The sequence below is a fragment of the Niallia circulans genome (assembly GCF_007273535.1).
GTDB classification, from domain to species: domain Bacteria; phylum Bacillota; class Bacilli; order Bacillales; family Cytobacillaceae; genus Niallia; species Niallia circulans_B.
Genome location: NZ_RIBP01000004.1, coordinates 2,239,032 through 2,296,702 on the forward strand (window position 1 = coordinate 2,239,032; position 57,671 = coordinate 2,296,702).

57 protein-coding genes (1 of these 57 only partly in view) are annotated in these 57,671 nt (G+C 38.9%); 44 read left to right on the forward strand and 13 right to left on the reverse strand.

Translation table 11 applies throughout. The features are described 5' to 3' along the window. The 10 genes from lepA to deoC form a co-directional block, all read left to right on the forward strand. Positions 1–1,410, forward strand: partial view of a translation elongation factor 4 gene (gene lepA / locus CEQ21_RS18925; protein ID WP_185765849.1) — the 3' portion only. 429 nt of this gene lie to the left of the window's left edge; only the last 1,410 of its 1,839 coding nucleotides appear in the window; its start codon lies off the left edge, out of view; its stop codon occupies positions 1,408–1,410. A gap of 87 nt (positions 1,411–1,497) precedes the next feature. Beyond that, positions 1,498–2,634, forward strand: a complete 1,137-nt coding sequence (gene hemW, locus CEQ21_RS18930) for a radical SAM family heme chaperone HemW (protein ID WP_185765850.1) — start codon at positions 1,498–1,500, stop codon at positions 2,632–2,634. A 144-nt stretch (positions 2,635–2,778) separates the two neighbouring features. Continuing rightward, the gene (gene hrcA / locus CEQ21_RS18935) at positions 2,779–3,807 is read left to right on the forward strand and encodes a heat-inducible transcriptional repressor HrcA (RefSeq protein WP_185765851.1); all 1,029 of its coding nucleotides are present in this window, start codon (positions 2,779–2,781) and stop codon (positions 3,805–3,807) included. Between the two features lie 180 nt (positions 3,808–3,987). Then, positions 3,988–4,596 (forward strand): nucleotide exchange factor GrpE, encoded by a 609-nt coding sequence (grpE, locus tag CEQ21_RS18940; RefSeq protein WP_185765852.1) that lies wholly within the window; start codon positions 3,988–3,990, stop codon positions 4,594–4,596. Positions 4,597–4,632: 36 nt separating this feature from the next. Then, positions 4,633–6,462: a molecular chaperone DnaK gene (gene dnaK, locus CEQ21_RS18945; RefSeq protein ID WP_185765853.1), complete on the forward strand. Its 1,830-nt coding sequence runs from the start codon at positions 4,633–4,635 to the stop codon at positions 6,460–6,462. A 209-nt stretch (positions 6,463–6,671) separates the two neighbouring features. Next, positions 6,672–7,799: a molecular chaperone DnaJ gene (gene dnaJ, locus CEQ21_RS18950; RefSeq protein WP_185765854.1), complete on the forward strand. Its 1,128-nt coding sequence runs from the start codon at positions 6,672–6,674 to the stop codon at positions 7,797–7,799. A gap of 23 nt (positions 7,800–7,822) precedes the next feature. Beyond that, entirely contained in the window at positions 7,823–8,764 is a 942-nt protein-coding gene (gene prmA, locus CEQ21_RS18955; RefSeq protein WP_185765855.1) for a 50S ribosomal protein L11 methyltransferase, read from the forward strand. Positions 8,765–8,875: 111 nt separating this feature from the next. After that, on the forward strand, positions 8,876–9,622 hold the full coding sequence (locus CEQ21_RS18960; protein WP_185765856.1) for a 16S rRNA (uracil(1498)-N(3))-methyltransferase: 747 nt from the start codon (positions 8,876–8,878) through the stop codon (positions 9,620–9,622). A 10-nt stretch (positions 9,623–9,632) separates the two neighbouring features. Next, complete coding sequence (mtaB, locus tag CEQ21_RS18965; protein ID WP_185765857.1) at positions 9,633–10,985, forward strand: tRNA (N(6)-L-threonylcarbamoyladenosine(37)-C(2))-methylthiotransferase MtaB; 1,353 nt, start codon at positions 9,633–9,635, stop codon at positions 10,983–10,985. Positions 10,986–11,093: 108 nt separating this feature from the next. Next, positions 11,094–11,765, forward strand: a complete 672-nt coding sequence (deoC, locus tag CEQ21_RS18970; protein ID WP_127737406.1) for a deoxyribose-phosphate aldolase — start codon at positions 11,094–11,096, stop codon at positions 11,763–11,765. Positions 11,766–11,804: 39 nt separating this feature from the next. Here deoC and CEQ21_RS18975 read toward each other — a convergent pair whose 3' ends face one another. Then, a complete protein-coding gene (locus tag CEQ21_RS18975; RefSeq protein WP_185765858.1) occupies positions 11,805–12,722 on the reverse strand; it encodes a Na/Pi symporter in 918 nt (305 codons plus the stop codon). Positions 12,723–13,006: 284 nt separating this feature from the next. Between CEQ21_RS18975 and rpsU the strand changes: the two genes are divergently transcribed. The 11 genes from rpsU (at position 13,007) to CEQ21_RS19030 (ending at position 22,455) form a co-directional block, all read left to right on the forward strand. Then, on the forward strand, positions 13,007–13,180 hold the full coding sequence (rpsU, locus tag CEQ21_RS18980) for a 30S ribosomal protein S21 (protein ID WP_003152957.1): 174 nt from the start codon (positions 13,007–13,009) through the stop codon (positions 13,178–13,180). 15 nt (positions 13,181–13,195) lie between these two features. Beyond that, the gene (locus CEQ21_RS18985) at positions 13,196–13,639 is read left to right on the forward strand and encodes a GatB/YqeY domain-containing protein (RefSeq protein WP_127737408.1); all 444 of its coding nucleotides are present in this window, start codon (positions 13,196–13,198) and stop codon (positions 13,637–13,639) included. 153 nt (positions 13,640–13,792) lie between these two features. Beyond that, the gene (locus CEQ21_RS18990) at positions 13,793–15,133 is read left to right on the forward strand and encodes an NfeD family protein (RefSeq protein WP_185765859.1); all 1,341 of its coding nucleotides are present in this window, start codon (positions 13,793–13,795) and stop codon (positions 15,131–15,133) included. Further along, positions 15,133–16,137 carry a flotillin-like protein FloA gene (gene floA, locus CEQ21_RS18995; RefSeq protein WP_185765860.1) on the forward strand — a complete coding sequence of 335 codons (1,005 nt, stop codon included), beginning with the start codon at positions 15,133–15,135 and terminating at the stop codon, positions 16,135–16,137. The genes CEQ21_RS18990 and floA overlap by 1 nt, the downstream gene beginning before the upstream one ends. 24 nt (positions 16,138–16,161) lie before the next feature. Then, the gene (locus CEQ21_RS19000; protein ID WP_185765861.1) at positions 16,162–16,608 is read left to right on the forward strand and encodes a hypothetical protein; all 447 of its coding nucleotides are present in this window, start codon (positions 16,162–16,164) and stop codon (positions 16,606–16,608) included. A 97-nt stretch (positions 16,609–16,705) separates the two neighbouring features. Further along, entirely contained in the window at positions 16,706–16,990 is a 285-nt protein-coding gene (gene yqfC, locus CEQ21_RS19005) for a sporulation protein YqfC (protein ID WP_127737412.1), read from the forward strand. A 14-nt stretch (positions 16,991–17,004) separates the two neighbouring features. Then, positions 17,005–18,198, forward strand: coding sequence for a sporulation protein YqfD (gene yqfD, locus CEQ21_RS19010; RefSeq protein WP_185765862.1), 1,194 nt, complete (start codon positions 17,005–17,007; stop codon positions 18,196–18,198). Then, complete coding sequence (locus CEQ21_RS19015; protein ID WP_185765863.1) at positions 18,195–19,160, forward strand: PhoH family protein; 966 nt, start codon at positions 18,195–18,197, stop codon at positions 19,158–19,160. Before yqfD ends, CEQ21_RS19015 begins: the two co-directional genes overlap by 4 nt. A 284-nt stretch (positions 19,161–19,444) precedes the next feature. Beyond that, positions 19,445–21,598, forward strand: a complete 2,154-nt coding sequence (locus tag CEQ21_RS19020; RefSeq protein WP_185765864.1) for an HD family phosphohydrolase — start codon at positions 19,445–19,447, stop codon at positions 21,596–21,598. A 13-nt stretch (positions 21,599–21,611) separates the two neighbouring features. Then, positions 21,612–22,082, forward strand: coding sequence for an rRNA maturation RNase YbeY (gene ybeY, locus CEQ21_RS19025; protein ID WP_185765865.1), 471 nt, complete (start codon positions 21,612–21,614; stop codon positions 22,080–22,082). After that, positions 22,060–22,455 (forward strand): diacylglycerol kinase family protein, encoded by a 396-nt coding sequence (locus CEQ21_RS19030; protein ID WP_185765866.1) that lies wholly within the window; start codon positions 22,060–22,062, stop codon positions 22,453–22,455. Before ybeY ends, CEQ21_RS19030 begins: the two co-directional genes overlap by 23 nt. Positions 22,456–22,556: 101 nt before the next feature. Here the strand turns inward: CEQ21_RS19030 and CEQ21_RS19035 are convergent. Continuing rightward, positions 22,557–24,115, reverse strand: a protein-coding gene (locus CEQ21_RS19035; RefSeq protein WP_235907130.1) for an IS3 family transposase whose coding sequence is annotated in 2 segments (ribosomal slippage) — positions 22,557–23,464 and positions 23,464–24,115 — 1,560 coding nt in all. Because the reading frame shifts where the segments join, the coding sequence is not laid out codon by codon here. A 485-nt stretch (positions 24,116–24,600) separates the two neighbouring features. On the opposite strand from CEQ21_RS19035, the gene CEQ21_RS19040 reads away from it, so the two are divergent. From CEQ21_RS19040 to CEQ21_RS19105, 14 genes are all read left to right on the forward strand, one after another. Next, positions 24,601–25,005 carry a cytidine deaminase gene (locus CEQ21_RS19040; protein WP_185765867.1) on the forward strand — a complete coding sequence of 135 codons (405 nt, stop codon included), beginning with the start codon at positions 24,601–24,603 and terminating at the stop codon, positions 25,003–25,005. Further along, positions 24,992–25,912, forward strand: a complete 921-nt coding sequence (gene era / locus CEQ21_RS19045) for a GTPase Era (protein ID WP_127737417.1) — start codon at positions 24,992–24,994, stop codon at positions 25,910–25,912. The genes CEQ21_RS19040 and era overlap by 14 nt, the downstream gene beginning before the upstream one ends. A 141-nt stretch (positions 25,913–26,053) precedes the next feature. Beyond that, on the forward strand, positions 26,054–26,197 hold the full coding sequence (locus tag CEQ21_RS19050; protein ID WP_127737418.1) for a YqzL family protein: 144 nt from the start codon (positions 26,054–26,056) through the stop codon (positions 26,195–26,197). Between the two features lie 31 nt (positions 26,198–26,228). Then, positions 26,229–27,023, forward strand: a complete 795-nt coding sequence (gene recO, locus CEQ21_RS19055) for a DNA repair protein RecO (protein ID WP_185767331.1) — start codon at positions 26,229–26,231, stop codon at positions 27,021–27,023. A gap of 337 nt (positions 27,024–27,360) precedes the next feature. After that, complete coding sequence (glyQ, locus tag CEQ21_RS19060) at positions 27,361–28,239, forward strand: glycine--tRNA ligase subunit alpha (RefSeq protein ID WP_185765868.1); 879 nt, start codon at positions 27,361–27,363, stop codon at positions 28,237–28,239. A 5-nt stretch (positions 28,240–28,244) separates the two neighbouring features. Next, positions 28,245–30,311 carry a glycine--tRNA ligase subunit beta gene (glyS, locus tag CEQ21_RS19065; RefSeq protein WP_185765869.1) on the forward strand — a complete coding sequence of 689 codons (2,067 nt, stop codon included), beginning with the start codon at positions 28,245–28,247 and terminating at the stop codon, positions 30,309–30,311. 100 nt (positions 30,312–30,411) lie between these two features. Continuing rightward, a complete protein-coding gene (locus CEQ21_RS19070; RefSeq protein WP_144452613.1) occupies positions 30,412–31,026 on the forward strand; it encodes a helix-turn-helix transcriptional regulator in 615 nt (204 codons plus the stop codon). A gap of 20 nt (positions 31,027–31,046) precedes the next feature. Then, positions 31,047–31,874 (forward strand): pyruvate, water dikinase regulatory protein, encoded by an 828-nt coding sequence (locus CEQ21_RS19075; protein ID WP_185765870.1) that lies wholly within the window; start codon positions 31,047–31,049, stop codon positions 31,872–31,874. Positions 31,875–32,259: 385 nt separating this feature from the next. Further along, a complete protein-coding gene (locus tag CEQ21_RS19080; RefSeq protein ID WP_235907283.1) occupies positions 32,260–32,652 on the forward strand; it encodes a DUF188 domain-containing protein in 393 nt (130 codons plus the stop codon). Between the two features lie 59 nt (positions 32,653–32,711). After that, positions 32,712–34,520, forward strand: coding sequence for a DNA primase (gene dnaG / locus CEQ21_RS19085; protein ID WP_185765872.1), 1,809 nt, complete (start codon positions 32,712–32,714; stop codon positions 34,518–34,520). Between the two features lie 37 nt (positions 34,521–34,557). Beyond that, positions 34,558–35,682, forward strand: a complete 1,125-nt coding sequence (rpoD, locus tag CEQ21_RS19090; RefSeq protein WP_127737424.1) for an RNA polymerase sigma factor RpoD — start codon at positions 34,558–34,560, stop codon at positions 35,680–35,682. Positions 35,683–35,796: 114 nt separating this feature from the next. Continuing rightward, positions 35,797–36,339 (forward strand): LTA synthase family protein, encoded by a 543-nt coding sequence (locus tag CEQ21_RS19095; RefSeq protein WP_185765873.1) that lies wholly within the window; start codon positions 35,797–35,799, stop codon positions 36,337–36,339. 149 nt (positions 36,340–36,488) lie between these two features. Then, positions 36,489–37,208, forward strand: a complete 720-nt coding sequence (locus CEQ21_RS19100) for a tRNA (adenine(22)-N(1))-methyltransferase (protein ID WP_185765874.1) — start codon at positions 36,489–36,491, stop codon at positions 37,206–37,208. Further along, positions 37,195–38,310 (forward strand): Nif3-like dinuclear metal center hexameric protein, encoded by a 1,116-nt coding sequence (locus CEQ21_RS19105; protein ID WP_185765875.1) that lies wholly within the window; start codon positions 37,195–37,197, stop codon positions 38,308–38,310. The genes CEQ21_RS19100 and CEQ21_RS19105 overlap by 14 nt, the downstream gene beginning before the upstream one ends. A 42-nt stretch (positions 38,311–38,352) precedes the next feature. Here the strand turns inward: CEQ21_RS19105 and CEQ21_RS19110 are convergent, their stop codons facing one another. Together CEQ21_RS19110 and CEQ21_RS19115 are read right to left on the reverse strand one after the other, a co-directional pair. Then, on the reverse strand, positions 38,353–39,294 hold the full coding sequence (locus CEQ21_RS19110; protein WP_185765876.1) for a 4-hydroxy-3-methylbut-2-enyl diphosphate reductase: 942 nt from the start codon (positions 39,292–39,294) through the stop codon (positions 38,353–38,355). A 176-nt stretch (positions 39,295–39,470) separates the two neighbouring features. Beyond that, complete coding sequence (locus CEQ21_RS19115; RefSeq protein ID WP_235907284.1) at positions 39,471–40,067, reverse strand: YqfQ family protein; 597 nt, start codon at positions 40,065–40,067, stop codon at positions 39,471–39,473. A gap of 320 nt (positions 40,068–40,387) precedes the next feature. On the opposite strand from CEQ21_RS19115, the gene CEQ21_RS19120 reads away from it, so the two are divergent. Further along, the gene (locus tag CEQ21_RS19120; RefSeq protein WP_185765877.1) at positions 40,388–41,698 is read left to right on the forward strand and encodes a DEAD/DEAH box helicase; all 1,311 of its coding nucleotides are present in this window, start codon (positions 40,388–40,390) and stop codon (positions 41,696–41,698) included. Positions 41,699–41,728: 30 nt separating this feature from the next. Then, positions 41,729–42,622, forward strand: a complete 894-nt coding sequence (locus CEQ21_RS19125) for a deoxyribonuclease IV (protein ID WP_185765878.1) — start codon at positions 41,729–41,731, stop codon at positions 42,620–42,622. A gap of 59 nt (positions 42,623–42,681) precedes the next feature. Here CEQ21_RS19125 and CEQ21_RS19130 read toward each other — a convergent pair whose 3' ends face one another. The 4 genes from CEQ21_RS19130 to CEQ21_RS19145 all read right to left on the reverse strand — a co-directional run bounded on the left by CEQ21_RS19130 (position 42,682) and on the right by CEQ21_RS19145 (position 45,414). Beyond that, positions 42,682–43,008 carry a hypothetical protein gene (locus CEQ21_RS19130; protein WP_185765879.1) on the reverse strand — a complete coding sequence of 109 codons (327 nt, stop codon included), beginning with the start codon at positions 43,006–43,008 and terminating at the stop codon, positions 42,682–42,684. 107 nt (positions 43,009–43,115) lie between these two features. Then, positions 43,116–43,964 (reverse strand): TIGR03943 family putative permease subunit, encoded by an 849-nt coding sequence (locus CEQ21_RS19135; protein ID WP_185765880.1) that lies wholly within the window; start codon positions 43,962–43,964, stop codon positions 43,116–43,118. A gap of 12 nt (positions 43,965–43,976) precedes the next feature. After that, positions 43,977–44,843, reverse strand: coding sequence for a permease (locus tag CEQ21_RS19140; RefSeq protein ID WP_185765881.1), 867 nt, complete (start codon positions 44,841–44,843; stop codon positions 43,977–43,979). A gap of 313 nt (positions 44,844–45,156) precedes the next feature. After that, complete coding sequence (locus tag CEQ21_RS19145; protein ID WP_185765882.1) at positions 45,157–45,414, reverse strand: DUF2624 domain-containing protein; 258 nt, start codon at positions 45,412–45,414, stop codon at positions 45,157–45,159. 193 nt (positions 45,415–45,607) lie between these two features. Here CEQ21_RS19145 and CEQ21_RS19150 point away from each other — a divergent pair, with 193 nt between their 5' ends. Beyond that, positions 45,608–46,021, forward strand: a complete 414-nt coding sequence (locus CEQ21_RS19150; protein ID WP_185765883.1) for a Fur family transcriptional regulator — start codon at positions 45,608–45,610, stop codon at positions 46,019–46,021. Between the two features lie 39 nt (positions 46,022–46,060). Here CEQ21_RS19150 and CEQ21_RS19155 read toward each other — a convergent pair whose 3' ends face one another. Then, positions 46,061–46,633: a 5' nucleotidase, NT5C type gene (locus tag CEQ21_RS19155; protein ID WP_185765884.1), complete on the reverse strand. Its 573-nt coding sequence runs from the start codon at positions 46,631–46,633 to the stop codon at positions 46,061–46,063. 198 nt (positions 46,634–46,831) lie between these two features. Between CEQ21_RS19155 and CEQ21_RS19160 the strand changes: the two genes are divergently transcribed. The 3 genes from CEQ21_RS19160 to CEQ21_RS19170 all read left to right on the forward strand — a co-directional run bounded on the left by CEQ21_RS19160 (position 46,832) and on the right by CEQ21_RS19170 (position 50,941). After that, positions 46,832–47,236 (forward strand): DUF308 domain-containing protein, encoded by a 405-nt coding sequence (locus CEQ21_RS19160; protein ID WP_185765885.1) that lies wholly within the window; start codon positions 46,832–46,834, stop codon positions 47,234–47,236. A 373-nt stretch (positions 47,237–47,609) separates the two neighbouring features. Continuing rightward, entirely contained in the window at positions 47,610–49,487 is a 1,878-nt protein-coding gene (locus tag CEQ21_RS19165) for a beta-glucoside-specific PTS transporter subunit IIABC (RefSeq protein WP_185765886.1), read from the forward strand. Positions 49,488–49,543: 56 nt separating this feature from the next. Continuing rightward, positions 49,544–50,941, forward strand: coding sequence for a glycoside hydrolase family 1 protein (locus CEQ21_RS19170; RefSeq protein ID WP_419181599.1), 1,398 nt, complete (start codon positions 49,544–49,546; stop codon positions 50,939–50,941). 83 nt (positions 50,942–51,024) lie between these two features. Here the strand turns inward: CEQ21_RS19170 and ispG are convergent, their stop codons facing one another. From ispG to CEQ21_RS19185, 3 genes are all read right to left on the reverse strand, one after another. Continuing rightward, on the reverse strand, positions 51,025–52,161 hold the full coding sequence (gene ispG / locus CEQ21_RS19175) for a flavodoxin-dependent (E)-4-hydroxy-3-methylbut-2-enyl-diphosphate synthase (protein ID WP_185765888.1): 1,137 nt from the start codon (positions 52,159–52,161) through the stop codon (positions 51,025–51,027). A gap of 149 nt (positions 52,162–52,310) precedes the next feature. Further along, on the reverse strand, positions 52,311–52,640 hold the full coding sequence (locus tag CEQ21_RS19180) for a LysM peptidoglycan-binding domain-containing protein (protein ID WP_185765889.1): 330 nt from the start codon (positions 52,638–52,640) through the stop codon (positions 52,311–52,313). A gap of 337 nt (positions 52,641–52,977) precedes the next feature. Further along, positions 52,978–53,754, reverse strand: a complete 777-nt coding sequence (locus CEQ21_RS19185) for a DUF1189 domain-containing protein (protein WP_185765890.1) — start codon at positions 53,752–53,754, stop codon at positions 52,978–52,980. 159 nt (positions 53,755–53,913) lie between these two features. On the opposite strand from CEQ21_RS19185, the gene CEQ21_RS19190 reads away from it, so the two are divergent. Next, positions 53,914–54,393: a DUF456 domain-containing protein gene (locus CEQ21_RS19190; RefSeq protein ID WP_185765891.1), complete on the forward strand. Its 480-nt coding sequence runs from the start codon at positions 53,914–53,916 to the stop codon at positions 54,391–54,393. Between the two features lie 28 nt (positions 54,394–54,421). Here CEQ21_RS19190 and CEQ21_RS19195 read toward each other — a convergent pair whose 3' ends face one another. Further along, entirely contained in the window at positions 54,422–55,117 is a 696-nt protein-coding gene (locus CEQ21_RS19195) for a Crp/Fnr family transcriptional regulator (RefSeq protein WP_185765892.1), read from the reverse strand. Positions 55,118–55,563: 446 nt separating this feature from the next. Between CEQ21_RS19195 and CEQ21_RS19200 the strand changes: the two genes are divergently transcribed. Continuing rightward, positions 55,564–56,172 (forward strand): superoxide dismutase, encoded by a 609-nt coding sequence (locus tag CEQ21_RS19200; RefSeq protein WP_185765893.1) that lies wholly within the window; start codon positions 55,564–55,566, stop codon positions 56,170–56,172. 119 nt (positions 56,173–56,291) lie between these two features. After that, a complete protein-coding gene (locus CEQ21_RS19205; protein ID WP_419181600.1) occupies positions 56,292–57,527 on the forward strand; it encodes an MFS transporter in 1,236 nt (411 codons plus the stop codon). Positions 57,528–57,671 lie beyond the last annotated feature (144 nt).

A 57,671-nucleotide genomic window follows, 5' to 3' on the forward strand; every position in this document is an offset into this window, starting at 1 on the left:
TTGCCGAGTGCTGACCCTGAACGTGTTCGTAACGAAATTGAAGAAGTTATAGGCTTGGATGCTTCTGAGGCAGTTCTTGCTTCTGCAAAGGCTGGCATTGGCATCGAAGATATCCTAGAACAGGTGGTAGAAAAGGTTCCTGCACCTCAAGGAGATCCGGAAGCACCGCTGAAAGCACTTATTTTCGACAGCCTTTATGACGCATACAGAGGTGTTGTCACGTATATTCGTGTTGTCGAAGGTACAGTTAAAGCAGGCGATAAAATTAAAATGATGGCAACAGGCAAAGAATTTGAAGTAATTGAGGTCGGCGTATTTACGCCAAAGGCTACCAGTACAAATCAACTGTCTGTTGGTGATGTTGGCTACCTTACAGCAGCAATTAAAAATGTCGGTGATACAAGAGTCGGTGACACGATAACTAGCGCGAAAAACGGCGCAGTTGAAGCACTGCCAGGGTACCGCAAGTTAAACCCGATGGTATATTGCGGCTTATATCCAATCGATAGCTCGAAATTCAATGACCTTCGTGAAGCGTTGGAAAAGCTTGAACTTAATGATTCTGCGCTTCAATTTGAACCAGAAACTTCTCAAGCATTAGGCTTTGGTTTCCGTTGTGGTTTCTTAGGACTGCTTCACATGGAAATCATCCAGGAAAGAATTGAACGAGAATTTAAAATTGACTTAATTACAACAGCTCCAAGTGTAATTTATGATGTAATTATGACAGATGGAACAGAATTAAAGGTGGACAATCCATCAGCAATGCCTGATCCACAAAAAATTGATCATATTGAAGAGCCTTATGTGAAGGCGACAATGATGGCTCCGAACGAATATGTTGGAGCAATCATGGAGCTTTGCCAGTTGAAACGCGGCGTGTTTATTGATATGCAGTATATGGATGAAACTCGTGTCAAAATCGTTTATGAAATTCCGCTGTCTGAAATCGTCTATGACTTCTTTGATCAGCTTAAATCTAATACAAGAGGGTATGCATCGTTCGACTATGAGCTTATCGGCTACAAAACGTCTACGCTCGTGAAAATGGATATCCTTCTGAATGCAGAAAAGGTTGATGCGTTAAGCTTTATCGTCCATAAGGACTTTGCTTATGAAAGAGGAAAACTCATCGTTGAAAAGCTGAAGGAACTTATTCCGCGTCAACAGTTTGAAGTGCCTATTCAAGCTGCTGTCGGTCAGAAGATCGTTGCACGTTCAACAATCAAAGCGATGCGTAAAAATGTATTGGCGAAGTGTTATGGCGGTGATATATCCCGTAAGCGTAAATTGCTAGAGAAGCAAAAAGAAGGTAAAAAACGAATGAAGCAAGTCGGATCTGTAGAAGTGCCGCAAGAAGCATTTATGGCCGTATTGCGCATGGATGATACCAATACGAAAAATTCATGATCTTAACAAACGGGGTTAGGCTGCTGAAATATTAGCAGCGCTAACCTCTTTTCTTATTTATTTGCAAAAAGAAAGGACCGTGACATATTGATTAAAGCAGCATATATCCATATCCCATTTTGTGAACATATATGTCATTACTGTGATTTTAATAAAGTGTTTCTTAAGGGTCAGCCTGTGGACGAATATTTGGACGCCTTAGAAAAGGAAATCAAGCTGACAGCAGCTAAGAACCAACATGCACTTTCAACCGTTTTTGTCGGAGGAGGTACACCGACAAGCTTAAATGCTAAGCAGTTGGAGCGATTATGTGCAATTATTAGTGAAAATCTTGTTTTAGACAAAAATGCTGAATATACATTTGAGGCAAACCCTGGAGATTTGGCTCCAGATAAACTGAAGGCTCTGTATGATGGTGGGGTCAATCGTTTAAGCTTTGGTGTGCAATCCTTTAACGATGAATTGTTGCAGCGAATTGGAAGAACGCACCGGGCAAAGGATGTTTTTTCTTCTGTTGAAGCAGCGAACAAAATCGGATTTGACAATATTAGCATCGACTTAATGTACAGTTTACCAGGTCAAACAGTGGAGGATTTTGCGGCAACATTAAAGCAGGCCTTCACATTAGATATTCAGCATTTTTCTGGGTACTCACTGATTATTGAGCCGAAAACGGTATTTTATAATCTTCTTCGTAAGGGTAAGCTTTTAACACCAGGTGAAGATGCTGAAGCAACGATGTACCGTCTTCTTATGGAGGAAATGGAGAAACATGGCTACAAACAGTATGAAATAAGCAATTTTGCCAAAGATGGTTATGAAAGTATTCATAACATCACCTATTGGAACAATGCAGAATACTATGGCTTCGGCGCAGGAGCTCATGGTTATGTTAACGGATATCGCCGTTCTAATTTTGGTCCATTGAAGAAATATATGGAGCCTCTTGCAGAAGGGAACCTGCCGCTTCTTGATAATCATAAGGTTACCAGAACAGAACAAATGGAAGAAGAGCTGTTTTTAGGTTTAAGAAAAAACAATGGTGTTAGCTTAAAATCCTTTAAACAAAAATATAATCAAGACATCGAGATACTATTTGCAGAAGAACTGAAAGGGCTGTTGGAAAGAGGGTTAATTTCCATGGATGATGGAAATTTAAAGCTAACATACAACGGACGTTTCCTAGGAAACGAAGTGTTCCAATCATTCATTGGAATTCTTTAACGCCTTCCTTGCAGGCAGATAAAATATAGCAAAGAATTTCTTTACGAAATAAGAACCAAATTATTGACATAGTCCCCTTGTATTTGATAATTTATAAATAGAATTAGCACTCGGTGCTAATGAGTGCTAACAGAGGTGATGAATGTGTTAACAGATCGTCAATTATTGATACTGCAAGTGATTGTTGATGATTTTATAGCATCTGCTCAGCCGGTTGGTTCAAGAAGCCTGTCGAAAAAGCCCGAGATATCCTTTAGCTCTGCCACTATCAGAAATGAAATGGCTGATTTGGAGGAGTCTGGTTTTTTGGAAAAGACTCATTCTTCATCTGGACGAATTCCGAGTGAAAAGGGCTATCGTTTTTATGTAGATCACTTATTATTGCCGCAAAAGCTTCGCAAAGAAGATGTGTTGACACTGAATTCCGTTTTTGCTGAAAAGATTTACGAATTGGAAAATATGGTCCAAAGATCAGCGAAAATACTGTCAGAGTTAACAAACTATACGACAATAGTGTTGGGTCCTGCTGTTAAGGAAAACAAGCTGAAAAAAATTCAAATCGTCCCATTAAATGCTCAAACAGCGATAGCCATTATCGTAACAGATACAGGACATGTCGAAAATAAAATGTTTCATTTGCCGGAATCTACTGATGCAAATGACATTGAAAAGCTTGTGAATATCCTTAATGAAAGACTTGCCGGAGTCTCTATCGAGAAGCTGCACAACAAAATTTATAAGGAAGTTGCTTCCTTATTAAAACTTCATATTAATCATTATGATTTATTTTTGAATTCTATCTACGATGCTGTTAAAATCGATACTCATGAGAAGCTTTTCTTTGGCGGCAAAACAAATATGCTGAGCCAGCCTGAATTTCATGATGTCAATAAGATTAGAGATTTGTTGACCATGATCGAAAAAGAGGAAGGCATCCATGATTTGATCCGTAATAATTCAACAGATATCAGCATTAAAATCGGTACGGAAAACAATGTTTCAGCAATGGAAAACTGCAGCGTCATTTCTGCTTCCTATTCATTAGGAAAAAAACAGCTTGGCTCCATTGCGATATTGGGTCCTACGAGGATGGAATACTCTAGGGTTGTCAGCCTGCTTAACTTGATGACACATGATCTCACAAAAGTGTTGACAAGGCTGTATCAAAACTAACATCAAAGGATATAGTTAATAAATAGTTGTCCCTTAAAACAAAGATAGTTTTGAATGTTGGCAGGGACAAGATTTTTTTAAAAAAATGATAGTTTCTGGAAGCATTATATAGGCTGATTATGTATAATAGTTCACTGTGAAGACTATTTATGACAAATAATTCATTTAAGGGAGGTGAATATGTTGGCAGAAGATAAAACAACGATGAATGAAGAGCTACAAGAGGAAGTCGCAGCTGATGAAAAGACGGAAGCGGTCTTTGAAGAAGTGAAGCAAGAGGAAACGACTGCTGATGCCCAAGAAGGGTCAGACTCACTTGATAAGGATCTTCAGGCAGCAAATGCTAAAATTGCTGAACTTGAGGCGAAAGTTGAAAGTGAATCAAACCGCTATTTACGTCTTCAAGCAGATTTTGATAATTCCCGCCGCAGGGCAAAGCTTGATTTAGAAGCGGCGCAAACATATAGAGCACAAAGCATCGTTATGGATTTGCTACCAGCAATCGATAACTTTGAAAGAGCTATGAAGGTTGAAGCGACTGAAGAACAAGCAAAAAGTTTATACACTGGTATGGAAATGGTATACAGAGGGTTGTTGGATGCACTTGAAAAAGAGGGTGTTCAAGTAATCGAGTCTGTCGGAACTGAATTTGATCCCCATCTACATCAAGCAGTAATGCAGGTAGAAGTGGAAGGTACAGAACCTAATATTGTAGTAGAAGAGTTCCAAAAAGGCTACAAATTAAAAGACAGAGTTATCAGACCAGCTATGGTTAAGGTTAGTCAGTAAGATCTACATATTAAAAAAATTGGAGGGAATTTTTCCATGAGTAAAATTATTGGAATTGATTTAGGTACAACAAACTCATGTGTTGCTGTATTGGAAGGCGGAGAACCAAAAGTTATCCCAAATCCAGAAGGTAACCGCACAGCTCCATCTGTAGTTGCATTTAAAAATGGAGAGCGTCAAGTTGGGGAAGTGGCAAAACGCCAATCTATTACAAACCCAAACACAATCATGTCTATCAAACGTCATATGGGTACAGACTACAAAGTTGAGGTAGAAGGCAAAAACTATTCTCCTCAAGAGGTATCTGCTATTATCCTTCAATATTTGAAAGGTTATGCAGAAGAATATCTTGGCGAAACAGTAACAAAGGCTGTTATTACAGTTCCTGCTTACTTCAATGATGCAGAACGTCAAGCTACTAAGGATGCAGGTAAAATTGCTGGTCTTGAAGTAGAACGTATCATCAATGAGCCAACTGCAGCAGCACTTGCATATGGACTTGATAAAACAGAAGAAGATCAAACAATTCTAGTATATGACCTTGGTGGCGGTACTTTCGACGTTTCCATCCTTGAATTGGGTGACGGTGTATTCGAAGTAAAGTCAACTGCTGGTGACAACCGTCTAGGTGGAGACGACTTCGACCAAGTAATCATTGATTACTTAGTAGATCAATTCAAAAAAGAAAACGGTATTGACTTAAGCAAGGATAAAATGGCTCTTCAACGTCTTAAAGACGCTGCTGAAAAAGCGAAAAAAGACTTGTCTGGTGTAGCTTCTACACAAATTTCACTTCCATTTATCACTGCAGGAGAAGCTGGCCCGCTTCATTTAGAAGTAACGCTATCTCGTGCTAAATTTGAAGAAATTTCTGCTGATTTAGTTGAACGTACAATGGGTCCAACTCGCCAAGCATTAAAAGATGCTGGTTTAAGTGCTTCTGAAATTGATAAAGTAATCCTTGTTGGTGGTTCTACTCGTATACCTGCTGTACAAGAAGCAATCAAAAAAGAAACAGGTAAAGAGCCTCATAAAGGTGTTAACCCTGACGAAGTAGTTGCAATGGGTGCAGCTATCCAAGGTGGAGTTATCACTGGTGACGTTAAAGACGTTGTTCTTCTTGACGTAACACCATTATCATTGGGAATTGAAACAATGGGCGGCGTGTTCACAAAGCTTATTGACCGTAACACAACAATCCCAACATCTAAGTCACAAGTGTTCTCAACTGCTGCTGACAGCCAAACGGCTGTTGACATCCATGTGCTTCAAGGGGAGCGCCAAATGGCTGCTGACAATAAAACATTAGGTAGATTCCAATTGGCAGATATTCCGCCAGCACCACGTGGAATTCCACAAATTGAAGTAAGCTTTGATATCGATAAAAACGGTATTGTGAATGTTCGTGCGAAAGACCTTGGAACAAATAAAGAGCAAACAATCACAATCAAATCTTCAACAGGTTTATCTGACGAAGAAATCGACAAAATGGTTAGAGAAGCAGAAGAAAACGCGGAAGCTGATAAAAAGCGCAAAGAGGAAGTTGAATTGCGCAATGAAGCAGATCAATTAGTGTTCACTACAGAAAAAACACTAAAAGATTTGGAAGGCAAAGTGGATGAAGAAGAAGTAGCAAAAGCTAATGAAGCAAAAGATGCGCTTAAAGAAGCAATCGAGAAAAACGAATTAGAAGAAATTCGTGCGAAAAAGGATGCGCTACAAGAAATCGTTCAAAATCTTTCTGCTAAGCTTTATGAAGAAGCAGCGAAACAAGCTCAAGCAGCACAAGGTGCTGAAGGGCAATCAGCTGGTAAAGATGATGATGCAGTAGATGCAGAATTTGAAGAAGTAAAAGACGACAAATAAGCACATGCCAAACAAAAAAGTCAAAGTCAGGTAATCCTTGGCTTTGGCTTTTCTTTATAATAGCTAAAAAAAACGTTCATAATGCTAATGTATTTTATAAAAAAAGAGCAGGCTTTTTCTTAGTCGTTAAGAATAAACTATTGTACATTAGAATTGCAAAATGTTACAATATCATCTATGTGAAAAGAATCGGGGAGTGGCAATTATAAATGGATAAGCGAGATTACTATGAAGTCCTTGGCGTTGCGAAAACAGCTTCCAAGGATGAAATAAAAAAGGCATATCGAAAACTGTCAAAAACGTATCATCCTGATATCAATAAAGAAGCTGATGCAGACGAAAAGTTTAAAGAAGTAAAAGAAGCATACGAAGTGCTCAGTGATGAACAAAAACGTGCTCAATATGACCAATTTGGCCACACAGATCCTAACCAAGGCTTTGGTGGTGGAGCTGGTGATTTTGGCGGCTTTGGCTTTGAGGATATATTCAGCAGCTTCTTTGGCGGTGGCGGCGGTGGACGCAGACGTGATCCAAATGCGCCAAGACAAGGAGCAGATCTGCAATATACGATGACACTTTCCTTTGAGGAAGCTGCATTTGGAAAAGAAACAGAAATTGAAATTCCTCGTGAGGAAACTTGTGAAACATGCAGCGGTACAGGTGCAAAGCCTGGAACGAAACCTGTTACTTGTAAGCATTGTAGCGGAACAGGTCAATTAAATGTGGAGCAAAACACGCCATTCGGGAAAATTGTCAATAGAAGAACGTGTCAGCACTGTAATGGTACTGGGAAAGAAATTAAACATAAATGTGGCACTTGCGCCGGCACAGGAAAAGTGAAAAAACGCCGTAAAATTAAAGTGAAAATTCCAGCTGGTATTGATGATGGGCAACAATTACGCGTCAGCGGTCAAGGGGAGCCAGGCGTTAATGGCGGTCCTGCTGGAGATTTATATGTCGTATTCCATGTAAGAACACATGAATTCTTTGAGCGTGACGGTGAAGATGTTTACTGTGAAATGCCTATTACCTTTGCGCAGGCTGCACTTGGTGATGAAGTGGAAGTGCCGACATTGCATGGCAAGGTTAAACTTAAGGTACCCGCAGGAACACAGACAGGAACGAAATTCCGTCTGAAAGGAAAAGGTATCTCCAATGTACGCGGCTACGGTATCGGTGACCAGCATGTCATTGTACGCTTAATTACACCGACTAAGCTTTCGGATAAACAAAAACAATTGCTGCAGGAATTTGCAGAGCTAACTGGAAATGCCCCTCAAGGGGAAGAGGAAGAAAGCTTTTTCTCAAAAGTAAAAAGAGCCTTTAAGGGTGAATAAAGATTGATTGGAGTTGGTAGAAAATGAAATGGTCTGAAATCACAATTCATACAACAAATGAAGCGATTGAACCTATTTCGAACATTTTGCACGAAGCAGGTGCTAGCGGGGTGGTAATTGAGGATCCCTTCGAATTGATAAAAGAAAGAGAAGACCGTTTTGGCGAAATCTACCAACTCAATCCTGACGATTACCCCGAAGAGGGCGTTTTGGTTAAAGCATATCTGCCTATCAACAGTTTTTTAGGCGAAACGGTAGATGAAATTAAAGAAGCAATCAATAATTTAATTTTATTTAATATCGATATTGGGTTAAATAAAGTGTCAATTATGGAAGTGAATGAGGAAGAGTGGGCTACTGCCTGGAAAAAATATTATCATCCTGTTAAGATTTCAGAGAAATTCACCATTGTGCCGACTTGGGAGGACTATACTCCAGTAAACAGTGATGAATTAATTATTGAACTGGATCCTGGGATGGCGTTTGGAACAGGAACACACCCAACAACAGTATTATGTATCCAAGCTTTGGAAAGAATAGTAAAAAAAGGCGATACAGTTATTGATGTTGGTACAGGTTCTGGAGTGCTGAGTATTGCAGCCTCCATGCTCCAAGCAAAATCAGTGCTTGCCCTTGATTTGGATGAGGTTGCTGTTCAATCAGCAAAGCTGAATCTGAAGTTAAACAAGGTGCATGAAACAGCTACAGTCCAGCAAAATAATTTACTTGATGGAATAACGCAAGAGTCTGATGTGATTGTTGCTAACATACTTGCAGAGGTAATTGTCCGCTTCACAGATGATGTTTACCGCTTATTAAAAGAGGATGGCTATTTTATTGCTTCAGGTATCATTCTTCAGAAAAAAGAAGAAGTAAAGGCTGCCATCATTGCTTCAGGGCTTGAAATTGTTGAAACAGTCCAAATGGAAGATTGGATTAGCATCACAGCGAAAAAAGCAAAGTAAACCTAAAAAGAAGTTTGTTCGTATTACTGCAAACTTCTTTTAGTATGCTTATAAGGCTCTTTCTTTCACAGCGGGAATTCCTTGATTATATGTAAAGGCAGGTTTTAAGCAGTGCAACGTTATTTCGCGGAAAATGTAGAGAACACATTCCTTATAAAAGAAGATGACTTTCATCATATTACAAGAGTTATGCGCATGAAGCTTGGCGATGAAATATATTGCGTCAATTCTAATCAGCAAACAGCTCGCTGTTCTATTGAAAATATTACCGAAAACGAAATCGAAGCAAAAGTGGTACAATGGATAGAGGCAGACATGGAGCTGCCGGTCACTGTAACAATAGTAAGCGGCCTGCCAAAAGGGGATAAGCTGGAATGGATTATCCAAAAAGGCACAGAACTAGGTGCGCACGAGTTTATCCCTTTTATTGCATCTCGCTCGATTGTAAAATGGGACGCAAAAAAGTCCGATAAAAAAATCAGCCGTTGGAATAAAATTGCCAAGGAAGCGGCAGAGCAGTCGCATCGCGCTGTTTTACCGAATGTCTCCACACCAGTTTCAGTGAAGGAGCTTATCACTAAAGCTGCACAATATGACGTTTCAATCGTCGCATATGAAGAAGAGGCTAAGCTAGGGGAAACCGCTAATCTTGCAAAGGCACTTTCTTCCTTGAAAAAGGGACAAACGCTGCTTGTAGTATTCGGCCCTGAAGGCGGCCTGACTGATTCAGAGGTTGAGCTCCTTTTGGAAAACGGCTTTATAGCTTGTGGACTCGGACCAAGAATATTAAGAACGGAAACAGCACCATTATACTTACTTTCTGCTGTTTCCTATCATTTTGAACTATTGAATAGATGAGGTGAACAATATGCCAACAGTTGCTTTTCACACATTAGGTTGTAAAGTAAATCATTATGAAACGGAAGCTATATGGCAATTATTTAAAGAGCAAGGATACGATAGAGTAGAATATGAAAACATGTCAGATGTTTATGTCATCAATACATGTACGGTTACAAATACAGGGGATAAAAAGAGCCGTCAGGTTATAAGAAGAGCTGTTCGAAAAAATCCTGATGCTGTCATTTGTGTTACTGGGTGTTATGCACAAACATCACCAGCTGAGATTATGGCAATCCCTGGTGTCGACATAGTTGTTGGAACACAGGATCGTGTGAAAATGCTTGATTATATCACACAATTCAAAGAAGAACGCCAGCCGATTAACGCAGTTGGCAATATCATGAAAAACAGAGTGTATGAAGAATTAGACGTTCCAGCATTTACTGACAGAACGAGAGCTTCCTTGAAAATCCAAGAAGGCTGTAACAACTTCTGCACATTCTGTATTATTCCATGGGCCCGAGGCTTAATGAGGTCAAGAGATCCGCAAGAAGTAATCAGACAAGCACAACAGCTAGTTCATGCAGGCTATAAGGAGATCGTTCTTACAGGTATCCATACAGGTGGATACGGTGAGGATATGAAAGATTATAATCTTGCCAGACTTCTTCGAGATTTGGAATCTCAAGTAAAAGGACTGAAAAGACTTCGTATTTCTTCCATTGAAGCTAGTCAAATTACAGACGAAGTGATTGAAGTATTAAATGATTCGAAAATAATTGTTAACCATCTTCATATCCCGATTCAATCAGGTTCTGATACTGTATTGAAAAGGATGAGAAGAAAGTATACGATGGAATTCTTCGCTGAAAGAATTACCCGCTTAAAAGAGGCACTTCCAGGACTTGCGGTTACTTCTGACGTTATTGTCGGCTTCCCAGGTGAAACAGAGGAAGAGTTTATGGAAACATACAACTTCATAAAAGAGCACAAATTCTCTGAGCTTCATGTTTTCCCATATTCAAAGAGGACAGGAACGCCAGCTGCAAGAATGGACGACCAGATTGACGAAGAGGTAAAGAACGAGCGTGTACACCGCCTTATCGCTTTATCTGATCAGCTTGCAAAAGAATATGCCTCTAATTATGAAGGGGAGGTCGTTGAAGTGATTCCGGAAGAGAAGTATAAGGAGTCTGAAGGTAACGACTTATATGTTGGTTATACAGATAACTATCTGAAAGTCGTATTCCCTGCAACAGAAAACATGGTTGGCCAAATTGTAAAAGTGAAAATTACAAAAGCAGGATATCCTGTTAACGAAGGTCAATTTGTACGTGCTTTGGAAGAATATACAGAAACAGAAAAGGCTATTGTATAATAGAATAGCAGACAGTTTCTAAATGGAAAAGTATCAGAATGGATGCTTTTCCATATCCCTTTGTAAGACAAGATCTATACATACTATTGTTAAAAGGAGCCATTAAATATGAGCAGCCAAATTGCAAAAATGATTGATCACACATTATTGAAAGCAGATGCAACAAAAGAACAAGTTAAAACATTATGTGAGGAAGCAAAAGAATATAGCTTTGCTTCTGTATGTGTAAACCCAACATGGGTGCAATATGCAAGTGAGCTTTTGGCAGGTACAGAAGTGAAAGTTTGTACAGTTATTGGATTCCCATTAGGTGCGACTACTTCAGCTACGAAGGCTTTTGAAACAGCTAATGCGATTGAAAATGGTGCGACAGAAGTAGATATGGTTATCAACATCGGTGCATTAAAAGACAAGAACTTTGATCTTGTGAAGGAAGATATTAAAGCAGTAGTTGATGCGGCAAAAGGCAAAGCACTTACAAAGGTAATTATTGAAACTAGTTTGCTTACAGATGAAGAGAAAGAAAAAGCATGTGTCTTGGCTGTTGAAGCAGGCACAGACTTCGTGAAAACGTCTACTGGCTTTTCAACTGGCGGCGCAACAGTAGAAGATATTGCGCTTATGAGAAAGACAGTCGGCCCAGAAATTGGTGTTAAAGCGTCTGGCGGAGTTAGAAGCAGTGAAGATACAGAAAAGATGATTGAAGCAGGAGCGACTCGTATTGGTGCGAGCTCTGGTGTTGCGATTGTCAATGGACTTACAAGCAACAGCGACTATTAAATAAAAAGGATGGCTACCTAAAACAGGTAGCCATCTTTTTTATTTATGAAGCCTCATAATCCACCTGCCAAACTGTTCTGCAAACGGAAGAACAATAATGGAGGATAGAACATTAAATAAGAGGCTTGCATGGGCAAGCTGTACGTCTTTGGCACTTGTCATAAATTCTACAGCATCCTTCAATTGGCCGATGAAGGGATAAAACAGCACCGCACCGCCAATATTGAGCCATATATGGGCGTAGGCGCAAAGCTTGGCCTCTTTGTCTGCACCAAATGAAGCGAGATAGGATGTAATGCATGTGCCGATATTCGAGCCGAGCATAATGGCAATGCCAGCCTCGATTGACAGCATATCTGCAGTCAAAAAACCCATAATGATGCCAATTGTTGCTGTGCTTGATTGGATTAACGCTGTAATCAGGATGCCGAGAGCTAAAGCCCAAAAAATATGATTAGACAAATGGGTGAGGAAGGTCTGCATAAGAGGAGTTTCCTGTATAATCCCGGCAAAGTATTTAAATCCTTTCATTGCTGTAAAGACAATCGAGATGCCAAGTAATACAAAGCCAATGCTTCTTAGCTTATATTTGTTGATGAATATGCCAAGTGCACCAGCAGCAGCTAACGGAAGCAAATAGTCACTGATATCATAGGTAATGAACTCTGTTGTAAAGGTTGTCCCGATATTTGTTCCAAGAATAATTCCGATTGACTGGGGAAAAGTCAGTACGCGTGCTGCTATTAAGCCGATTGTCAAAACCATAACAGCCGAGCTGCTTTGCAGGACTGCTGTTATGACAATGGCAGCAATCATTCCCTTCCAAGGCTTGTTCGTCAGTTTTTCCAGCAAGGCTTTAAGCGAATGGGAGGACAGATTAAAAAGGCCTGTTCGCAGCATTGTCATACCATAAATAAACAGCAGAATTAACAAAATAAAAAGTCCAATATACAGCATATTGTTCACTCCTTCAAAAAAATATATGAAAAAAGAGGAAAGGACATGCTAAAAATGAAAAATGATAGAGATATACAAGATTTAAAGTTGTATTTTGTGGTAATATATAAGTGTGAGAATGGACAATGAGGGATACTTGTTTAGGAATCACAAAAAAAAAATCAAAACAATTTTCGGTACAGGGCTAAATACAGTTGACCTTGCTTCCTTGATATATTATAATGTCAAGGTACATGGTATCCATGAGATGTTAGTGTGTTGTGTTTCGGAGGGAGGGAAAGAGAATGTCTAAAACCGTCGTTCGTAAAAACGAATCGCTTGAAGATGCTCTTCGTCGCTTCAAACGTTCAGTATCAAAAACTGGTACTTTGCAGGAAGCTAGAAAGCGCGAATTCTATGAAAAGCCTAGTGTTAAACGTAAGAAGAAATCAGAAGCAGCAAGAAAACGTAAGTTCTAAGAGAGGGTGTATTAATTGAGTCTTCTCGAACGCTTAAACAATGATATGAAGCAAGCGATGAAAAACAAAGATAAAGATAAACTCACTAATATCAGAATGTTAAAAGCTGCCATTCAAAATGAAAGCATTAAGATTGGCGGAGATCTTTCTGAAGAGGATGAGTTAACTGTCCTTTCTCGCGAAGTGAAACAACGCAAGGACTCCCTCCATGAGTTTGAAAAAGCAGGTCGCCAAGATCTTGTTGACAAAGTACGTGCGGAGTTAAAGCATGTTGAAATATATATGCCTGACCAGCTTTCAGAAGAGGAGTTATCAGCTATCGTTACTTCGGTAATTGCAGAAACTGGTGCTTCTTCAAAGAAAGATATGGGAAAAGTGATGGCTGCTTTAATGCCAAAGGTTAAAGGTAAAGCAGATGGTTCACTAGTAAATAAACTTGTACAACAACACCTTTCATAAATTGATTTTGTTTTAAAGGCTGCAGTCCTAGATTGCAGCCTTTTAACATTTTATTTTTAAAAAAAGATGTCAATAATATTAAAATAAATGAAACCTTTTCAAAACCGATTCGTATATGTACTATAACCAAACGAACAGGAAAGGAGGAGAAACTTGATTAGGAAAAAAATATTGTTAGTGCCTTTTCTTTTCAGTATTTTGTTATCCTTTTTTCCTGCAGTCAGTTATGCTAACGACCAGCAATTAGTCTATATCGTGCCAATAAAGGATACAGTGGAAATGGGCTTGAGTGAATTTATAAACAGAGCCGTAGAAACAGCGGAAGAGAAACAGGCAGATGTTATCATTTTTGAAATGGACACACCTGGTGGATCAGTAGATGCGGCCGTTTCCATCGGAAAAATAATTTCCGGCACAAGCTTGGAAACAGTCACTTACATTAATCAGGATGCTATCTCGGCTGGTTCCTTCATTGCTTTAAACACTGATAAGATTTTTATGGATGGAAGAGGCAGGTTTGGAGCAGCAGGTGTCATCGATAGTCAGGGTAATACTGCCGGCGAAAAAGCCCAGTCATATTGGCTGTCTGCGATGAGAGGGGCTGCCGAAAAAAGCGGTAAAGATCCTCGCTATGCCATGGCAATGGCGGATAAATCAATTGCCATTCCAGAGCTTGGCGATGATGAGGAAGAGTTTCTTACGTTGACCGCCGCTGAAAGTCTTGAAGTCGATTATTCAAACGGCACAGTCAGTAGTTTAGATGATTTGCTCAAAGCTCTCGGTATGGAGAATGCAACAGTTGAAAGAATGGATGAAAGCTTCGCTGATAAGGTGGCGCGGTTTGTGACAAATCCAATCATCATTCCTATTCTTTTAACGATAGGAGCGCTTGGATTAATTTTTGAGCTGTTTTCGCCTGGTTTTGGCATTGCAGGCTTTATTGGAATATCCTCTCTGCTTTTGTTCTTTTATGGCCATCTTGTTTCAGGTCTGGCAGGGTATGAATCCATTATCCTGTTTGCAGCAGGAATTATCCTTGTTTTCCTTGAGTTTTTTATAGTTGGCGGGATAGCCGGGATTTTGGGCATAGCTGCAATTATAGGCAGCGTCTTTCTCGCTGGTGGCAATGTATATCATATTGCCATAAGTGTTCTTATTGCGGTAGCCGTATCGATTATCGCCACTATTCTTTTAGTAAAGGTGTTTGGTAGAAAAATGAAATTCTTCAAAAAAATTGTGCTGAGAGACTCTACTAGTACGGAAGAAGGATATGTTTCCAATAAAACGAGAAATGACCTTGTTGGAAAGACCGGTGTTACGATGACGGCATTACGACCTTCAGGAACGGTCCTAATTGGAGACGAACGGATTGATGTGGTCAGTGAAGGTAGTTTTGTTGGCAAGGATGTTAAAGTCAGTATTGTCAAAGCAGAAGGTTCAAGAATTGTTGTAAGAGAATTGACAGACATTGATCTGCATAAGGAGGATAAATAATGGATGTATTGAGCGGAACGGCAATCTTTTGGATTGCAGTCATAATTATAGGGGTTATTCTACTTGGAATCCTCCTGACATTTGTACCTGTTATGCTGTGGATTTCTGCATTAGCAGCAGGTGTTAAAATCAGCATTTTCACATTGGTTGGGATGAGATTGAGAAGGGTTATCCCAAGTCGTGTTGTCAATCCACTAATCAAGGCACATAAAGCTGGTATAAACGCAACGATAAATCAGCTGGAAAGCCATTACTTGGCTGGTGGTAATGTTGACAGAGTTGTGAATGCATTGATTGCTGCACACAGAGCGAATATTGAATTGTCCTTTGAACGCTGTGCTGCCATTGACTTGGCTGGACGTGACGTTCTTGAAGCAGTACAGATGAGCGTTAACCCGAAAGTAATTGAAACACCGTTTATTGCTGGTGTGGCAATGGATGGGATTGAAGTAAAAGCAAAAGCAAGAATAACTGTTCGTGCAAATATTGAACGCCTTGTTGGGGGAGCAGGAGAAGAGACGGTTGTAGCCCGTGTTGGTGAAGGGATTGTCTCAACTATTGGTTCGTCAACCAATCATAAAAAAGTTCTTGAAAATCCAGATATGATCTCCCAGACTGTTCTATCAAAAGGATTGGATGCAGGTACTGCATTTGAAATCTTGTCGATTGATATTGCAGACGTTGATATAGGTAAAAACATTGGGGCGGAATTACAGACAGAACAGGCTGAAGCAGATAAGAAAATCGCCCAGGCAAAAGCAGAGGAACGCCGAGCGATGGCTGTTGCCCAAGAACAAGAGATGAAAGCGAAAGTCCAAGAAATGCGTGCGAAAGTTGTTGAAGCAGAAGCTGAAGTACCTATGGCGATGTCTGATGCACTTCGTTCTGGAAATATTGGTGTAATGGATTATATGAACTTGCAGAACATTACAGCTGATACGGAAATGAGAGGATCAATCGGCAAGCTTAATAGCGACAATAAAGATGAGGATAGTAAAAAGTAAGGCAAGTGAAGGGAGCAGTCTCTCTTGGAATATATTTCGATTATTGTTATAGTGGTAGGCTTCCTGTTTTCCTTGTTCCAAAAAAAAGCGCAGGAGGAAAACAACAAAGAAGGTCAGAAAAAGTCACCGCCTGTTAAACCGGATTTCACCAAGCAAGTAATAAGAAAAATGGAGCAGGCGTTTGAAGCGCCTGTGAAAAAAGAAACAGTGTCCAAAAAGGTTAACGAGCTTACCGAATTGGAGGCACTAAAAAAAGAACGGGATGCCCTCAAGCAGAAGCTTAAGCGGATGGAGGCAGCTTCTGTAAGGCGCGTAAAGGCTGAACAGAAGGCGGAGCCACTAGTAGGCGATAAAGGTCTTCTTGAAGGTCATTCCTTGGCTGAGGCGGTCGTATTTGCAGAGATAATCGGTGCCCCGAGAGCAAAGCGTCCCCATCCAGCTACTCGTAAAAAACAAGGTGTTAAACAGTAAGGAGAAATTCTGCATCATAGGTGAATTTTTCCTGAAAAATAGGTGCTAGAACCCCCTTTTGTCTCATACATATGAGATGAAAGGGGGTTCTTTTTTTATGGCTAAAAAATGGGGAAATACGTTACGGAGCTGGATGATCAAAAACTTAGAGCTTCCTCAAGATGTCATGATGGACTTACCCAGGATCACAATGATTGGCCAAATCCATATATATATTGAGAACCACCGTGGGCTGCTGACTTTCTCAGACAAGGAACTAAGGCTGCTCTTGAAACAGGGCCAGCTTTTAATAAAAGGCAAGGGATTTGTCATCAAAACGATACTGCCAGAAGAAATATTGCTGGAAGGGAAAATTGATCAGGTGATGTACATAAACGAATAATATGGGAGGAAGCTATGAAAAATCATTGGATAGAATTTTTTACTGGGATTGTTACAGTTAAAGCGACGGGAAAGGGCTTAGAGCGTTTCTTGAATAATCTTTTAAGAAAAAAGGTAGCTGTGTGGAGTGTCAAAAAGCATGGGCCACATTCTATCACCTTTCAAATGGGACTTAAAAGCATAAGCAAGTTTAGAGAGGTCGTAAGAGGGAGCGGAATAAAAATAGAGTTTCAGCGTGGTGCTGGAGCTCCCTTTCTTTATAAAAGAATCTTGAAAAACAGCGGGTTTGCAATAGGCGTATTTTTGTTTTTTGGACTAGTTCTAACCCTTTCCAACATGGTATGGGGAATTGACATAAAGGGTGCTAATCCAGCAACAGAGTATCAGATACGCAAGCAGTTAGATAAGATGGATATAAAAATTGGCGAATTTCAATTTTTTTCTAAAGAATTGGACGAGATACAGGCAGAACTGACCAATAATATTGACGCGATAACCTGGATCGGTGTGGAATTAAAAGGGACAACTTATCATTTTCAAGTAGTAGAGAAAAACGAGCCAGAAAAAATGGAAGAGGAAAAGCCGCAAAATTTAATTGCTGCAAAAAAAGCGACAATCGTGGACTATTTCATTGAGGAAGGCGATCAAGTCTTTTCTATCCATGATGTGGTGAAAAAGGGCCAACTATTAGTAACCGGAATATATGGGAAAGATAAAAACACAAAAGCAGTCTCAGCCAGAGGAGAAATCTGGGGAGAAACATGGTATAACTCCAAAGTTACCATACCTTTAGACAGCACCTTTCAAGTGTTTAATGGCAACGAAAAGCAAAAGCATTATTTGAAGCTTTTCGGGTACGAAATTCCTGTTTGGGGTTTCGGGAAGGTAGAGTATAAGGAATACGAAAAAGAGGAAAACGAAAAAAATGTTAAGTTTCTTAGATGGGAATTACCACTCAAGGTTACTAACAAGACATACAGGGAAAAAGAAGAAGTGACGAGAAGCTATACGGAGGAGGAAGCCCTTAAAGCTGGTAAGGAAAAAGCGCGCAAGGATATTCAACAAAAAATTGGTGAAGATGGCAAAATTAAAAAAGAAAAAATTTTGCGACAATCGGTAAAGAATGGTAAAGTAATACTAAATATAGATTTCACAACAATTGAAAATATTGCGGAAGTACAACCTATAACTCAAGGAGACTTGGAATGACAGAAGATTTGAAGACAATGAATGTAAAATTAAATGGCCCAGAAGAGGCAGTAGCTTTGCTTGGAAACGGGGACCGCAATCTGGAAATTTTAGAAAAAGAGCTTGATTGCCAAATCGTAACAAGAGGCGAAACTTTGCATGTTTCCTCCACAAATCCAGACAGTATTGAACTGGTAGGGGAAATTGTTGAAAAAATTTTGCAGGTGATAAGGAAAGGAATTTCTGTAAGCCAGCGTGATGTCAGCTATGCGATTGAAATGGCCAGAAAAGGAACCTTGGAGTATTTTGGAGCACTTTATGACGAAGAGATTGCCAAGACAATAAAAGGAAAGTCTATTAGGGTCAAGACAATCGGCCAAAGCGAATATATCCGGTCCATCAGAAAAAATGATTTAATTTTTGGAATTGGACCAGCAGGAACTGGTAAAACTTATTTAGCTGTTGTAATGGCAGTTAGTGCTTTAAAAAGCGGAAAGGTAAACAGGATTATCCTGACAAGGCCGGCTGTTGAAGCTGGAGAAAGCCTGGGCTTTTTGCCTGGTGATTTAAAAGAAAAGGTAGATCCTTATCTTCGCCCGCTATATGATGCCCTTCATGATGTTCTTGGAATGGAGCATACGCAACGTTTGATTGAGAGAAATACGATTGAAATCGCACCACTTGCTTATATGCGTGGACGAACCTTGGATGATGCTTTTGTTATCCTTGACGAAGCGCAAAACACAACACAAGCACAAATGAAAATGTTTTTAACAAGGCTTGGATACGGATCTAAAATGGTGATTACCGGTGACAGAACACAAATAGACCTACCTAAAGGTGTTAAGTCTGGGCTAGTTGCAGCAGAGCATATCCTTAAAAATGTTTCTGGTATTTCCTTCAGCTACTTATCGGAAACGGATGTTGTAAGGCACCCACTAGTAGGGAAAATTATAAAAGCATATGACGTGATTGAAAGCTGATAAAAAGGGGCAAACCATCTTAAATTGATAAGCATGGTTTGTCTTTTTCTTTTTTTGTGTGAAGTTTGTTTCAGCTAAATTGAGGTCAGAATGGTAAATAGCTCAATTTTTGTTGAAATTGGGCCCTATTTGCCTGTTTGAATTGGAATAGTAGAGCTCATATCGAGAAAAAAGGTGAAAACATCACGAAAAACTGATATTATTTTACATAAATATCAATCTTTTGAGTTTTGGGAAATTTATACATAAAGGATAGTGCTCTTGTTTATAGATAGGAGGTTACAATGGAATTTCTTCAAAATATCATCCAAAATAAGAACCGATACTTAAATAAAACAGCGGTTCGAATTTTGCTGTTTCTGTTTATTGGGGCAATTTTATTTTTCTCTATGTACAGCAATGTTAAACCAGAAAAGCTTAATGTTGATGTATTTACCGTTGCAAATGAGACAATCCGTTCACCGTTAACAGTTGAAGATACGGAAAGCACGGAAAAGAAAAAAGAAGAAAACAAAAATCAAGTCCAAGATGTGTACGTAGTTAATAAAGAAATAGCTCAAAATCGTGTAGATTTAATCACCTCTATTTTCGATTCTGTGACAGAGGTTAACAATGAAGCAGAGAAACCGACAGAAGCTGATGGAGCAGACAGTAAATCATCTTCTGCAACGAAAATTACACCTGATAAAAAGCTGTCTCTGCTTAAAGAAAGACTAACAGCCAACGTTACAAATGAAATTATGGATAGCACATTAAAAGAATTGCTCGCTTCCTCAGAAACGGAGCTTGAAATTGCTGAAGATATAACGGTAACTGCTATTAATTCTGTAATGAGCAGCAAAATCCCAGCAGATGAAGTAGAAAATGCGAAGAAACGAGTCGAGGATGAATTAAGAAACAGCAGCGGCATTAACAGTGATATAAAAAGCTCTATCATCGACCTAGGACGATTTGCTATCATCCAAAATGAATTCTATGATCCGACAGGCACTGAGGAGCTCAGGCAGCAAGCTGTCGATAGTGTGGAGCCTGTAAAAATCCTTCAAGGACAAATTATTGTGGAGGAAGGTCAGCTTATCAGCAGGGAAGTATACCGCCAGCTTGGATTAGTCGGGCTGTTAGATACAGATCATACGAGTAAGCCCTTTATCGGTCTTGGATTAATTGTCTTGTCTATTGTTTGCTTATTTTATTTTTATATTACAGCATACGAACGTGGTAACAAGCGAAATAAAGGCACTGCTATGATGTTTTCCATTATTTTTATTATTTCTATTCTTATTATGAAAGCCCTCAGTCTGTTTCAGCAAGAGGATATTATTGAAGTTGGATACTTTTTTCCTGCAGCGATGGCAGCGATGCTAATAAAAATCCTGATCGAAGAAAAGCTGGCGATTTTTGTCACTATCGCCCTTTCTGTTAGTGGGATGATTATGTTTAATGAAGGCACTGCAGGAGCATTTCATGTCGGAATGGGAATATATATATTAGCAGGAGGAATTGCTGGCGTCCTTTTCTTGAAAAAGCATAATCAGCGCTCCAGTATTTTGCAAGCCGGACTGCTTGTTTCATTAATTAATATAATTACCATTTTAGGCATGCTTTACATGCAAAATGGCCAATTGGAAGCAACGGAATATGGATTTTATCTGTTAAGTGCGATTCTTTCGGGGATTGTGTCAGCTGTTTTGACAATTGGGATATTGCCTTTCTTTGAGACCGGCTTTAATATACTGTCAACGATGAAGCTAATCGAGCTTTCTAATCCGAATCATCCATTATTACGAAAAATATTGACAGAAGCCCCGGGAACTTATCATCATAGTGTTATGGTTGCAAACCTTGCCGAAGCGGCTTGTGAAGCAATTGGTGCCAATGGTTTACTAGCCAGGGTTGGATGTTATTATCATGATATTGGAAAAACGAAAAGGCCGCAGTTTTTTATTGAAAATCAGCTGAATATGGGTAACCCTCATGATCGTCTTCCTCCGCAGGCAAGTAAGAATATTATTATTGCACATGCGACAGACGGGGCACAGCTGTTAAAAAGCAGTAAAATGCCGAAAGAGCTTATTGACATTGCTGAGCAGCATCATGGCACATCCTTGCTGAAGTTTTTCTATTATAAGGCAAAGGAAAAAAATCCAGATGTAGCGGAAAGTGAATTCCGGTACCCAGGACCGAAAGCGCAATCTCGTGAGGCTGCTATCATTGGAATCGCCGATAGTGTGGAAGCAGCAGTTAGGAGTCTTAGTTCACCTACACCAGACCAAATCGAAGCACTTATTAAAAACATCATTGCAGATCGCCTTCAGGATGGACAGCTTGATGATTGTGACCTCACATTAAAGGAATTGGATCAAGTAAGAAATACACTTTGTGAAACACTAAAAGGGATATTTCATTCAAGAATTGAATACCCTGATATGAAGAAGTAAAGGATGAATGGAAATGAATTTAGAAATAGATTTTATTGATGAAACAGAAAAAGTGGAGGAAGCTGATCAGGCAAAAGTCGAGGAATTACTTATATTAGCTGCCCAGAATCAAAAATTGTCTGGCGATATCGAGCTTTCGGTCACATTTGTTGATAATGCCCGCATACAGGAGATCAATAAAGAGTACCGCAATAAAGATCAAGCAACAGATGTTATTTCCTTTGCAATGGAGGAGCTTGGAGAAGGGGAAACAGCGCTGATTGGCGCAGATATGCCTCGGGTGCTTGGAGATATCATTATATCGATTGATAGAGCAAAAGAGCAGGCGGAGGAATATGGTCACAGCTATATGCGCGAGCTTGGCTTTTTAGCAGTCCATGGTTTTCTGCACTTGCTAGGTTACGACCATCTAACAAAAGAGGATGAGGAAGTTATGTTTACTCTACAAAAGGAAATTCTTGATGAATTCGGATTACAAAGATAAACGAATTCAGAAGAATAGTCAGCTGTCGTCCTTTCGCCTTGCCTTTTTAGGTATCTGTTCTGCTGTTAAGAAAGAAAGGAACTTGCGGATTCATTTTTGTTTGATGGCCATTGTTGTCATTTTAGGCTATGTTTGCCATATTTCCTTACATGAATGGATGTTTATTCTTATCGCTATTGGCCTTGTTATCAGTATGGAATTAATGAATACGGCACTTGAGCGAGTTGTGGATCTTGTAACAGAGGAATATCACCCATTGGCAAAACAAGCAAAGGACATTGCTGCAGGGGCTGTTTTGTTCGCTGCCATCATTGCCCTATTAATAGGTATTATTATTATTTTGCCAAAATTATTGGATCTATATTTTTATTAGGAGGCTGGGACATAAGTATGTGACCCAGGGTAAAGACCGAACTACTTAATCAACTATGAAATGCCCCCTGTCAAGTAGACAGTTGAAATAATAAAAAAGATTTAAACAGCTTGAGCTCTATATTCCATAGGGCTTAAGCCGTTTAATCGCTTTTGATATCTTTCATAATTATAAAAATGAATATACTCCTCTATCGCATGTTCAAGTTCCTCAAATGTATTATATTTATGTATATAATACTTCTCACATTTCAGTGTTCCCCAAAAAGATTCCATCGGTCCATTATCAATACACCGACCAACTCTTGACATACTCTGCGTCATTTTCGCCGCATCTATCCTTTGCTTAAATCCTTTGGAGGTATATTGATACCCACGATCACTATGGATAAGTGGATGTTCCTCCTCTAATAATAGTGCAGTTGCTTGGTCTAGCGTCTTAAATACAAGTCTATTATTATTGGAATGTCCTATAACAAAACTTACAATGGAGCCATCATAAAGGTCACGAATCGCACTTAAATAAGCCTTCCTTGATTGGCCATACTTAAATTCCGTTACATCTGTAACCCATTTTTCATTTGGTTTTTCCGCAGTAAATTCTCGATTTAGTCTATTTTCCGCCACCTGTTTAGGAGTAAAGTGTTTATAACGTTTTTTCTTGGTGCGGATAATCGAGCGTAAGCCCGCCACTTTCATTAGTCGATAGATTCTTTTATGATTAAGTTTCTCTTTAAACTGTCTATTCATGTGAAGCGTCATTTGACGATAACCGAAGGTGCTATCCACTTTTTCATGAAGAATCTTCATTTCTTTTATGATTTTTTCATTCAGTAAATCCTGGGAAGTAGGGAGACGATTCAGCCATTTATAATAGGCGGATCGTGCTATTTTGACTATTTCACAAAGTAAAGAAATACTTATGTTTTCTTCCCTGTGAAGCTCCTGGATAGCGATATATTTATCCTCGAATCGGATAGGCTTTATTTTCTCCTCCTTTCTATCTCCTCCAACTTTTTTAAATACAAATTCTCCGCACGTAACCGTTCATTTTCTTTTTCTAGCTTTTTCATTTGAAGCTTGAATTTTTCTTCTGGAGTTAGCTTTGATTCCTCTTTCCTTTTACCACGTCTATCTTTCAACGCTTCTTCTCCGCCATCTTCATACTTCTTTACCCAGTGATAAACTTGTTGATAAGAAACTTGATACGTATCCGCTGCTTCTTGATAATTTTTTCCGTTCCCCAAGCAATCAAGTACAATATGTAATCGTTCTTCCCAAGTTAGTTTGCTTTCATTAGTCATAGAGCCCGTCCTTTCTTGTGACGCATCTTTTAATTCACTATGACTATTATACTTCCTAATCCAACTTCTGAGGACAGAGGGATGGGATATTTCATACATTCTAGAAACCTCACGAATCGAAGAACCACCGGACAAATACTCTTTTATGGCGGATAACTTTAGTTCTTCCGAATATTTTTTCCATGCGGAAGACTCCTTTAATCCTTCTAAGCCAAAGGTATCAAACTTATATTTCCATTCCAAAACGGTGGCATGATGTACTTTATAAATGGATGCCACTTTAAGTGAAGAAAGTGATTCATCAAACGCCTTCACTATTTCATATTTTTCTTCTGCAGAGTAAAACTTTCGAGACATAAAAAATACTCCCCTATAGTATCCAGATTTTATTTTTTAACCTGTCTACCTATAGGGGAGCTTATCACTATTGATTAAATGGTTCGGTTTTTTTGTTAGCTTTAATAAAATAATTAGAATTCTTAGTGTAGCGCAATGAAACGAACTAATTTTAACTCCCTATTCCATTTAGTCACTGCCTTCATTTTTTAAATTTAATTGTAATTTTACTATTTGTGTTTAGGAAGGTTATCTTTAGTTTTGTCCCAGCCTCGTTTTTACTTTTTACTAAGATAAGACAGTATAGCTAATTAACTTTCATCAGGAAAGAAGTTAGTATATAATTTTTATAGATGCAGTTTAAGCTTACATAATGCATTGGCAGAGAAAAAGGAAACTGCTGATTTGAAAACGTTCTAATCTTTTTATAAAATAATGAACAACACGCCTTGCCTTAAGGTAAGCAGCATACACGAAGTGTAATAAATCGAAACGGAGACGATTTTATGAAAACAGAAGTGCTGATACAAGAAGCAAAAGCAGCAAGAGAAAAGGCATATGTTCCTTATTCTAAATTTCAGGTAGGAGCAGCCTTGCTTTCTGAAACAGGAAAGGTTTATCATGGATGCAATATAGAAAATGCTGCGTACAGTGTGACAAATTGTGCAGAGAGAACAGCATTATTTAAAGCAGTTTCAGAAGGCGACACAAAATTTGTTAGTCTAGCAGTAGTTGCAGACACAAATGGACCTGTTTCACCATGCGGAGCATGCAGGCAAGTTATTTCTGAGTTATGTCCAAGTGACATGGAAGTTATATTAACAAACCTGAACGGTGACGTTCAAAAAACAACAGTGGCAGAATTACTGCCAGGAGCATTTACATCGGAGGCATTAAATGAACATAAATAATACGAGCAACAACGAGCATAAATCAGGATTTATTTCCATCATCGGAAGACCAAATGTTGGAAAATCAACATTTTTGAACCGTGTTATCGGACAAAAAATTGCAATAATGAGCGATAAGCCGCAAACAACTAGAAATAAAGTGCAAGGCGTACTAACAACTGATGATTCACAGCTAATCTTTATTGATACACCAGGTATTCATAAGCCTAAGCACAGACTCGGCGACTTCATGATGAAAGTGGCGCAAAACACATTGAAGGAAGTCGATCTTATTCTGTTTATGGTTAATGCAGAAGAAGGATTCGGCAAAGGGGAAGAGTTTATTCTTGAGAAGTTTGAAAATATTAAAACGCCTATTTTCTTAGTCGTAAATAAAATCGATACGATTCATCCCGATAAGCTGTTTTCTGTTATTGATTCTTATAAGGAAAAGTATCCCTTCAAAGAAATAATTCCAATCTCTGCTTTAGAAGGCAACAATGTGGAAACATTGCTGACACAAATAAAAAAATATATGCCAGAAGGTCCACAATTTTACCCGGCAGATCAAGTAACAGACCACCCAGAAAGATTTATCGTTTCAGAACTAATCAGGGAAAAGGCGCTTCATTTGACAAGGGAGGAAATTCCGCACTCTTTAGCCGTTGTTATTGAAAAAATGGAAAAGAAACAAAATGATGTTGTCCATGTAATGGCTACGATTGTTGTGGAACGAGATTCCCAAAAGGGCATTATCATTGGTAAACAGGGTGGAATGCTTAAAGAAGTCGGCAAAAGAGCACGAACAGATATCGAGAACTTACTTGGCAATAAAGTCTTTTTAGAGCTTTGGGTTAAGGTCCAAAAGGACTGGAGAAACAAGATGACTCAACTGAGAGACTTTGGTTTTAGGGAAGACGAATATTAATAGTCATTAAACCTGGTTCTAAAATTATGCGGGAATAAATTAGCAATATTTTCGTCTCATGTTTTTACCAAAGACAGGCTATGATAAGGTCAAGGTATTAATTAAGCTAGTATTAAAATCAAAAAAAGGTGGGGGTTTATCATGTTAGACTATACCTGGAAGGTTTTTTCGCAGACAGGTAACATAGACACTTATCTACTTTTTAAGGAAATAGAAAAGGCTAACCATGAAATACCGAATACTCAGAATGAAGAGCTAGCAGATATTGATTATCCCATCTCATAGTCCTGTCCCATAGATAGGGATGGTGAGGGTGATGCAAGAAAAATGTGAAGGCATCGTCATTAGAACAACAGATTATGGAGAGACAAACAAGATTACAACATTATATACCCGCGAATGGGGCAAGGTTGGTGTAATGGCAAGGGGAGCAAAGAAGACAAACAGCAGGCTTTCTGCTGTTACCCAGCCTTTTACATATGCTTATTATTTAGTACAGCGCTCAAGCGGGCTTGGTCTTATGCAGCAAGGTGAGATGATAACAGGCTTCCGAGCAATTAAAGAGGATATTATGCTGACAGCTTATGCGAGTTATGTTGCTGAACTGACAGATCGATGTACAGAGGATAAAAAGCCAAACCCTTTTCATTTTGAATTGCTGCACCAAACAATGAATTACATGAATGAAGGCTATGATGCACAAATATTGACAAACATTTATGAAATGAAAATGCTCAATGTGCTTGGCATGTATCCTGTTTTGGATAAATGCACAATCTGCGGTGCTACTGACGGGCAGTTTTCCTTTTCCATTCGAGAGGGTGGCCTTATATGTCATCGTTGCTTAGAGCATGATCCGTACCATTATAAAATGTCCCAGGCAGCTGTTAAGCTGCTGCGGATTTTTTATTATTTTGATTTAAGTAGACTTGGTAACATCTCTGTCAAGGAAGCTACAAAGGAAGAGTTGAATACCATTATTTCAGCTTATTATGATGAATATTCAGGCTTATACTTGAAATCAAAAAAATTCCTGCAATCAATGAAAAATTTTGGCAATGACTTTATGAAAAATAGCCCAAATATTAATAAGAACAAAGACGAAGGTTGACAATTGAAATTATTTTCGTTAATATTTTTTGTAAATAAACAGTTGCGTTGAAAAGAAAGTAGTACTTAAACAACTCTTGATCCAGCGAGCCTAGGATAGTGAAAGCTAGGTGCAAGAGCTTTAAGGAAGGCGTTCGTGGAGCAACACTCACATGAAAGTGGCTGCAATATGTTTGCAGCAAATAGGGTGGAACCGCGGGTTAACTCTCGTCCCTATGTCAATCATTGGCATAGGGGCGGGAGTTTTTGCTGTGTAAAAACAGCAAAAATATATGTTGTACATAATTTCTTTCGCTTCTATCTATTGAGAAAAAAACTATTTGGAGGCTAGAGCTGACATGAATATTCAAAACATGATATTAACACTGCAAAAGCATTGGTCAGATTATGGTTGTATTTTAATGCAGGCATATGACGTAGAAAAAGGGGCTGGAACAATGAGCCCGTATACTTTCTTAAGAGCAATCGGACCTGAGCCTTGGAATGTGGCTTATGTTGAGCCATCCAGAAGACCTGCTGATGGACGTTACGGGGAGAACCCAAACCGTTTGTATCAGCATCACCAATTTCAGGTTATCATGAAGCCATCACCAGATAATATTCAAGAAATGTATTTGGACTCTCTTAAAGCACTGGGTATTAACCCACTCGAGCATGATATTCGTTTTGTTGAGGATAACTGGGAAAACCCATCATTAGGATGTGCTGGTTTAGGCTGGGAAGTTTGGCTTGATGGAATGGAAATCACTCAATTCACATACTTCCAGCAAGTTGGCGGTTTAGAGTGTAAGCCTGTTTCTGTTGAAATCACATATGGTATTGAAAGATTAGCTTCTTATATTCAAGATAAAGAGAATGTATTTGATTTAGAGTGGACAGACGGCTTTACAATCAGAGACATCTTCTACCAACCAGAATTTGAGCATAGTAAATATACATTTGAAACATCTGATGTGGATATGCTTTTCCATTTGTTCAGTGTATACGAAAAAGAAGCGCATCGCCAAATGGATGAAGGACTTGTGCATCCGGCATATGACTATGTATTAAAATGCTCTCATGTATTCAACCTTCTTGACGCAAGAGGTGCCATTTCTGTTACAGAGCGCACAGGCTATATTGGAAGATGCCGAACGCTTGCGCGCAAAGTTGCTAAAACATTTTATGAAGAGCGTGAGAAATTAGGATTCCCTATTTTAAAAGGCAAGGAGGTTTGATTAGCATGAGTAAAAAAGATTTATTGCTAGAGATCGGTTTAGAAGAAATGCCTGCCCGTTTTGTCACAAGCAGCATGAACAGCTTAAAAGAAAAGGTGGAAGCATGGCTGAATGAAAAACAATTGCAATTCGATGCAATTGAAGCATTCTCTACACCAAGACGTCTTGCGATTTTAGTTTCCCAAGCAGATGAAGCGCAAAAGGATATTGAGGAAGAAGCAAAAGGCCCTGCTAAAAAGATTGCTCTTGATGAAAAAGGGGAATGGTCTAAGGCAGCTGCCGGCTTCACAAGAGGTCAAGGTGCGACGGTTGAAGATATTTATTTCAAGGAAATCAATGGTGTGGAATATGCACATGTTAAAAAATTCATTAAAGGCCAAGCAACAATTGATTTGTTGCCTGCATTAAAGGACATCATTTTAAGCTTGACGTTCCCAAAAAACATGCGTTGGGCAAATAATGACCTGCGTTATATTCGTCCAATTAAATGGATTGCCGCGTTATTTGGCGATACAGTCGTTCCATTTTCGATTACAGGTGTGGAAACAGACCGTAAATCGCTTGGCCACCGTTTCCTTGGAGAAGAAATCAGCTTTGCTCAGCCTAGCAATTATAAAGAAGCGTTGCTAAGTCAGTTTGTCATTGCAAACCCTGAAGAACGTAAAGCAGCTATTCTTTCGCAAATTAATAAGATTAGCGAAGAGAATGATTGGATTATACCAATTGATGCGGATTTGTTGGAAGAAGTTAATAATTTAGTTGAATATCCGACAGCTCTTTTCGGTAAGTTTGAAGAATCCTTTTTGGAGCTTCCAAACGAGGTGCTGATAACAAGCATGAAGGAGCATCAGCGTTATTTCCCTGTTAAATCAAAGGATGATACATTGCTTCCTTACTTTATTACAGTCCGCAATGGTGACCATAACCATTTAGAAAAGGTCGCAAGAGGGAATGAAAAAGTGTTAAGAGCTCGTCTTGCAGATGCTGCGTTCTTCTATAAAGAAGATCAAAAGCAGGATATTGACAAGCTTTTGGCGAAATTACAATCCATTGTATATCACGAAGAAATAGGCACTCTTTCAGAAAAAGTTGCAAGAGTACAAGGGTTAACAACTAACATTGCTGATACCCTTAACTTCTCAGCAGAAGAAAAGAAAAACGCAGATCGTGCAGCCCAAATCTCAAAATTTGACCTTGTTACTAACATGGTTTACGAGTTTCCAGAGCTACAAGGGCTTATGGGTGAAAAATATGCCCTGCAAAAAGGGGAAGCTTCTGCTGTTGCTAAGGCTATTAACGAACATTATATGCCGAGACACGCAGACGATAACACTGCCTCAAGCAATGAAGGTGCAGCACTTGCTCTTGCAGAAAAACTGGATACAATCGTTTCCTTCTTTGCAATCGGCTTAATTCCAACTGGTTCACAAGACCCTTATGCGCTCCGCAGACAGGCTACAGGTGTTGTGCAGACCTTGATGGATAAAGAGTGGGATTTATCTTTAGAAGAGCTTGTATCACTTGCTATGCATAATGTAAAAGGCTTTGCAAAAACTTCTGAAGAAGAACTGCATAAAAATCTAATCGATTTCTTTAAGGCTCGTATTAAGCATATCCTTCAAGCAGAAGGCATTCGTTACGATTTAATCGATGCAGTTCTTGGCGATGCAATTGGCAGTCCTGCAAGCTTGCTTAAAAAGGCTAAGGTGCTTGATAGCCATAAAAATGATGCTAACTTTAAAAATGGTATTGAAGCATTGGCGCGTGTCATTAATATTTCCAAAAAGGCAGAAGTTAAAGGCTCTGTTGATTCAGCCTTGTTTGAGAATGAAGAGGAAGGCAGCTTGTTCCAAGCAGTGCAATCAGTGAAAGAGAAACTGACAAAGGATACAGAGGCAGAAGTATACTTCACTTTGCTGCTCTCTCTTGAGTCCTCTATTGCCTCGTATTTCGATAATACAATGGTAATGTCAGATAACCCGTCTTTGAAAGAAAATAGATTAAATCAAATGACAGAGCTTGCAGACATAATAAAAGGCTTTGCTAATGTATCAGAAATAATGGTGAAATAAAAAAAGTGTGGTGGAGATTTCTCCACCTACTTTATTTTAAATGACTTCCCATATGAGCCGTCAGGAAGACGCTTTACTTTGCGAAGGTGGTGAATGAACGATAAAACTGAATAAACGCCAACAGCAAATCGTGGAAATCGTTAAAGCAAATGGTCCAATAACGGGAGAGCATATTGCTGAAAACTTACATTTAACTAGAGCGACATTACGTCCCGACCTTGCCATCTTGACAATGGCTGGATTTCTGGATGCCAGGCCTCGTGTCGGCTATTTTTATACTGGCAAAACGTCAGAGCAGTCAGAAAGAATCGGTAACTTGTATGTGAAAGATTATTATTCCTGTCCTGTTGTAGCAAGTGATACAACATCTGTATACGATGCGATTGTTACGATGTTTACAGAAGATGTCGGGACGATTTTTATCGTTGATGCTAATAATGCTCTTGCAGGTGTTGTTTCAAGAAAAGACATGTTAAGGGCAAGTATCGGCAAGCAGGAATTGTCGTCATTGCCTGTTACCATTATTATGACAAGGATGCCGAATATCACGTATTGTTACTTGGACGACAAATTAGTTGATGTCGGTAAAAAGCTAATAGAGAGAGAAATAGATTCTCTGCCTGTTGTAAAAGAGGAACAAGATGGTCTTAAAGTAATCGGACGAGTGACAAAGACAAATATAACGAAAGCACTTGTGAACTTATCCAATGAATGATAGAAGAGGAGGAAGTTTTCATGACTGAAAGACAAATCATATATGTAGTATCCGATTCTGTCGGAGAGACAGCCGAACTCGTAACGAAAGCCGCAATAAGTCAGTTTTCCGGTCATAATGTGAATGTATCCATAAAAAGGTTTCCTTTTGTGGAGGATAAGTCAAATATCCGTGATGTGATTCGTCAGGCCAGACAAGAGCACGGAATGATTGCATATACACTCGTAAAGCCGGAAATGCGGAAATACATGCAGGAACTTGCTGTTGAAGAAGGAGTATATGCTGCAGATATCATTGGACCAATCATCGATCAGTTTCAAATGCTATGGGGCAAAACACCGCTTTTTGAACCAGGTTTAGTCAGAAAGCTGGATGAAGACTATTTCAAAAAGGTAGAAGCAATTGAGTTTGCCGTTAAATATGACGATGGAAGAGACCCAAGAGGCTTGGAAAAGGCAGATATTATTTTACTTGGTGTTTCCAGAACGTCTAAGACACCTCTATCACAATTTCTTGCCCATAAGCGGGTGAAGGTTGCCAATGTTCCGATTGTCCCTGAAGTAGACCCTCCAAAGGAATTATTTGAGGTTCCAGCACATAAATGCTTTGGCTTAAAAATCAGCCCTAAAAAGCTGAATAATATCCGCAAGGAAAGATTAATTTCCTTAGGACTAAGTGATAGTGCAAGCTATGCACAAATTGAACGCATTGAGCAGGAAATGGCTTACTTCGAAAATATTGTGGACAAAATAAAATGTCCTGTCATCGATGTGACAAATAAAGCGGTCGAAGAAACTGCCAATATTATTTTTAATTTATATTACCGCGCTAAAAATAATCATTTTTAAATAGAAATAAAAAACTGCAGAAGAATGGTTTTCTGCGGTTAAAAAAAGCTGGATTAACTTTTTAATTCAAAACCTGTCCATTTCTTGAAAAATACTGTTGTTTTTTTCGGAAAATTTATGGTATAAAGCTAATTTATGTACTATAATAGAAAATTGTGATAAAAAAGTATTGTAAATAGGTTTAGAGTTGGCTCATAACGAATAAACTATTTACTGTGAGAAGTCAAGAGGAAGAAAAAAATAATTTTCGACAACGACTCTTTCCATGAAAAAGTATTCATGAAAGAAGGAATATATGGAGTGATGTAGAATTAGTAGTACATTGGATAAATGCATCATATATGTTGACGCTGATTCTTGTCCTGTGAAAGAAGAAATTGTCGAAATGGCTACAAGCAGATCTATTGAATTAATTTTTATCGCTTCCTATGCTCACATGAAACGGCATGAAGACGGAACAAACTGGAAGTATGTTGACAGTAGCAAGGAAGCAGTAGATATGTTTATTATGAACGCCGTAAAGGCAAATGATGTTGTAGTAACACAGGATATTGGACTGGCAGCAACACTGCTGCCCAAAAGAGTTTATGTTCTTACTCCAAGAGGAATTATCCTTGAGGAAAAAGATATTGGGACAGCTCTGGATATGCGCTATCTTTCTGCTAAGGCAAGAAGAAGAGGCATATACGGAAAAGGACCTAAGCCATTTGAAGAAAAGGATCGGCAGAAATTCAAAAAAAGTTTCGAAATCGTTTTGTCGAAAGTTGCAGGAGAATAAGCTGATTGTGTCGAATGTCTTATGTATAGGAATGCTAGTAGTAGGGAGATGTGTTGAAAATGGTTGAGCGCATTCCTGATGAGAAAGTAAACGAGGTCAAACAGGCAATCGACATAGTTGATGTCATTGGGGAGCATGTTGCATTAACAAAGCAAGGACGCAATTATTTGGGATTGTGTCCATTTCATGGCGAAAAAACCCCCTCATTTTCCGTGTCACCTGAAAAGCAGATATTTCATTGCTTTGGCTGTCACGCAGGAGGAAATGTATTTACCTTTCTAATGGACTTACAAGGCTATTCCTTTCAGGAAGCAGCTTTCCATCTTGCAGAAAGAGCGAATGTTGATCTCGGTGTAGAATTGCAGGAGTCAGGTAATAAACCTGCCATTTCTAAAGACTTGCAGCAAATGATGGATGCTCACGATCAGTTAACTAAATTTTACCATCATATCCTTGTAAATACAACGGAAGCTGAGCATGCTTTACAGTATTTGCTTGACAGGGGCTTTACAAGAGAAGTCATTGATAAGTTTCAAATTGGCTATGCACCGAATCAGTGGGACTTTGCGGTGAAGTATTTAAAGAAAAATGACACTTCCATAATGGAAAAAGCCGGCCTAATCATCAAAAGTGAAAAAGGGGATAAATATTTTGACCGCTTCCGCGATCGGATAATGTTTCCTATTTATGATCGTAATGGCAATCCAATTGCATTTTCCGGACGTACACTAGGGGACTCAACTCCCAAATATCTAAACAGTCCGGAGACACCAATTTTTAATAAAAGCAGCACCCTTTATAATTTTCATATGGCGAGGCCAAGCATTAGAAAAACACAGCATTCTGTCTTATTTGAGGGATTTGCTGATGTAATTGCTGCTAACCGTGCAGGTGTGGAAAACAGTGTCGGAACAATGGGTACATCCCTTACAGATGAGCATATCGCTATTTTAAAGCGAAACTCCCGAACTATAACCATTTGCTATGATTCAGATTCAGCAGGAATCGAAGCAGCCTACCGGGCAGGAAAAATGCTTGCTGGCGTCAATTGTACAGTTAAGGTTGCCATGCTTCCAGATGGTCTGGATCCGGATGATTACCTTAACAAATATGGGGAAGAAAAACTGCAGCATGAAATCATGCAGGCGAGCGTTCCATTTATGAGCTTTAAGCTCATATATCATCGCAGAGGAAAAAATCTGCAAAATGAAGGAGATAAGCTTAGCTATATAGAACAAGTATTGGGAGAAATCGCTCAGCTTGGGAATGCAGTCGAAAAAGACCTTTATTTAAGGCAGCTGTCATCGGAATTTTCCATCTCTCTCGATGCATTAAAAATGCAGGAGGAAGAGCTTGCCGGCAGGCAAACAATAAATAAGCCAAATAAAAGCATGAATGCACCAGTTAAGCAATATAGTGTAAGAAAAAGATCTAACCACTTATTGCCGGCATATCATACTGCCGAACGAAGGCTGATTGCCCATATGCTTAAAAGTGAGGACATTGCATTGAAGGTCCGGGAAGCTTTACAGGACAGGACATTCAATATTGATGAACATCAAGCGATTTTCACTTATTTGCTGGCTTTTTATGAAACAGGACAAAGTTCTGATTCAAGCGCCTTCCTTAATTTCATTCGTGACGGTGAACTGCAGCGGATTGTGGCAGACATTGACATGATGGAAGTAAATGAGGAGGTCGGTGATCAAGAGCTTACCGATTATTTAAAACAGCTGTTGAATTACGAAAAAATGCTGGAAATTAATGAAAAGAAAGCATTGCAAAAAGAAGCAGAGCGACAAAATGATTTTCTAAAGGCAGCAGAAATAGGAATGGAAGTCATGTTGTTAGTAAAATCATTAAAATAAATTTGATTGTCTTGATTTTTTGGAAGGAGGGGGACATATGGCTGAAAAGTCAGCCCGTTCAAAAGAGGTTGAAACGGAATTGACCCTTGATCAGGTAAAGGAACAATTAACAGAAGTTGGAAAGAAAACTGGGGTGCTTGCATACGATGATATTGCAGAAAAACTGGCCAGTTTTGAATTAGACTCCCATCAAATGGATGAGTTCTATGAAGTATTAGGTGATCAAGGAATAGAGCTTGTTGGAGATGGCGAGGATGAGCCACCGAATGTTCAAGAGCTTGCAAAAGGCGAGGAAGAGTTCGATCTTAATGATTTAAGTGTGCCTCCTGGCGTTAAAATAAATGACCCTGTACGTATGTACTTAAAGGAAATTGGTCGTGTCGACCTACTTTCCGCAAAAGAAGAAATTGTATTGGCAAAACGCATTATGGAAGGCGATGAAGAAGCAAAACGACGCCTTGCAGAAGCAAACTTAAGACTTGTGGTAAGTATCGCGAAGCGTTATGTCGGACGTGGAATGATGTTCCTTGATTTGATTCAGGAAGGAAATATGGGCCTAATCAAAGCAGTTGAAAAATTCGACTACGAAAAAGGATTCAAATTCAGTACGTATGCGACATGGTGGATACGCCAGGCAATTACAAGAGCAATTGCGGACCAAGCCCGCACAATTCGTATTCCAGTCCATATGGTCGAAACAATTAACAAATTGATTCGCGTTCAGCGTCAGTTGCTTCAGGACTTAGGCCGCGAACCGACTCCGGAAGAAATTGGCGAAGATATGGATCTTACACCAGATAAAGTAAGAGAAATCTTAAAGATTGCACAAGAGCCAGTTTCCTTGGAAACACCGATTGGGGAAGAAGATGATTCCCATTTAGGTGATTTCATTGAAGACCAAGATGCAACATCTCCATCAGAGCATGCAGCATATGAACTTCTTAAGGAACAGCTTGAAGATGTTCTTGATACATTAACAGACCGTGAAGAAAATGTTTTAAGACTTCGTTTTGGTTTGGATGATGGTCGTACGAGAACACTTGAAGAAGTCGGAAAAGTATTTGGGGTTACGCGTGAACGTATTCGCCAAATCGAAGCTAAAGCACTTAGAAAGCTTAGACATCCTAGCCGCAGCAAAAGACTGAAAGATTTCTTAGAATAAACGAGCTAATATAAATTCAAGTAATGATTGCCAAGAAATAGTTTACTTCTTACAATAGAAGTGACTGTTTCTTTTTTTTTAACCGTATTAACATTAAGGATGGATGTGCTGCTCATGAAGGATAATAGAAAAACAGTGATTATCCAAGAAATACTTTATTGGAAACAAAATAAAATGCTCCCGGAACATTACTGCGATTATTTGCTCACTCTTTATACAGAAGGAAACAGAATAGAAGAGGAAGAGCTACCAAAGCAAAAAGAAAAACAAAAACATTATATTTCCAGTGCAATCTTTTTATTGTTTATTCCAATTACAGTAGGTTTCTTATATTTTACTGAATTGTCTTTCATTTTGCAAATGGCTATTTCACTAATTTTTCTGATAATTTCCGCAGCGGGCATTTACTATTATCAGGTGAAGGGTCTTGGAAACGATATTCCCGTAACAGTAGCGGCTTTTATTGTCCTGCTGTTCAGTGTCAAAACTGTACTTGAATATTTTCCTGAACAAATAATATTCTTATATATTATTTTAGCGATAAATTGTATCATTTGGTTTTGGATAGGACGAAAATTTAAACTCATTTATTTTTCGATATCCTCCTATATCGGTTTTCTGATGATAATACTCCTCGTTTTTATGTCTTTTCGCTAAAATCAACACGAGCTTAAAGGATATGAGTACCTTTTCAAGTATTATCAAAAGGTAAATAGTGGTTCTTATGGAATTCTATAATTAATTATGTTACAAATAGGTAATAGAAAAACTTTGTACAGAAAAAGCAATGAAATGTGGTGTTAGGGATGAATACAGACAGATTATCTAATCGTCTTGAAACAGTGGCAAAATACATACCGGCAGGAGCAAAGTTCGCAGATATTGGCTCAGATCATGCTTATTTGCCATGCTATATGCTGAAAAAACAGAAAGCTGCTTTTGCAATTGCAGGAGAAGTAGTTGATGGACCGTTTCTATCTGCTCAAAAGCAAGTAGTTAATGAAGGTCTTTCAGATGTTATTTCAGTTAGAAAAGGAAACGGATTGGAAGTCATAAGTGATGGAGAAGTAGACTGCATCACAATCGCAGGAATGGGCGGCTCTTTAATAGCGGCAATTTTAGATGATGGAAAGGACAAGCTGTCAAGCGTTAAACGACTTGTTCTGCAACCGAACGTTAGCGCCTATTCCATTAGGATTTGGCTTGTGGAGAATGACTGGTCTTTAGTGACAGAAGAGATTATCGAAGAGGACGATAAGATATATGAAGTGCTTGTCGCTGAAAAAGGGGATGGAAAAAAACCTTATTCTTCTCATATTGATGCAGAGCTTCTACTTGGTCCTTATTTAAGCAAAGAAAAAAATCAAGTCTTCCAAAAGAAGTGGAGCATTGAAAAAGCAAACTGGGAAAGAATCATAGGACGCTTGGAAACTGCAAATGAAACAGAGGAGACTGCTGCTAAACGACAAGAGTTAACATGGAAAATTGCACTTGTACAGGAGGTACTCGGAAATGAAAGAAATTAATGGGTTTGAACTTATCTCACTGTTTGAGCAATTTTCACCAAAGGCTTATGCAATGGAGGGAGATAAAATTGGCCTTCAAGTGGGCGATTTGAGCAGACCTGTTCATAATGTCATGATTGCTTTAGATGCTACTGAAAAAGTAGTCGATGAAGCAATATCTTTAAAAACGGATTTAATTATTGCACACCATCCTCCGATTTTTCGCCCTCTAACAAAGATAACAGCCGATAATCCTGCTGGAAGACTTATGCAAAAGCTGATTAAACATGATATTGCTGTATATGCTGCACATACAAATTTGGATGTGGCAAAGGGTGGTGTTAATGACCTGCTGAGTGATGCATTGGGGTTAAGAGATTGCGAGGTTTTGGTACCTACATATGAAAATAAGTTAAAAAAACTAGTAGCATATGTTCCTGTGGATCATGCAGAAGCCGTTAAGGAGGCACTTGGCAATGCAGGAGCTGGAGCGATCGGGAAATACAGCCATTGCAGCTTTACAGCATCAGGCAAAGGGGAATTTAAACCAGGCGAGGATTCTAATCCATTCATTGGGGAGCCAGGCAAGCTTGAGGTAGTTGATGAAATGAGGATTGAGACTATTTACCCTCAATCACTCGAAAAAACCGTTTTAAACGCGCTTAAAAAGGCACATCCTTACGAAGAGCCTGCATTTGATGTTTATGAGGTCGCACAGCAGGGCAAGCAGCTTGGCCTTGGCAGAATCGGCAAAATCGATGAGATGACTTTAGCTGAGTTTGCAGAGCATGTCAAAAAGCGGCTTGATGTCCATGCTGTTAGGGTAGTGGGAGACATGAAGGCTAAGATTAAGAAGGTTGCTGTACTAGGCGGAGATGGCAATAAATACTTTTCTCACGCAATAAGAAAAGGGGCGGATGTATATGTAACAGGTGATATGTATTACCATGTTGCTATTGACGCCAATGAACTCGGCTTGAATATTGTGGACCCAGGACATAATGTCGAGAAGGTTATGAAAAAGGGAGTCGCATACAAGCTCGTAGCCATGTGTGAAGAGAGAGGTTATAAGGTTAATATTTTCCCGTCAAGCCTCCACACAGATCCGTTTCAGTTTGTATAAAATAAAAAGCGATGAAGAATGATTATTCTTCATCGCTTTTTGTTATTTTTTCTTCACCTTAGGAAGAATTTTGTTTAATGGAACCTTCTTTTCTCGAGACCATGTTTCTTCATTCTCTGGTTCGTATTGCTCTAAAAAGGCAATCACTTCTTTTGTGATTGGTGTTGGTGTTGAAGCACCTGCTGTAACAGCAACAGACTGGGCATTTTTAAGCCATTCTAATTCAAGTTCTGAAACGTCTGCAATACGATAGGCTGGAGTGCTGGCGATTTCTTCTGAAACTTGGGCAAGACGGTTGGAGTTGTTGCTCATTGGATCTCCAACAACAATAAGAACATCTGCCTCGCCTGCCTGCTGTGCAACTGCTTCCTGCCTTACTTGAGTTGCAAGGCAGATTTCCTTATGGAACTCCGCATGAGGGAACTTCGATTTAATGCTGTCCATCAAATCTGCGACGTCCCATTGGCTCATTGTCGTCTGGTTTGTGACAATAATTTTTTCGTTTGTTATCGTAAGATTTTCAATATCCTGAACTGTTTCAACAAGGCTCACCGCGTGTGGAGCAACGCCGACAGCACCTTCTGGTTCTGGATGTCCTTTTTTTCCGATGTAGATGATATAATAGCCTTCTTTTTCTTTTTCGCGTATTAAATCATGTGTTTTAGTCACATCTGGGCAAGTTGCGTCAAGTGTGACAAGGCCTTTTCTTTTGGCGATTTCTCTGATTTCTGGTGAAACACCATGTGCAGTGAAAATGACGGTCCCTGTTTCAACCTTTTCAATGATGTCCTTACGGTTTTTCCCGTCTAATGTAATGATACCATCCTCTTCAAAGGCATCTGTTACATGTTTATTGTGAACAATCATTCCAAGGATGTAAATTGGACGCGGTAATGTTTTATCTAAGGCCGCATTACGAGCAATTACCATGGCATCAACTACTCCATAGCAATAGCCGCGCGGGGCAATTTTTATTACTTTCATTGTAATCCTCCCACTAGAAACCTCTTTATCCGAAATATATTACGAATAAGTTATAAGGACTCAAAAAATATCTTATCATATTCTATTATATAAAACTTATTAAAATAAGACAAAAATATTGAGGCTGGAAGAAAGTACAAAAAAATAAAAGACCCAAGGCATGGGTCTGTAAAGGTCTATATATACATTCTCGGAACAGATACTCCGCCTTCTTGCGGACCGCTTTCAGGTGTTGCTTCTGGAATTGCAGTTGGTGCGGCACCGTTGTTGTTTATTTCTGTTTCTCCAACTGTTTTTGTGTTTTCAACTTTGTTGATAGTCTTTGATTCGGCTTCTTCTGTTGTATCACTACTAGAGGAACTCAAGCCTTTGTAAAGCTTCCACATTGCCGGGATGTTTCTCACCATTGGTCCATACTGGCTGATCATCGGACCAACCTGGCTTGCAGTCGAAAGAAATTTTTGTGAATTTGCAAGGAAACCGTTTATGGAAGCAGGGTTTGTCAATGTCTTTAAGATACCGCCCCCGCTTGCAGCTGCGGCATTTCTTGTCCCTGCGCCGATCGTGGCACCTAAACCTCTTTGTGCACTATTTGTGTCTCCGCCTTTTCCCCCTCCAAGCAACTTGGAAAGTATGCCTCCGCCTCCATTTTTGGCAGGTGCTCCACCGCCTCTTCCCATCATCTGCCTTTGATAAGGAAATGGAGCAGGGCCTTGTTGCATCATTCTTCCCCCCATGCCTCTTGGCTGCGGCATACGCGATCTTGGTGGCATGCTGCTGCCTCCTTTCTATATTTACCTGAATTGCTCGCTACTAGTGTATGCAAAATAGTTGTCACTTGTTTAGGATTTAGCGGAGAAGAGCAAAAGAAATGTAATTTAATTGTCCAATATAAAAAACAGCAAATAAGGAAAAAATAAAAAGGAAGAGGCTAAGTAGGAGTATTATAGGGGATTTTCTAGTTATTTCGGGAGCTTTCGGCATTATTCCTTAGATTTAGTGGTGTTTTCATGAGATTTTTATTATAATAATATGATGGACTAGTGAAGCCACGGCAATTTATATCTTGCCTGAACATAAAGGAGTTTTAAAAATGAGTAAAACAAAATTCAATAAATACGAATTACAGCCGTTCATCCTGAAAGCAGTCGATGAGCTTGGCTTTTATGAACCAACTGAAATACAGCAAAAGGTGATTCCGTTAATCTTAAAAGGCGAAAGTGCGATTGGACAATCTCAAACAGGAACAGGTAAAACCCATTCCTACGTATTGCCAATTGTCCAAAAAATCGTTGCACAGGAAAGTACTGTGCAAGCTGTTATCACGGCACCAACAAGGGAGCTTGCAACACAGATTCATCAGGAAATCCTTAAAATCACAAAACACGCGCCAGAGGCTATTACTTCTCGTTTGTTCATTGGTGGAACGGATAAACAGCGCGCGATTGAAAAGCTGAAAAGCCAGCCCCATATTGTTGTGGGAACACCGGGCAGAATCAATGATCTTGTGAAAGAGCAAGCCTTGTTTGTCCATACATCATCTATGCTTATCGTCGATGAAGCAGACTTAATGCTTGATATGGGCTTCATAGAAGACGTGGACCAAATTGCTGCAAGAATGCCGAAGAATTTGAGCATCTGTGTTTTCTCCGCAACAATTCCGGAAAAGCTAAAGCCATTCTTGAAAAAATATTTGGAAAATCCTAAATATGTTCATGTTGAACCAAAACAGCTAACTGCAGCAAAAATTGAACATGTGCTTCTTCCTTCAAGACATAGAGACAAGGTTGCGACAGTATATGAGGCGTTAACTGTTTTTAACCCATTTTTGGCAATCGTGTTCACGAACACGAAACAAATGTGTGATGAAGTAGCAACAGGTCTTTCTCGAAAAGGACTTAAGGTTGCTAGACTTCATGGAGGACTGACACCGCGCGAACGCAAAAAGGTCATGAAGCAAATCCTAGATCTTGAATATCAATTTGTTATTGCAACGGATTTAGCTGCAAGAGGAATTGACATTAAAGGAATCAGCCATGTCATCAACTATGAGCTACCAACTGATTTGGATTTTTATGTTCACCGTGTCGGAAGAACGGCAAGAGCTGGTTCTTCAGGGATCGCATTGACGATTTACGAACAAGCGGATGAGGATAAGTTGAATCATCTTGAAAAGCTTGGCATTGAATTTAAAAACATCGATTTGAAAAACGGTGAATGGGTCGAGATTGACGATAGAAACCGCCGTAAGAAACGTCAACGCTCAGCAGATGAAATCGATGCGAAAGCAAAATCACTTGTGAAGAAGCCGAGCAAAGTAAAACCAGGCTACAAGAAAAAAATGCAGCGTCAAGTGGAAAGCATCAAGAAGCGTGAAAGACGTCTGAAAAGCCGAAACAAATAATTAACTTTAGTGGGAAGGGAGAGAGAATATATGGTGAAAATAGGTTCACATGTTTCCATGAGCGGCAAAAAAATGCTTCTTGCAGCAAGTGAAGAGGCATTGTCGTACGGAGCTAACACCTTCATGATCTATACAGGTGCTCCCCAAAATACGAGACGCAAGAAAATAGAGGACTTGAATATCGAAGCAGGGCTTCGTCATATGCAGGAGAACGGGATTGCAGATATCGTCGTACATGCTCCGTATATTATCAATGTAGCCAACACAACAAACCCTGCCACATTCGAGCTTGGTGTTAATTTCCTAAGATCAGAAATTGAACGAACAGAAGCACTTGGCTCTAAACAAATTGTTTTGCATCCAGGTGCCCACGTTGGCGCTGGTGAGGAAATCGGTATTAAGAGGATTATTGAAGGTCTTAATGAAGTGCTGACAGGCAAAGAAAATTTGCAAATCGCACTGGAAACAATGGCTGGAAAAGGATCAGAATGCGGTAAGACTTTTGAGGAACTAGCAATGATTATGGATGGTGTCACACATAGTGACAAGCTGTCTGTCTGCTTTGATACATGCCATACACATGATGCTGGGTATAATATTGTCGAGGACTTTGATGGCGTTCTGGATGAGTTCGACCGTATTATCGGCTTGGACAAGCTGAAGGTGCTGCATATCAATGACAGCAAAAATGCTGTAGGGATGAGAAAGGACCGTCATGAAAACATTGGCTTTGGTCATATCGGTTTTGATGCATTAAGCAAAATCGTCCATCACCCACAGCTAGTTGATATTCCGAAAATCCTTGAGACACCTTTTGTCGGGGAAGATAAGAATAACAAAAAAGCTCCATACAAACATGAAATAGAAATGTTGAAAAGCAAAACATTCAATGAAAACCTATTAGATGAAATTCTAAAAGGATAAAAAAAGGACCATTTCCCAAAAGGTGAAATGGTCCTTTTTTTTAAAATAGCAGTGTAAATTCAAAGGCTAAAAGCTGCTCCAAGCCCGATGAGAAAAAATAAGAAGGAGCCGACGTTGAAACAATTGATGGACAGACTGCCTATGGTCCTTTTTAATTTATAGCTGTTTTTAAATCCTAAAGTGCTTGCTGCTGTTTTCATTTCACTATAGTTAGAGAAAAGTCCTCCAGTCCTTGAAAAGAAGATAAACAGTAAAGAAAAGACTAAGCCAACATAAAAGATTGAATCAAGTAATAGGAGATTATATTTTTGTGCTAGAAGCAAAGAAATAGCCAGCTCTACAAGGATAACTGCAACTGTTAGAATTAGAAACCTACCATATTTCATTTAATCCCTCCCCTAAATATTTCCTTCTTATGTTATTATATCATAATATACTGATATTTCTGAAATTAACAAAAAGCAAAGACTACAAATGTGGTCTTTGCTTTTTGTTAATTTTGTCGATATACATATGGGTCATTGGGCTCTGAAACCTTTTCCCATTTTGTTACCTTCAAGACAGGGATTGACTTTTTAAACGGTTGATAATACATCGTATCGAGGGTTCCGGTTATTTGCAGCCACTCGTCATTGCTTGTTTTTAAGTCGTCTGGTAAATCAAGCATGATGCCATATACCCCTGAATCGGCAATACAATGAATAATCCCAAAACGCAGCAGAAATGCTTGGTTACTCGAAAGCTCCTTATCCTTATATGCAAAGCCTGTTAATGTCATTTCTTCCCCCATGAACTCGCCTGGATAATTATAGACAGTTTCAAGGTCATTCAAAAAGGTATCTCCCTCTAAAGTGATAGAGTCTTCGTTATTTAATTTTTTCAGACCCTTGTCCATCACCTCAGAATAGCCTTCCTTACCGTAATAGCTGCTTGTATCTGGTTGCAGGAACTGGTGCTGGCTGTATTGATCTCCTTCGTCATAAACAGGGAAAAACAGCCCCTTTTTTTCAACGATATTTGAATCGAGTGTGGCAACAGGCAAAAACAAGCCTGTCAGAACAGGTGTAATCATAATAAGAAAAGCAAAGCCTCTATTCCAACGATTTTCCTCATGCGTATGATCATGTCCGCAATCGACGCCACAATTATGTCCATGCTCATGTTCATGCTTATCACCTTTTATATAAAAATAAAGGGATATCAACGTAAACAAAATAAAGATATAAATTGCAGATTCGGATATATAAGAGTACTTCATATTGATATATTTGGAAATATCACCAGAAGCATGCAGATGGAAAAAAAGGTATGTAAACCCGATTAATACAAAAATCCGAAACATATACATGCCTCCTTAAAAAACTAATGTTATAACAAGAACAGTAACGGTAATTACTGTACATAAGACAGCAACAAATTTTGCTTTAAATGTACTTAGCAGCATCATTGTGTTTTTAATATCAAGCATCGGTCCAAAGAGCAGGAAAGCGAGAATCGAGCTTGTTGAGAAGCTGCCTCGAAAGCTTGCCGCAATAAAAGCATCTGCTTGTGAGCAAAGGCTTAATACATAAGCGAGCCCCATCATCACTACATGGGAGGAAACAGTACCGTTTCCAATGGAAACAAGTGTGGATGTTTTTATAGTTGTTTGTACAAGTGCAGCTATCAGAGATCCTGCTACTAAATATTTTGCGACAGAAAAAAACTCATCAATGGAGTGTTTCAGCATGGCCGAAATTTTTTCTGAAAAGGAATGATAATGAGCAGCATGGCTGTCTGTTGATTTTAATGGCGAGTCCTTCACAAAAAATTGTAGGAAGATGCCAATGATGATGGAAGCCAGTATAGCCAATAAACCACGGTGTAGCACCATGCTCCAGCTGTTTCCAAATGCAATATAGGTCGAAAAGAGAACGATTGGATTGATGATTGGTCCAGTAATCATAAAGGCTACCGCAGCAGGGACGGATACACCTTTAAGAATAAGCCTTCTTGTTATAGGAATAATTCCACATTCACACGCAGGAATGATAGCACCTAAAAGAGAGGCAACTAGTATAGCCAAGATAGTATTTTTTGGCATAAGCTTCGCAATCATTTCTTCTGAAATAAAAACTTGAATGATACCGGAGAAGATAACACCAATAAGAATAAATGGCAGAGCTTCTATGACAATGCTTATAAAAATGGTGTTTAATTGCAGTAATGATTCCATATTCATATTATTGCTCCTTTTAACTTCCAAAAAATAAGACAAGCAATTCTTGTCCAAGGACAAATTTTAGCATAACCAGATGAAAAAAGGATGAGAATTACAAGAAATTATTATTTCGAGCGAAGCCTCTTTTCTAATGGAAGGGGAAAAAGACAGTTTTGTCTTTGTGAAATCTTTATACTTGATGTTAAACAGAGAAATTAAATATCGGTGCATGCTTTTATGCTTTATTGTGCCGTGATTCTTATATGGGTAAACTCATTTATAAAAGACAAAAGCCTCTTTTCTCTGGAAAGAAAAAAGAGGCTTTTGATTAAGGCTATTGTTTTGCGAACAGGTTGAATAAGTTATTAACTTCTTTTGCAGTGGCTGGGCTCGTAATGGTGGCAAGCTCTCTGATAAGCTGGGCTCTTTCTGATGGATTAAAGATATTGACTTTTTTGCTGTTCAAGTGTTGTGCGAGTTTTTCTGATTCTGTGTCTGAAATAGGTATTTTAAACTGTTTGCTGTATTTCAGCAGTTCTGTAGGTGTAATCGTATGGATTTTGTGGTTTATTATATTTTCAAAAATTTTCATGTCATCACTCCCCATTCTAACATATGAGTGTTGGACGAAAATGTGTCATGAAAATTTGAAAAAATTAAATTGATTTATCAGGAGAAGCGGTAACTTTACAATTATAGGGCATTCTTGTATACTAGTTTAGATAAAGTATTAATCAAATCGTAACGATTACTATATATATTCCATAAATTGGGAGGTGTCACCATTGAATGTTGCACAAGCTTTGGACATACTGAAGGAAGAGGGCTATAAGCATACTGGGAAAAGAGAAGATATGTTAGAGCTGTTTGCTACAAAAAATAAATATATAACAGCTAAAGATGTACTTGATGCTCTGAAAAATGATTATCCTGGCTTAAGCTTCGACACCATATACCGCAACCTATCCCTTTTTGTAGATCTAAATATTTTTGAGATGACAGAATTAAATGGCGAAAAGCATTTTCGCTTTACTTGCTCTCACCATAACCATCACCACCATTTTATTTGTTTAGAATGCGGGAAAACAAAAGAAATTATCACATGCCCAATGGCAGAACTGACAGATAATCTTAAGGGATACGACGTGTCTGGCCATAAATTTGAAATTTACGGAAGATGCCCGGAATGTGTCCAATAAAAAAAATCTACTGCTCATACAGTAGATTTTTTTTTATGTTTATTTCATTTTCATCCAATTTTCAACCCAATCAGAAGCTTCCTGCCAGCTTGTTACTCGGATGACTCCTTCAGGAATCGGGTCCCTGTTGTAAGGTGTATCAAATAATATGACAGGAATGCCACATTCCTTATTTATCATCACTGCATTATCATGCTTATCCTCAAAAAAGATATCGACCTCATGTTGTTTAACAGCAGCTATTTTATGATGCGTGCCAATTAATTCAATATGGTCATAGGAAATACCGTTATTAACAAACCATTCCTTTGTGACATTGAGCAGATGCTTGCCTCTTGCACTGATAAAATACAGCTCATGCTTGCCTGCCCAGCTGCTTAAAACGATATTAGCCCCTTCTGCAAGAGGGGAAGCAGTATAAATGCGCGGTTCATTATCGACGAACCATTTGTCAAATTCCTCCTGTGAAACTGAAACAAGAGGGTATAAATCGTATTCCTTAATATCATCAAGCGTAATATTCAACTGAAAGCTTTCATTCAAATAGGGAACGAAGGTATCCGGACTAGTGACAGTACCATCAATATCAATCCCAAACCGTAATTTTTTCATATGTACTCCTTTTTATTTGGTTTTCACGAAGAATTCTAACTTAGGATCCTTCTCTTAAGCTTAACAAAGATATGGACAAGGAGAAAGTCATAACTCCCCAAAAAAAGCCACATTTGCTGCCAAGCTTTTACACTTATAATCATTGCTGTTTTGGCCATTATAATAAATGCTCCTATTATAGAAAGCGAGGGAATGATCATGGCAGACTACAATAGCAATGAAGAAAAGAATCGCATCGATAGAGAGCAAGACGATTCACGTACAACTGATTACTTGGAAGAGACATCTGCAGAGATTGTCAATCCAATGCCTTTTAATACAAGTGTCCCGATTCGTCAAAGGGTAGAAACGACGAATGAAGAAGCCAGAATGGCAACCACTGACCGCAGGGAGCATACAGAAAGCAATGGAAGAGGAGTCGGGATTACAGCACTGATTATCTCGATCATTTCCCTGTTTGTGATGCCGATCATATTAGGTATCGTCGGGATTGTTGTAGGATTGGTAGCACGCAGACGCGGTGCAGTAACGCTTGGCTCTTGGGCGATTGCGCTTGGAGCATTGTCCATCATCATTGGCATATTTATAGCACCGTTCTTCTAAGGAATCCCTATAACAGTAACAGGCCGGCAGCATTAAAAGTAAGCTGCCGGTTTTTTTAATGAAAAAAATTATAATATTTTTTTATAGAAAGCGTTGACAATGATTTTGGAGCATGTTAAATTTAGCTTATAAAACTTAATGAAACCGCTTTAGGATTGTTACTGATAAGCAGGCAAAACCTAAACTACGTTCTTGTTTAATGGGGATTTTATATCCTTATTCATGGGCGCAGTTTAGGTTTTTTTTATGGAGTTAAAGCTGGAGGGATGTTAAGAGCAGAACAAAAAGGTAATTAAAAAAGCTGTAAATGGGCGGCCACCCACATACAGCTCATGCAAAAACAATATTTCCCCTAAAAATAGGAGGTACTATCATGGATTATAATAAATTATCAAAGGATATTTTGCAACAAGTTGGCGGTGAAGAGAACGTAGATAATGTTATTCACTGTATGACAAGATTGCGCTTTAACCTAAAAGACAACAGCAAAGCAAATCGTCCTCAAATAGAGGCACTTGAAGGTGTTATGGGTACAAATATTAGCGGAAGCCAATTCCAAATTATTATTGGAAATGATGTTCCGAAGGTTTATAAAGGAATTATTGATAACAGTAAATTAAGTGGCGAAAAAACTAGCGGAGGATCTTCAGGTCAAAAGAAAAATCCGATAAGTGCTGTGTTTGATGTCATTTCAGGTGTGTTTACTCCGATACTTCCAGCAATAGCTGGAGCTGGTATGATTAAAGGTATTTTAGCTATTCTTGTAGCGTTAGGCTGGCTTTCTAATACAAGCCAAACATATATCATATTAACAGCAGTTGGTGACGGTGCGTTTTACTTCTTGCCAATCATCTTAGCTGTAAGTGCTGCACGAAAATTCGGAAGCAATATGTTCGTTGCCGCAGCAATTGGTGCAGCAATACTGCATCCTGATTTAACAGCATTATTCACTGCAGGTGAACCAATTTCCTTTATCGGGCTTCCTGTAACAATTGCTACTTATTCATCAACAGTTATTCCAATTCTGTTAGCAATTTGGATTGCTTCTTATGTGGAAAGATGGATTGACAAAGTTACACATGCATCTTTAAAACTTATCGTAGTACCAAGTGTTACGTTATTAGTAGTTGTTCCGGTTACATTGATCACAGTTGGACCGCTTGGAGCTATTCTTGGTGAATATCTATCTGGAGGAATTAATTTCTTATTTGATAATGCAGGACTATTTGCGATGATCCTTCTTGCAGGTTCATTCTCGCTTATCATCATGACTGGAATGCACTACGCATTAGTGCCAATCATGATTAACAATGTTACAGTTAACGGTTTTGACTATTTAATGCCGGCAATGTTCTTAGCAAATATGGGGCAAGCTGGAGCTGCATTTGCAGTTGCAATGAAAACGAAAAACAAAAAATTCAAATCACTATCTTATTCTGTCAGTGTCACAGGACTAATGGGTGTAACAGAACCAGCAATGTATGGTGTTAACGTTCGTCTTAAAAAGCCATTCATCGCAGCACTTATTGGTGGTGCAATCGGTGGTGCATATTTAGGAATTACGAAGGTTGCAGCATATATCATGGGTGGTAGTGCAGGTATCCCAGGGGTTACATCATTCATTGGACCAGGACTTAACTTTGTAAACGCCCTTATCGGTATGGCAATCGCGTTTGTCGCTGCGGCAGTTGCAGCATATCTAATCGGATTTGAAGATGTTCCAGCAGAGAATTCAGAAGAGCCGACTCCAGATGCAGACGCAGAAGCGGCTGCAACGAAAGAAGCAGGTATTGTTTCAGAACAGGTTTTAAGCCCAATCGTAGGAAAAGCAGTTTCATTAAGCGAAGTGAATGATCCAACATTTGCTCAAGAAATAATGGGGAAAGGGATTGCTATCATCCCAGAAAAAGGAGAAGTGCTTTCTCCGGTAAATGGTGTGATTACGACTCTGTTCAAAACAAAGCATGCTATCGGTATTACAAGTGATAAAGGAGCTGAGATCCTTATCCATGTTGGCTTAGATACGGTTCAGCTTGACGGTGAGCACTTTACAGCACATATGAAAGAAGGCGATGCTGTCAAAGTTGGAGACAAAATCACTTCCTTTGATATTGATGCATTAAAAAAAGCAGGCTTTGACACAATCACGCCTGTTGTTATTACAAACACAATGGAGTATAAAGATGTAACACCACTTAAGAGTGGTCACACAAGCTCTAATGAGGCAGTGCTTGACTTAACTGTAGTTTAAGTAAAAAAAGGGACCAAAATATGGTCCCTTCTTAATACAATGAAGAGGTGAATAAAATGGGAAAAAGATTTCCAGAAGGTTTCTTATGGGGCGGCGCAGTAGCTGCTAACCAGCTTGAGGGTGCATATAAAGCAGACGGAAAAGGATTGTCTACAGCAGACGTCTCTCCGTTTGGAATTATGAGCCCGCCAGATGAGTCAATGACTGCTTACAATTTATATCATGATGGCATCGATTTTTATCATAAATATAAAGAAGATATCGCACTATTTGCAGAAATGGGCTTTAAAGCCTTCCGTCTATCGATAGCTTGGACGAGAATATTCCCAAATGGTGATGAAACGGAACCAAATGAAAAAGGCTTAGCGTTTTATGACAATGTATTTGATGAATTGAAGAAATACAATATTGAGCCTGTAGTGACAATTTCACACTATGAAATGCCTCTAGCTTTAGTAAAAAACTATGGCGGCTGGAAAAATCGTAAAGTTGTCGAGTTTTATGAGCACTTTGCAAGAACGGTTTTCACACGTTATAAAGATAAAGTGAAATACTGGATGACGTTCAATGAAATCAACGTTATTCTCCACGCACCTTTTACAGGCGGGGGACTGTTGTTTGAAGAAGGAGAAAATCAAAAGAATTCTCAATATCAAGGTGCACATCACCAGTTTATTGCAAGTGCACTTGCTGTTAAGGCAGGACATGAAATTATTCCTGGCTCTCAGATCGGTTGTATGATTGCTTCCATGGTTACTTATCCATATACATCCAAGCCTGAGGATATGTTTGCAGCAATGCAGCAAGACCGTCAGACTTTATTCTTCTCTGATGTTCAGGCAAGAGGCAGCTATCCAGGATTCATGAAGCGCTTTTTCCGTGACAACAATATTGAAATTGTCATGGAGGAAGGCGATGAGCAGCTCCTTAAAGACGGCACTGTCGATTATATTGGCTTCAGTTATTATATGTCGTTTGTTGCCAGCACAGATCCAGAGCATCAGAAAACGAGCGGAAACCTGCTAGAAGGTGTCAAAAATCCGTATTTAGCTTCATCTGAATGGGGTTGGCAAATTGATCCTAAGGGATTGCGAATTGTCTTAAATCAGCTTCATGACAGATATCAAAAGCCATTGTTTATTGTCGAGAATGGACTTGGCGCAGTCGATACACTTGACGAGGATGGTACTGTTCAAGATGATTATCGGATTGATTATCTGCAAAGCCATCTTGAAGAAGTGAGAGAAGCGATTGAGGATGGAGTCGAACTAATCGGCTATACTTCTTGGGGACCAATCGACCTTGTGAGCGCATCTACAGCAGAGCTAAGAAAACGCTACGGCTATATTTACGTTGACAGAGACAGTGAGGGTAAAGGCACTAATGACCGTATTAAGAAGAAGAGCTTCCATTGGTATAAAGAAGTAATTGAAACAAACGGTGAATCACTGTAAAAAAACCAAAACCCTTAGCGGCTTGCTAAGGGTTTTGTCGTGTAGTAAAAACCCCAATCAAATCGATTGGGGTTTTAAAAAAATTATTGTGAAAGCATATCCTGTTTCTTCTGTTGTTCTTCCGCTTCCTCTGCCGCTTTTTTAGCAAAATACTCCTCGGCAATAGCGTCGATTTCTTTTTTCAATTCGTCTACCATTGTTTCCTCTGGCACCTTACGGACGATTTTCCCTTTGCGGAATAGCAAGCCTTCGCCTCTAGCTCCAGCGATGCCGATATCAGCCTCTCTCGCCTCACCAGGACCGTTAACAGCACAGCCTAGCACTGCTACTTTAATAGGTGCTTTAATAGTAGAAATATATTCTTCTACTTCATTTGCGATAGAAATGAGGTCAATCTCAATCCGTCCGCATGTCGGACAAGAAATCAATGTAGCTGCATTAGCAGACAATCCGAATGATTTAAGTAGCTCACGGGCAACCTTAACTTCTTCAACAGGGTCTGCACTTAAAGAAATACGAACCGTATTTCCGATTCCTTTGCTAAGAATGGCACCTAAACCTGCCGCGCTTTTTACAGTTCCTGCAAATAAGGTACCTGATTCAGTTATCCCAAGGTGCAGCGGATAATCAAAAGCTTTTGCAGCCTTTTCATATGCTTCAATGGCAAGGTTAACATCAGAAGCTTTCATGGAAACGATAATGTTATGGAAGTCAAGGTCTTCTAATATTTTAATATGATGAAGAGCACTTTCTACCATACCGTCTGCTGTTGGGTATCCGTATTTCTCAAGAATTCTTTTCTCAAGAGAACCGGCATTAACACCAATACGAATTGGAATCCCTTTTGCTTTTGCAGCTTTAACAACTGCTTCAACCTTTTCCCTTTTCCCGATATTACCAGGGTTAATTCTGATTTTGTCAGCGCCACCCTCAATTGCTTTTAATGCAAGGCGATAGTCAAAATGAATATCAACAACAAGTGGGATGTTAATTCTCTTTTTTATGTCTGCGATGGCATTTGCTGCACGCTCATCAGGACAAGCAACACGGACAACTTGGCATCCAGCTTCTTCAAGTCGATTGATTTCTGCAACTGTAGCTTCCACATCATGTGTTTTCGTTGTGGTCATACTTTGGATAACAACTTCATTGTTTCCGCCAATTGTCAAATTGCCAACTTTTATTGGTCGGGTTTTAGTACGATGTATAATTTCACTCAATGGTGATTCGCTCCTTTAATAATTGGAGAACCTTAAAATAACTTGATTCTCAAATAAATTCAAAAGTACATTCCTATTGTAACAATGAAATACTTATATTGACAAGAAACTTGCTGTTATTAACAACTGGAAAATTGCAATTAGACGTTTTATTGCTGATTACTGTAATCAGGAAAAGCATATGTTTTTCCTACTTGGATATCCTCTGGAGAAACCCCTTTATTTAATTGCTTGAAGTCTTCAATTAGTGTATCAATGCTGACAGGGAGGGTTTTGGTTGTCTCTTTCTCCATAATAGTCAATACCGTTTCTCCTGCTTTCACTTCATGTTCAAAAACTCCTGTGTTAGCAGAATCAGGGGAAGATGCTTGAACCTCGATGGAAGGCTCTTCTTTTACATTTAATGTACCGTGATTTAAATCATAGTAGATGACATAGATTGTCAATAGACATATAAAAATAGTGAAGAGCCTTTTCATATCGAGTTCCTCCTGCCATGTTTTATAGTAAAGAATATGCACAAAGAAAAAATGATAGAACCTTTTTTCTATCATTTTATCCAGCAGCTAAATTTTTAAGAGGAATCTTGGTATATAATTTTTTTCGGAATAAGGTAAATAAAGCGTAGGGATGTTTCTCGGCACTGTCCCTTTATACAGTGTATTCGAAGTTTTGACACTGCAGCGTATATTCATATAGTTCTATCACTTATGTATTCTTGCTTCTATCATTTCTTTGTAAATAGTAGTTTTGGATGCAAAAAAAAACCTGCTCCGTTTTACTAGAGCAAGTTGAAAATGGGTATAAGTCTATTAACTATTCTTTGATTGGTGTCTTTGTTTCGATTTCTTTTATGGACAGGAAAACGATAAATAACGTAATGAACCAATTGAGAAGACTGCCATTCGGTACATTTGTTTCAAGGCTGTCCATAATAAAGAAGAACAGAGTCGGAATTGTCATACTGTAAACCGTGATTTTCCAAGTCTCCCTATATGTTAAGCCTTTTCCTAAAATTCTTGCAAAGAAGGTGCCGAAAATGGCCAGGATAAAGGCTTCAATTGCTTTAGAAGCAGCTAGGAAGATAAAAAAGACTACGGCCATTATACCTGTTAGCATTGGTATTATCGAATCAAAGTATTGGGCAAGATCCGTCAAATCGCTTTTTGTGGCAGTTATATTTCCAAAGTAGGAATATTCAAACGACTGTGCTTGTCCTGCAGTCACAATTACAAACTCTTTTTGAAGGAGTGCGACAGTATTGCCAGAGCTGCTGATTTTCTTTTCGTTGTAGGTTCCTGTTGAATCAATGATAATTGTTAAATCCTCTTTATTGATTACTTTAGGCTCCTTTAAATCTGAATGAAGGGAATTGTCTTCGATTCGGAAATCTGGGACATCCTCTTCCATTGTGGAAGCCAATGTATGTATTCCATCATTCATGCCCTTGTTCAAATAATAGATGGTAGGAATGGAGGTAATAATCGACAGGATGAGTAAGTATGCGATTGTTTTCCAAATTCCTTGAGTTCGGAAGCTTGCTATATCTTTTGGTGAATAGATGCTCCGATAAAATTGCTTAAAAATATTCATTCAATTGACACACCCTTATAAAGATTCACTACTATTTTATCTTTGCCTAAATGCATATACAAGCATAAGCCGTTGATTCACGAAAAAAACTATGTTAAACATATGATAAGAATAGAAACATTACTTCTTTTCGTAAAAATCATTATTAGGAGGCGAACAATGGATATCATTTATTGGGTAATAATTGTAGCACTATTTATTGTAGCGTATATAGGATTGGTATACCCAATTATTCCAAGCGTTATATTTATTATTGGAGGTTTTTTGCTTTATGGGCTGTTCTTTACCTTCCAAGAATTTTCATTATTGTTCTGGATTATTCAAGGAGTATTCGTCGTATTATTGTTTATCGCTGATTATATGACAAACTTAATCAGTGTTAAGAAATACGGCGGATCTAAAGCAGGTATATGGGGGAGTACAATCGGGCTTTTAGCAGGCCCATTTCTCATTCCAGTTGCAGGTATATTGATTGGTCCATTTATAGGAGCGGTTATCGCAGAGTTACTCGTTAATAAATCGCATTGGAAAGTAGCCCTTAAGGCAGGTGTCGGTTCATTAGTCGGTTTCTTAGGAAGTGTCGCAGCAAAAGGGCTCATTCAAACGATTATGATTGTCTACTTCCTTATTGCAATTTAAGTAATTATGAAAGCAGCTAATGATTTAATTAATTAAGACCGCACACTTCTATGGGGCAGCTTTGGCAGTCCACAGCCCTTTTCAAGAAGGCAAGGTCCTTAACAAGTATCTTTTGGGAGGATATAGAGATGATTCCGTCATCTCTTAATTCCTTCATTAAACGCTGGATAACTTCGCGCGTTCCGTACGTTAAGTTTGCAAGTTCTTGATGTGTAAGGGGAAAATCAATAAGGATACCATCACAAGTCCTCTTACCGAAAGAATGGCATAACCTGATAAGAATGCTGTACAATCCACCCTTTTTTCCATTCATGATTAAATCTTGACACTTAATGTTTGCTTTCAAATAGCCAGTGCTTAAATAGGAAGTGAGCGAGGCAAGCAGCGCTTTGTCGTGTAAAGCACAGTCCTCGAATTCAGCCCTTTCAATGACAAGCAGCTCGCAATCTGTGATGGGCTTAGCGAAGTGAAAATACTTTGGTGCACGCTTAAAGATTTGATATTCAAGAATTAAATCTTCGTCTGTAAGAATCTTCATAATAAATTCCTTGCCGTTTTCATGAATTCTACCTACTGACATTTTTCCATCCAAAAGGATATATATATTATTGACAAGGTCACCTTCTTGAAATAGTAAGCTCTCTTTTGGAAAAACCTGAATATTATTTAACGAAAAAAAATGCTGCAGCAGCAGACTGTAAAGTGATAATGTCCCTTCCTTCATAGCTAGCACTCCCTTATTTGTCTCTTAAGTTCGATTAAAAAATATTGTGAATATATTGTCAAACTAAAAATGTAAAATTTTAGGTTGTTTGTTAGGCGTTATTTTTCCTGGATCCTTTATATACCAACGAATAACCGCTAATGTGTCTATTTAACGAAACTTTCAAGTGGGAACTTATTCCATGTTGGGAAAAGGTGTTTGCTGATGTCAGCAAGTTGGTATAAAAAGAGTAATCATAAAGATACTAACCGAAGTATGCAGAGCTAATATTAAGGCAATCCGTCTAAATAAAAAATAATCCGTCTAAATAAGGCAAATTATTTGAAAGGAATGGCTTAATTTGGTACTGTTTTATTAGAAAAAACTTCTCCCATACATATTGTCAAAATAGTGATAATAATTTAGGGGAAGCAAAAAATATACCTAATACATAGGAGGAATAACAAATGTCTTTCTCATTACCACAATTACCATACGCTTATGATGCATTAGAACCGCATATCGACAAAGAAACAATGAATATTCACCACACAAAACACCATAACACATATGTAACAAACCTAAACAACGCTTTAGAAGGAAATGCAGAATTGCTTTCTAAAACAGTGGAAGAAATTGTGTCAAACCTTGATGCAGTTCCAGAAGCAGCACGTACAGCTGTACGTAACAACGGTGGCGGACATGCTAACCATTCACTATTCTGGGAAGTGATTTCTCCAAATGGCGGCGGACAGCCTTCTGGCGACCTAGCTTCAGCTATCGACAGCAAGTTCGGAAGCTTTGAAAACTTCAAAGAAGAATTCGCTAAAGCTGCTACAACTCGCTTCGGTTCTGGTTGGGCATGGCTAGTAGTTAACAATGGTGAAATTGAAGTAACTAGCACACCAAACCAAGACAGCCCGCTTATGGAAGGTAAAACACCAATCCTAGGCTTGGATGTTTGGGAGCATGCTTACTACCTAAACTACCAAAACCGTCGTCCAGAATACATTAATGCATTCTTTAATGTAATTAACTGGGATGAAGTTTCTAAAAGATACGCTTCAGCAAAATAATCGATACATGTAAAACTTGCCGGCTTATAAGCCGGCAAGTTTTTTTTATGTCTTTTTTAAATGGTGCATAAGCCATCCCTCTTTGATAAAAACTAGCGAGACAAAGGGGAGTTTTTATCATGAAATTAGGGAAATTGATAGGCGATATTAAGTACACGAAGGAATTAGGATTATTGCTGACAATCGGGGGGCTCTATGCGCTTAGCGTTGCTCTTTCTAACACATTTGTAAATATTTTTCTATGGAAACAATCCGGAGAATTTAAAGATTTAGGATTGTATAATATGGCTATTATTGTCCTTCAGCTTATTACCTTTACATTGGCAGGGCGTTGGGCAAAAAAAATCGACAGGGTTATTGTTTTCAGAATCGGCGTAATTTTTCTTGCAATGTTTTATTTGACAGTGCTGTTCATAGGCGATAATGCGTCCAGATTTTTACTTCTGTTAGGATGTTTGCTAGGCATTGGCAATGGCTTTTATTGGCTTGCTTTTAATGTACTGACATTTGAAGTTACCGAACCAGATACAAGGGACTTTTTTAATGGCTTTCTTGGCATTCTTGGATCTGTCGCAGGCATGGTTGGCCCAATGTTGGCAGGGTACATTATTTCAACATTAACGAAGACGACTGGTTATACGATCATATTCGGCATTTCACTTGGTTTGTTCTCCCTTGCGGTTGTATTGAGTTTCTTTCAAAAAAGGAGACCTGCTAGCGGTCAGTATTTATTGAAGCGTATTATTAAGGAGCGGAAAAACGACTTGAATTGGAAATTAATAACGAACGCGCATTTTTTTCAAGGATTGCGCGAAGGAACATATGCATTCGTTATTACAGTATTTGTCTTTATCGCAACAGGCAGTGAAATGGCTTTAGGTACATTTGGGCTCATCAATTCAGGAATTTCTTTTTTGGCTTATTATATTGTTTCAAGGAGTATTAAAAATGAACGGCGCAGTAAGTCAATATTAGTGGGGGGAATTCTGTTATTCTTGTCCATTTTCATTATTGTCTTTGACTTCTCTTACATTCGGCTTCTTATTTATTCGGGAATCATTGCTGTCGCCTATCCATTAATCTTAGTTCCGTATACGAGCTTAACATATGATGTGATAGGAAGAGGCTGGAATGCAGGAGAAATGAGAATTGAATATATCGTTGTCCGCGAATTGTACTTGAATTTTGGACGGTTAGTATCAGTTCTAATATTTATTGCAGGTGTGATGATATTTAATCCAGAAAAATCAATACCAGTTATGTTATTTATTCTCGGCTGCGGCCATTCTGTTATTTATTTCTTTACAAGAAAAATCCAGCTTTCTCCTGCACCGCGTGTTCATGGACAAGAGTAGCGAAAAATGACTAATTCTTTTATCGACCTTTAAGCAGTCGGCAAACTCATGATTATAAGTTTGCCGATTTTTTTGTTTTGGCTCCAAAACTAATGGAACACTGATAATCCCAACTAATAAGAAGACTATGTTAAATTTGTGAAT

What these genes read in the sequence shown, in the direction of transcription:
- grpE (WP_185765852.1), top strand. Translation starts at nt 3,988, where the DNA reads ATGTTGGCAGAAGATAAAACAACGATGAATGAAGAGCTACAAGAGGAA.
- dnaK (WP_185765853.1), top strand. Translation starts at nt 4,633, where the DNA reads ATGAGTAAAATTATTGGAATTGATTTAGGTACAACAAACTCATGTGTT.
- dnaJ (WP_185765854.1), top strand. Translation starts at nt 6,672, where the DNA reads ATGGATAAGCGAGATTACTATGAAGTCCTTGGCGTTGCGAAAACAGCT.
- prmA (WP_185765855.1), top strand. Translation starts at nt 7,823, where the DNA reads ATGAAATGGTCTGAAATCACAATTCATACAACAAATGAAGCGATTGAA.
- mtaB (WP_185765857.1), top strand. Translation starts at nt 9,633, where the DNA reads ATGCCAACAGTTGCTTTTCACACATTAGGTTGTAAAGTAAATCATTAT.
- deoC (WP_127737406.1), top strand. Translation starts at nt 11,094, where the DNA reads ATGAGCAGCCAAATTGCAAAAATGATTGATCACACATTATTGAAAGCA.
- CEQ21_RS18975 (WP_185765858.1), bottom strand. Translation starts at nt 12,722, where the DNA reads ATGCTGTATATTGGACTTTTTATTTTGTTAATTCTGCTGTTTATTTAT.
- rpsU (WP_003152957.1), top strand. Translation starts at nt 13,007, where the DNA reads ATGTCTAAAACCGTCGTTCGTAAAAACGAATCGCTTGAAGATGCTCTT.
- floA (WP_185765860.1), top strand. Translation starts at nt 15,133, where the DNA reads ATGGATGTATTGAGCGGAACGGCAATCTTTTGGATTGCAGTCATAATT.
- yqfC (WP_127737412.1), top strand. Translation starts at nt 16,706, where the DNA reads ATGGCTAAAAAATGGGGAAATACGTTACGGAGCTGGATGATCAAAAAC.
- yqfD (WP_185765862.1), top strand. Translation starts at nt 17,005, where the DNA reads ATGAAAAATCATTGGATAGAATTTTTTACTGGGATTGTTACAGTTAAA.
- CEQ21_RS19015 (WP_185765863.1), top strand. Translation starts at nt 18,195, where the DNA reads ATGACAGAAGATTTGAAGACAATGAATGTAAAATTAAATGGCCCAGAA.
- CEQ21_RS19020 (WP_185765864.1), top strand. Translation starts at nt 19,445, where the DNA reads ATGGAATTTCTTCAAAATATCATCCAAAATAAGAACCGATACTTAAAT.
- ybeY (WP_185765865.1), top strand. Translation starts at nt 21,612, where the DNA reads ATGAATTTAGAAATAGATTTTATTGATGAAACAGAAAAAGTGGAGGAA.
- CEQ21_RS19030 (WP_185765866.1), top strand. Translation starts at nt 22,060, where the DNA reads ATGAATTCGGATTACAAAGATAAACGAATTCAGAAGAATAGTCAGCTG.
- CEQ21_RS19040 (WP_185765867.1), top strand. Translation starts at nt 24,601, where the DNA reads ATGAAAACAGAAGTGCTGATACAAGAAGCAAAAGCAGCAAGAGAAAAG.
- era (WP_127737417.1), top strand. Translation starts at nt 24,992, where the DNA reads ATGAACATAAATAATACGAGCAACAACGAGCATAAATCAGGATTTATT.
- CEQ21_RS19050 (WP_127737418.1), top strand. Translation starts at nt 26,054, where the DNA reads ATGTTAGACTATACCTGGAAGGTTTTTTCGCAGACAGGTAACATAGAC.
- recO (WP_185767331.1), top strand. Translation starts at nt 26,229, where the DNA reads ATGCAAGAAAAATGTGAAGGCATCGTCATTAGAACAACAGATTATGGA.
- glyQ (WP_185765868.1), top strand. Translation starts at nt 27,361, where the DNA reads ATGAATATTCAAAACATGATATTAACACTGCAAAAGCATTGGTCAGAT.
- glyS (WP_185765869.1), top strand. Translation starts at nt 28,245, where the DNA reads ATGAGTAAAAAAGATTTATTGCTAGAGATCGGTTTAGAAGAAATGCCT.
- CEQ21_RS19075 (WP_185765870.1), top strand. Translation starts at nt 31,047, where the DNA reads ATGACTGAAAGACAAATCATATATGTAGTATCCGATTCTGTCGGAGAG.
- CEQ21_RS19080 (WP_235907283.1), top strand. Translation starts at nt 32,260, where the DNA reads ATGGCTACAAGCAGATCTATTGAATTAATTTTTATCGCTTCCTATGCT.
- dnaG (WP_185765872.1), top strand. Translation starts at nt 32,712, where the DNA reads ATGGTTGAGCGCATTCCTGATGAGAAAGTAAACGAGGTCAAACAGGCA.
- rpoD (WP_127737424.1), top strand. Translation starts at nt 34,558, where the DNA reads ATGGCTGAAAAGTCAGCCCGTTCAAAAGAGGTTGAAACGGAATTGACC.
- CEQ21_RS19095 (WP_185765873.1), top strand. Translation starts at nt 35,797, where the DNA reads ATGAAGGATAATAGAAAAACAGTGATTATCCAAGAAATACTTTATTGG.
- CEQ21_RS19100 (WP_185765874.1), top strand. Translation starts at nt 36,489, where the DNA reads ATGAATACAGACAGATTATCTAATCGTCTTGAAACAGTGGCAAAATAC.
- CEQ21_RS19105 (WP_185765875.1), top strand. Translation starts at nt 37,195, where the DNA reads ATGAAAGAAATTAATGGGTTTGAACTTATCTCACTGTTTGAGCAATTT.
- CEQ21_RS19110 (WP_185765876.1), bottom strand. Translation starts at nt 39,294, where the DNA reads ATGAAAGTAATAAAAATTGCCCCGCGCGGCTATTGCTATGGAGTAGTT.
- CEQ21_RS19115 (WP_235907284.1), bottom strand. Translation starts at nt 40,067, where the DNA reads ATGCCACCAAGATCGCGTATGCCGCAGCCAAGAGGCATGGGGGGAAGA.
- CEQ21_RS19120 (WP_185765877.1), top strand. Translation starts at nt 40,388, where the DNA reads ATGAGTAAAACAAAATTCAATAAATACGAATTACAGCCGTTCATCCTG.
- CEQ21_RS19125 (WP_185765878.1), top strand. Translation starts at nt 41,729, where the DNA reads ATGGTGAAAATAGGTTCACATGTTTCCATGAGCGGCAAAAAAATGCTT.
- CEQ21_RS19130 (WP_185765879.1), bottom strand. Translation starts at nt 43,008, where the DNA reads ATGAAATATGGTAGGTTTCTAATTCTAACAGTTGCAGTTATCCTTGTA.
- CEQ21_RS19135 (WP_185765880.1), bottom strand. Translation starts at nt 43,964, where the DNA reads ATGTTTCGGATTTTTGTATTAATCGGGTTTACATACCTTTTTTTCCAT.
- CEQ21_RS19140 (WP_185765881.1), bottom strand. Translation starts at nt 44,843, where the DNA reads ATGAATATGGAATCATTACTGCAATTAAACACCATTTTTATAAGCATT.
- CEQ21_RS19145 (WP_185765882.1), bottom strand. Translation starts at nt 45,414, where the DNA reads ATGAAAATTTTTGAAAATATAATAAACCACAAAATCCATACGATTACA.
- CEQ21_RS19155 (WP_185765884.1), bottom strand. Translation starts at nt 46,633, where the DNA reads ATGAAAAAATTACGGTTTGGGATTGATATTGATGGTACTGTCACTAGT.
- CEQ21_RS19160 (WP_185765885.1), top strand. Translation starts at nt 46,832, where the DNA reads ATGGCAGACTACAATAGCAATGAAGAAAAGAATCGCATCGATAGAGAG.
- CEQ21_RS19165 (WP_185765886.1), top strand. Translation starts at nt 47,610, where the DNA reads ATGGATTATAATAAATTATCAAAGGATATTTTGCAACAAGTTGGCGGT.
- CEQ21_RS19170 (WP_419181599.1), top strand. Translation starts at nt 49,544, where the DNA reads ATGGGAAAAAGATTTCCAGAAGGTTTCTTATGGGGCGGCGCAGTAGCT.
- CEQ21_RS19180 (WP_185765889.1), bottom strand. Translation starts at nt 52,640, where the DNA reads ATGAAAAGGCTCTTCACTATTTTTATATGTCTATTGACAATCTATGTC.
- CEQ21_RS19185 (WP_185765890.1), bottom strand. Translation starts at nt 53,754, where the DNA reads ATGAATATTTTTAAGCAATTTTATCGGAGCATCTATTCACCAAAAGAT.
- CEQ21_RS19190 (WP_185765891.1), top strand. Translation starts at nt 53,914, where the DNA reads ATGGATATCATTTATTGGGTAATAATTGTAGCACTATTTATTGTAGCG.
- CEQ21_RS19195 (WP_185765892.1), bottom strand. Translation starts at nt 55,117, where the DNA reads ATGAAGGAAGGGACATTATCACTTTACAGTCTGCTGCTGCAGCATTTT.
- CEQ21_RS19200 (WP_185765893.1), top strand. Translation starts at nt 55,564, where the DNA reads ATGTCTTTCTCATTACCACAATTACCATACGCTTATGATGCATTAGAA.
- CEQ21_RS19205 (WP_419181600.1), top strand. Translation starts at nt 56,292, where the DNA reads ATGAAATTAGGGAAATTGATAGGCGATATTAAGTACACGAAGGAATTA.